Annotated in this window: 54 protein-coding genes, 1 tRNA gene, 1 other RNA gene and 1 pseudogene (1 of these 57 cut by a window edge); 37 read left to right on the forward strand and 20 right to left on the reverse strand. The window is 35.8% G+C overall.

All coding sequences use genetic code 11. The features are described from left to right. Positions 1 to 66: 66 nt before the first annotated feature. The 22 genes from COB47_RS12270 to COB47_RS02335 all read left to right on the forward strand — a co-directional run bounded on the left by COB47_RS12270 (position 67) and on the right by COB47_RS02335 (position 21,817). Entirely contained in the window at positions 67 to 231 is a 165-nt protein-coding gene (locus COB47_RS12270; protein WP_013289786.1) for a hypothetical protein, read from the forward strand. Between the two features lie 101 nt (positions 232 to 332). Beyond that, positions 333 to 1,910 carry a citramalate synthase gene (cimA, locus tag COB47_RS02245; protein ID WP_013289787.1) on the forward strand — a complete coding sequence of 526 codons (1,578 nt, stop codon included), beginning with the start codon at positions 333 to 335 and terminating at the stop codon, positions 1,908 to 1,910. 315 nt (positions 1,911 to 2,225) lie between these two features. After that, positions 2,226 to 2,399: a DUF362 domain-containing protein gene (locus tag COB47_RS02250; protein WP_013289788.1), complete on the forward strand. Its 174-nt coding sequence runs from the start codon at positions 2,226 to 2,228 to the stop codon at positions 2,397 to 2,399. Positions 2,400 to 2,511: 112 nt separating this feature from the next. Next, positions 2,512 to 3,069, forward strand: coding sequence for a FumA C-terminus/TtdB family hydratase beta subunit (locus COB47_RS02255; protein ID WP_013289789.1), 558 nt, complete (start codon positions 2,512 to 2,514; stop codon positions 3,067 to 3,069). Then, the gene (locus COB47_RS02260; protein ID WP_013289790.1) at positions 3,050 to 4,423 is read left to right on the forward strand and encodes an aminotransferase class I/II-fold pyridoxal phosphate-dependent enzyme; all 1,374 of its coding nucleotides are present in this window, start codon (positions 3,050 to 3,052) and stop codon (positions 4,421 to 4,423) included. Before COB47_RS02255 ends, COB47_RS02260 begins: the two co-directional genes overlap by 20 nt. After that, a complete protein-coding gene (gene tmk / locus COB47_RS02265) occupies positions 4,410 to 5,042 on the forward strand; it encodes a dTMP kinase (RefSeq protein ID WP_013289791.1) in 633 nt (210 codons plus the stop codon). Before COB47_RS02260 ends, tmk begins: the two co-directional genes overlap by 14 nt. Positions 5,043 to 5,099: 57 nt before the next feature. Further along, positions 5,100 to 5,429, forward strand: coding sequence for a cyclic-di-AMP receptor (locus COB47_RS02270; protein ID WP_013289792.1), 330 nt, complete (start codon positions 5,100 to 5,102; stop codon positions 5,427 to 5,429). Between the two features lie 26 nt (positions 5,430 to 5,455). Continuing rightward, entirely contained in the window at positions 5,456 to 5,902 is a 447-nt protein-coding gene (locus COB47_RS02275) for a YaaR family protein (protein ID WP_013289793.1), read from the forward strand. Positions 5,903 to 5,928: 26 nt separating this feature from the next. Then, positions 5,929 to 6,891 (forward strand): DNA polymerase III subunit, encoded by a 963-nt coding sequence (locus COB47_RS02280; RefSeq protein WP_013289794.1) that lies wholly within the window; start codon positions 5,929 to 5,931, stop codon positions 6,889 to 6,891. 7 nt (positions 6,892 to 6,898) lie between these two features. Continuing rightward, positions 6,899 to 7,786 (forward strand): PSP1 domain-containing protein, encoded by an 888-nt coding sequence (locus COB47_RS02285; RefSeq protein WP_013289795.1) that lies wholly within the window; start codon positions 6,899 to 6,901, stop codon positions 7,784 to 7,786. 112 nt (positions 7,787 to 7,898) lie between these two features. Beyond that, positions 7,899 to 9,137 carry a DNA recombination protein RmuC gene (locus tag COB47_RS02290; protein ID WP_013289796.1) on the forward strand — a complete coding sequence of 413 codons (1,239 nt, stop codon included), beginning with the start codon at positions 7,899 to 7,901 and terminating at the stop codon, positions 9,135 to 9,137. Continuing rightward, positions 9,115 to 9,279: a hypothetical protein gene (locus COB47_RS12195; protein ID WP_154646008.1), complete on the forward strand. Its 165-nt coding sequence runs from the start codon at positions 9,115 to 9,117 to the stop codon at positions 9,277 to 9,279. The genes COB47_RS02290 and COB47_RS12195 overlap by 23 nt, the downstream gene beginning before the upstream one ends. A gap of 35 nt (positions 9,280 to 9,314) precedes the next feature. Next, positions 9,315 to 10,712, forward strand: a complete 1,398-nt coding sequence (locus COB47_RS02295) for a beta/alpha barrel domain-containing protein (RefSeq protein ID WP_013289797.1) — start codon at positions 9,315 to 9,317, stop codon at positions 10,710 to 10,712. 353 nt (positions 10,713 to 11,065) lie between these two features. After that, positions 11,066 to 12,997 (forward strand): aconitate hydratase, encoded by a 1,932-nt coding sequence (locus tag COB47_RS02300; RefSeq protein ID WP_013289798.1) that lies wholly within the window; start codon positions 11,066 to 11,068, stop codon positions 12,995 to 12,997. A gap of 71 nt (positions 12,998 to 13,068) precedes the next feature. After that, positions 13,069 to 14,076 (forward strand): isocitrate/isopropylmalate dehydrogenase family protein, encoded by a 1,008-nt coding sequence (locus COB47_RS02305; protein WP_013289799.1) that lies wholly within the window; start codon positions 13,069 to 13,071, stop codon positions 14,074 to 14,076. A 28-nt stretch (positions 14,077 to 14,104) separates the two neighbouring features. Next, complete coding sequence (locus COB47_RS02310; protein WP_013289800.1) at positions 14,105 to 14,803, forward strand: GntR family transcriptional regulator; 699 nt, start codon at positions 14,105 to 14,107, stop codon at positions 14,801 to 14,803. A gap of 96 nt (positions 14,804 to 14,899) precedes the next feature. Beyond that, entirely contained in the window at positions 14,900 to 17,125 is a 2,226-nt protein-coding gene (locus COB47_RS02315; RefSeq protein WP_013289801.1) for a Mur ligase, read from the forward strand. 77 nt (positions 17,126 to 17,202) lie between these two features. Then, the gene (locus COB47_RS02320; RefSeq protein WP_013289802.1) at positions 17,203 to 17,490 is read left to right on the forward strand and encodes a hypothetical protein; all 288 of its coding nucleotides are present in this window, start codon (positions 17,203 to 17,205) and stop codon (positions 17,488 to 17,490) included. A gap of 47 nt (positions 17,491 to 17,537) precedes the next feature. Beyond that, an RNA gene (ffs, locus tag COB47_RS11910) (signal recognition particle sRNA large type) lies at positions 17,538 to 17,808 on the forward strand. Positions 17,809 to 17,944: 136 nt separating this feature from the next. Next, on the forward strand, positions 17,945 to 18,352 hold the full coding sequence (locus tag COB47_RS02325; RefSeq protein WP_013289803.1) for a hypothetical protein: 408 nt from the start codon (positions 17,945 to 17,947) through the stop codon (positions 18,350 to 18,352). A gap of 140 nt (positions 18,353 to 18,492) precedes the next feature. After that, positions 18,493 to 20,169 (forward strand): GGDEF domain-containing protein, encoded by a 1,677-nt coding sequence (locus tag COB47_RS02330; protein ID WP_013289804.1) that lies wholly within the window; start codon positions 18,493 to 18,495, stop codon positions 20,167 to 20,169. Beyond that, positions 20,153 to 21,817, forward strand: a complete 1,665-nt coding sequence (locus tag COB47_RS02335) for a nucleoside kinase (protein ID WP_013289805.1) — start codon at positions 20,153 to 20,155, stop codon at positions 21,815 to 21,817. The genes COB47_RS02330 and COB47_RS02335 overlap by 17 nt, the downstream gene beginning before the upstream one ends. A gap of 48 nt (positions 21,818 to 21,865) precedes the next feature. On the opposite strand, the gene COB47_RS02340 is transcribed toward COB47_RS02335, so the two are convergent. Beyond that, positions 21,866 to 22,753: a hypothetical protein gene (locus COB47_RS02340; protein ID WP_013289806.1), complete on the reverse strand. Its 888-nt coding sequence runs from the start codon at positions 22,751 to 22,753 to the stop codon at positions 21,866 to 21,868. 192 nt (positions 22,754 to 22,945) lie between these two features. Between COB47_RS02340 and COB47_RS02345 the strand changes: the two genes are divergently transcribed. After that, positions 22,946 to 24,640 (forward strand): FAD-dependent oxidoreductase, encoded by a 1,695-nt coding sequence (locus COB47_RS02345; RefSeq protein WP_013289807.1) that lies wholly within the window; start codon positions 22,946 to 22,948, stop codon positions 24,638 to 24,640. Here the strand turns inward: COB47_RS02345 and COB47_RS02350 are convergent. Then, complete coding sequence (locus COB47_RS02350) at positions 24,608 to 25,213, reverse strand: DedA family protein (protein ID WP_013289808.1); 606 nt, start codon at positions 25,211 to 25,213, stop codon at positions 24,608 to 24,610. The two genes, COB47_RS02345 and COB47_RS02350, sit on opposite strands and share 33 nt — an antisense overlap. Before the next feature lie 359 nt (positions 25,214 to 25,572). On the opposite strand from COB47_RS02350, the gene COB47_RS02355 reads away from it, so the two are divergent. The 4 genes from COB47_RS02355 to COB47_RS02370 all read left to right on the forward strand — a co-directional run bounded on the left by COB47_RS02355 (position 25,573) and on the right by COB47_RS02370 (position 28,897). Further along, positions 25,573 to 26,601: a G5 domain-containing protein gene (locus COB47_RS02355; RefSeq protein ID WP_013289809.1), complete on the forward strand. Its 1,029-nt coding sequence runs from the start codon at positions 25,573 to 25,575 to the stop codon at positions 26,599 to 26,601. Positions 26,602 to 26,808: 207 nt separating this feature from the next. Continuing rightward, positions 26,809 to 27,702, forward strand: a complete 894-nt coding sequence (locus COB47_RS02360) for a glycoside hydrolase family 130 protein (protein WP_013289810.1) — start codon at positions 26,809 to 26,811, stop codon at positions 27,700 to 27,702. Positions 27,703 to 27,777: 75 nt separating this feature from the next. Further along, a complete protein-coding gene (locus COB47_RS02365; protein ID WP_013289811.1) occupies positions 27,778 to 28,755 on the forward strand; it encodes a zinc-dependent alcohol dehydrogenase family protein in 978 nt (325 codons plus the stop codon). Positions 28,756 to 28,805: 50 nt separating this feature from the next. After that, a tRNA-Ser gene (locus COB47_RS02370) sits at positions 28,806 to 28,897 on the forward strand. Positions 28,898 to 28,960: 63 nt separating this feature from the next. Here the strand turns inward: COB47_RS02370 and COB47_RS02375 are convergent. Then, complete coding sequence (locus COB47_RS02375) at positions 28,961 to 29,833, reverse strand: sensor histidine kinase (protein ID WP_013289812.1); 873 nt, start codon at positions 29,831 to 29,833, stop codon at positions 28,961 to 28,963. 599 nt (positions 29,834 to 30,432) lie between these two features. Here COB47_RS02375 and COB47_RS02385 point away from each other — a divergent pair. The 4 genes from COB47_RS02385 to COB47_RS02400 are packed head-to-tail and all read left to right on the forward strand — an operon-like array spanning position 30,433 to position 34,385. Further along, the gene (locus tag COB47_RS02385; RefSeq protein ID WP_013289814.1) at positions 30,433 to 31,329 is read left to right on the forward strand and encodes a DUF2156 domain-containing protein; all 897 of its coding nucleotides are present in this window, start codon (positions 30,433 to 30,435) and stop codon (positions 31,327 to 31,329) included. Between the two features lie 56 nt (positions 31,330 to 31,385). Continuing rightward, positions 31,386 to 32,387: a phosphotransferase gene (locus tag COB47_RS02390; RefSeq protein WP_013289815.1), complete on the forward strand. Its 1,002-nt coding sequence runs from the start codon at positions 31,386 to 31,388 to the stop codon at positions 32,385 to 32,387. Next, positions 32,378 to 33,346 carry a protein kinase family protein gene (locus tag COB47_RS02395; RefSeq protein WP_013289816.1) on the forward strand — a complete coding sequence of 323 codons (969 nt, stop codon included), beginning with the start codon at positions 32,378 to 32,380 and terminating at the stop codon, positions 33,344 to 33,346. The genes COB47_RS02390 and COB47_RS02395 overlap by 10 nt, the downstream gene beginning before the upstream one ends. 46 nt (positions 33,347 to 33,392) lie before the next feature. Further along, entirely contained in the window at positions 33,393 to 34,385 is a 993-nt protein-coding gene (locus COB47_RS02400) for a CotS family spore coat protein (RefSeq protein WP_013289817.1), read from the forward strand. 67 nt (positions 34,386 to 34,452) lie between these two features. On the opposite strand, the gene COB47_RS02405 is transcribed toward COB47_RS02400, so the two are convergent. The 3 genes and pseudogenes from COB47_RS02405 to COB47_RS02415 all read right to left on the reverse strand — a co-directional run bounded on the left by COB47_RS02405 (position 34,453) and on the right by COB47_RS02415 (position 36,832). Next, entirely contained in the window at positions 34,453 to 35,241 is a 789-nt protein-coding gene (locus tag COB47_RS02405) for a type III pantothenate kinase (protein ID WP_013289818.1), read from the reverse strand. A 22-nt stretch (positions 35,242 to 35,263) separates the two neighbouring features. After that, positions 35,264 to 35,583: pseudogene (locus COB47_RS02410) on the reverse strand (heavy metal-binding domain-containing protein). Positions 35,584 to 35,596: 13 nt separating this feature from the next. Continuing rightward, entirely contained in the window at positions 35,597 to 36,832 is a 1,236-nt protein-coding gene (locus tag COB47_RS02415) for an LL-diaminopimelate aminotransferase (RefSeq protein ID WP_013289819.1), read from the reverse strand. 328 nt (positions 36,833 to 37,160) lie between these two features. Between COB47_RS02415 and COB47_RS02420 the strand changes: the two genes are divergently transcribed. Both COB47_RS02420 and COB47_RS02425 read left to right on the forward strand, forming a co-directional pair. Continuing rightward, a complete protein-coding gene (locus tag COB47_RS02420; RefSeq protein WP_013289820.1) occupies positions 37,161 to 37,835 on the forward strand; it encodes a 4Fe-4S binding protein in 675 nt (224 codons plus the stop codon). 218 nt (positions 37,836 to 38,053) lie between these two features. Further along, positions 38,054 to 40,141 carry a ribonucleoside triphosphate reductase gene (locus COB47_RS02425; protein WP_013289821.1) on the forward strand — a complete coding sequence of 696 codons (2,088 nt, stop codon included), beginning with the start codon at positions 38,054 to 38,056 and terminating at the stop codon, positions 40,139 to 40,141. Positions 40,142 to 40,202: 61 nt separating this feature from the next. Here the strand turns inward: COB47_RS02425 and COB47_RS02430 are convergent, their stop codons facing one another. The 4 genes from COB47_RS02430 to COB47_RS02445 all read right to left on the reverse strand — a co-directional run bounded on the left by COB47_RS02430 (position 40,203) and on the right by COB47_RS02445 (position 41,901). Continuing rightward, positions 40,203 to 40,607: a hypothetical protein gene (locus tag COB47_RS02430; RefSeq protein ID WP_013289822.1), complete on the reverse strand. Its 405-nt coding sequence runs from the start codon at positions 40,605 to 40,607 to the stop codon at positions 40,203 to 40,205. Beyond that, positions 40,585 to 40,941, reverse strand: a complete 357-nt coding sequence (locus tag COB47_RS02435) for a hypothetical protein (protein ID WP_237698982.1) — start codon at positions 40,939 to 40,941, stop codon at positions 40,585 to 40,587. The genes COB47_RS02430 and COB47_RS02435 overlap by 23 nt, the downstream gene beginning before the upstream one ends. Before the next feature lie 168 nt (positions 40,942 to 41,109). Beyond that, positions 41,110 to 41,631 carry a hypothetical protein gene (locus COB47_RS02440; protein ID WP_013289824.1) on the reverse strand — a complete coding sequence of 174 codons (522 nt, stop codon included), beginning with the start codon at positions 41,629 to 41,631 and terminating at the stop codon, positions 41,110 to 41,112. Between the two features lie 15 nt (positions 41,632 to 41,646). Further along, entirely contained in the window at positions 41,647 to 41,901 is a 255-nt protein-coding gene (locus COB47_RS02445; RefSeq protein WP_013289825.1) for a DUF4176 domain-containing protein, read from the reverse strand. Positions 41,902 to 42,107: 206 nt separating this feature from the next. On the opposite strand from COB47_RS02445, the gene COB47_RS02450 reads away from it, so the two are divergent. Then, entirely contained in the window at positions 42,108 to 43,058 is a 951-nt protein-coding gene (locus COB47_RS02450) for an ROK family protein (RefSeq protein WP_013289826.1), read from the forward strand. A 39-nt stretch (positions 43,059 to 43,097) separates the two neighbouring features. Continuing rightward, a complete protein-coding gene (locus COB47_RS02455; RefSeq protein ID WP_013289827.1) occupies positions 43,098 to 43,742 on the forward strand; it encodes an SGNH/GDSL hydrolase family protein in 645 nt (214 codons plus the stop codon). A gap of 69 nt (positions 43,743 to 43,811) precedes the next feature. Here the strand turns inward: COB47_RS02455 and COB47_RS02460 are convergent, their stop codons facing one another. The 5 genes from COB47_RS02460 to glgB are packed head-to-tail and all read right to left on the reverse strand — an operon-like array spanning position 43,812 to position 52,040. Next, complete coding sequence (locus tag COB47_RS02460) at positions 43,812 to 46,274, reverse strand: glycogen/starch/alpha-glucan phosphorylase (protein ID WP_013289828.1); 2,463 nt, start codon at positions 46,272 to 46,274, stop codon at positions 43,812 to 43,814. A gap of 26 nt (positions 46,275 to 46,300) precedes the next feature. Beyond that, entirely contained in the window at positions 46,301 to 47,737 is a 1,437-nt protein-coding gene (gene glgA, locus COB47_RS02465) for a glycogen synthase GlgA (protein WP_013289829.1), read from the reverse strand. Then, positions 47,734 to 48,876 carry a glucose-1-phosphate adenylyltransferase subunit GlgD gene (glgD, locus tag COB47_RS02470; RefSeq protein WP_013289830.1) on the reverse strand — a complete coding sequence of 381 codons (1,143 nt, stop codon included), beginning with the start codon at positions 48,874 to 48,876 and terminating at the stop codon, positions 47,734 to 47,736. The genes glgA and glgD overlap by 4 nt, the downstream gene beginning before the upstream one ends. Before the next feature lie 19 nt (positions 48,877 to 48,895). Further along, positions 48,896 to 50,074, reverse strand: a complete 1,179-nt coding sequence (locus tag COB47_RS02475) for a glucose-1-phosphate adenylyltransferase (RefSeq protein WP_013289831.1) — start codon at positions 50,072 to 50,074, stop codon at positions 48,896 to 48,898. 13 nt (positions 50,075 to 50,087) lie between these two features. Then, complete coding sequence (gene glgB, locus COB47_RS02480; RefSeq protein WP_013289832.1) at positions 50,088 to 52,040, reverse strand: 1,4-alpha-glucan branching protein GlgB; 1,953 nt, start codon at positions 52,038 to 52,040, stop codon at positions 50,088 to 50,090. Between the two features lie 308 nt (positions 52,041 to 52,348). Here glgB and radC point away from each other — a divergent pair, with 308 nt between their 5' ends. Beyond that, entirely contained in the window at positions 52,349 to 53,041 is a 693-nt protein-coding gene (radC, locus tag COB47_RS02485) for a RadC family protein (protein WP_013289833.1), read from the forward strand. Between the two features lie 62 nt (positions 53,042 to 53,103). On the opposite strand, the gene COB47_RS02490 is transcribed toward radC, so the two are convergent. Next, positions 53,104 to 54,192 (reverse strand): LysM peptidoglycan-binding domain-containing protein, encoded by a 1,089-nt coding sequence (locus COB47_RS02490; protein WP_013289834.1) that lies wholly within the window; start codon positions 54,190 to 54,192, stop codon positions 53,104 to 53,106. Between the two features lie 175 nt (positions 54,193 to 54,367). On the opposite strand from COB47_RS02490, the gene COB47_RS02495 reads away from it, so the two are divergent. Further along, on the forward strand, positions 54,368 to 55,312 hold the full coding sequence (locus COB47_RS02495; protein ID WP_013289416.1) for an ISNCY family transposase: 945 nt from the start codon (positions 54,368 to 54,370) through the stop codon (positions 55,310 to 55,312). Positions 55,313 to 55,331: 19 nt separating this feature from the next. Here COB47_RS02495 and COB47_RS02500 read toward each other — a convergent pair whose 3' ends face one another. The 4 genes from COB47_RS02500 to COB47_RS02515 form a co-directional block, all read right to left on the reverse strand. Next, positions 55,332 to 55,754 carry a stalk domain-containing protein gene (locus COB47_RS02500; RefSeq protein WP_013289835.1) on the reverse strand — a complete coding sequence of 141 codons (423 nt, stop codon included), beginning with the start codon at positions 55,752 to 55,754 and terminating at the stop codon, positions 55,332 to 55,334. 105 nt (positions 55,755 to 55,859) lie between these two features. Then, the gene (gene ribH / locus COB47_RS02505) at positions 55,860 to 56,327 is read right to left on the reverse strand and encodes a 6,7-dimethyl-8-ribityllumazine synthase (protein WP_013289836.1); all 468 of its coding nucleotides are present in this window, start codon (positions 56,325 to 56,327) and stop codon (positions 55,860 to 55,862) included. Next, a complete protein-coding gene (ribB, locus tag COB47_RS02510; RefSeq protein WP_013289837.1) occupies positions 56,314 to 57,522 on the reverse strand; it encodes a 3,4-dihydroxy-2-butanone-4-phosphate synthase in 1,209 nt (402 codons plus the stop codon). The genes ribH and ribB overlap by 14 nt, the downstream gene beginning before the upstream one ends. Before the next feature lie 5 nt (positions 57,523 to 57,527). Beyond that, a protein-coding gene (locus tag COB47_RS02515) for a riboflavin synthase (protein WP_013289838.1) crosses the window boundary here: on the reverse strand, positions 57,528 to 57,671 show its end. 435 nt of this gene lie beyond the right edge of the window; the window shows 144 of its 579 coding nt (coding positions 436–579); its start codon lies beyond the right edge, outside the window; the stop codon is at positions 57,528 to 57,530.

Here is a 57,671-nt window from a genome sequence, read left to right on the forward strand (position 1 = left end):
CAATTTTACAAATTGGGTTTAAAATAATTAGCAAATAAAATTTTAAGGGTCAAAGGGGTGCAAAAAATGATAATACGAATATGCGGCGCAATCACAATAATTGGCATTATTTCGATAATTAGAAAGAGAATAATTAGATTGATTTATAAAATTTCATATGCCGCATTGCACCCATTTTGGCCTGTGTATGATCAAAGAGGTTTTTTGAAAAGACCCTTAGGGCATGGTTGAATTGATAAAGAGTTTTGTTTCGAATGAGTTTTGAGTTTTAAAGCCCAGCCTAAAAAATCACAGGCTGGGCTTTTTTGATATCAAAAAGGAGGGAAAACAAAGTGGAAGATAATAAGACAATCATCATCTATGATTCGACTTTAAGAGATGGAGCTCAGGCAGGTGGAATTTCATATACTCTGGAAGATAAACTCAAAATTGTAGAAAGACTTGACAAGTTTGGTGTGAAATTTATTGAGGCAGGCAATCCGGGTTCTAACATCAAAGACCAGGAGTTTTTTGCAAGGGTAAAACAAATGAAGCTTAAAAATGCAAAGCTCATCGCCTTTGGTTCAACAAGGCGAGTGGGCATTGACGTGAAAGATGACCCAAACATTCAATCATTAATTGCAGCTGATACTGAAGCTGTTGCGATTTTTGGAAAGTCATGGGATTTTCATGTAATAGAAGTGCTAAGAACAACAGAAGATGAGAATCTTCAAATGATTTATGATACAATAAAATATTTAAAGTCCTTGGGCAAATACGTTGTATTTGATGCTGAACACTTTTTTGATGGTTATAAGAATAACAAAAAGTATGCATTGGAAACTTTAAAAGTTGCAAAAGAAGCCGGGGCAGATTCTTTAGACCTTTGTGATACAAACGGTGGTACTTTCCCAATGGATATTTATAACATCACTAAGGAAGTTGTTGAGATGTTTCCTGGGACATTGATTGGAATTCACTGTCACAACGATACTGGTATGGCTGTTGCAAACTCAATCATGGCAGTTTTGGCAGGTGCTCGCCAAGTACAAGGGACTATAAATGGATATGGCGAAAGATGTGGTAATGCAGATCTTATCACACTAATTCCTAATCTTCAGTTAAAACTTGGGTTTAAATGTATCCCTGATGAGAATATAAAACACCTTACATCTCTTTCAAGGTATGTTGCAGAGATTGCCAACATGATTCCAAACGAAAGAGCACCATATGTTGGAGCGTATGCATTTACTCACAAGGCCGGAATGCACATTGATGCTGTCAAGAAAAATCCAGCTTCGTTTGAGCATATCAATCCTGAAGTTGTTGGAAATACAAGAAGGATAGTGTTGTCTGAGGTTGCAGGAAGAGCTACAATTCTTGACAAGATTCGAGAGATTGACCCGACAGTTACAAAAGACTCACCTGTTACAAAAGAGATTATTGATGAGCTAAAGCGTTTAGAAAATGAAGGGTACCAGTTTGAGTCAGCAGAAGCCTCATTTGAGATGCTAATTAGGAAAAAGCTTGGGCTTTATGAGCCATTTTTTACTCTCAAAGAGTTTAAGGTTTTAATTAACGAGCCGGCGGTGGAGTACAGTTCATCTGCAATTGTCAAAATTGCAGTAGATGGTGTTACAGCAATCACTGCTGCAGAAGGTGATGGTCCTGTTCATGCCTTAGATAGTGCTTTGAGAAAGGCTTTGGAAAAATTCTACCCAGAGCTCAAAGAGGTTCATCTTGTTGACTATAAAGTGCGAGTACTGAATGCAGAGACTGCAACTGCTGCAAAAGTAAGAGTTCTGATTGAGTCAACAGACGGAAAAGACACATGGTCAACTGTAGGTGTTTCAACCGACATTGTAAATGCAAGCTGGATTGCGCTTGTGGATTCACTGGAGTACAAGCTTTGCAAGGAAAAAGTTAAGTAAAATTAAATTTTTTTAGAAATTATGGGCAAGACAAATCAAAACCATATATTGTAAGAAGGGGGGTTATCTAATTATCTTTTTAACAGCCCCCTTCTTAATTTGAAAACTTATACGGTCTTATGAACATCTGGGTCCAGTGCAAAACTCCCTTGTTGTTTTTGGCAACCCAAACACCACTTTCAGTAAAAGAGGAGTTTTAGGATATTTGCTCTGTGATTTCTTTAAAAACCTAATTAAAAATCTATTTTAAAAACCTCAAAATCGTGGTATTATTATAAAAGTAAATCTAATTTCAAAAAGGGAGGCAAAGATAAAATGGCATATTACATCACAGATGATTGTATTTCATGCGGCGCATGTGAGAGTGAATGCCCTGTTCAGTGCATATCCCCTGGCGATGGGAAGTATGTCATCAACGAAGAACAATGCATCTCATGCGGTGCATGCGCAAATGTATGTCCAGTTGATGCTCCAAAGCCAAGAGATTAGTTTTTAAATACTCATGACCGGGTATAAAATCAAGTGCCCGGTCTTTAAATTGTAAATTGAAATAAGATTTAAAGATAATTATGCGTATACGAAAGGAAGGGCGAAAAAGAAATTGAACAGGATTTTTGTTCCGCTTCAAAGTCCTGAAGAGATAAAAAGTCTAAGATGTGGTCAAGAAATTTTGGTGAGCGGTAAACTTTTTGTTGCAAGGGACGCCGCTCACAAAAGGCTTTTTGAAATGATTCAAAAAGGAAGTAAAATCCCAATAGATTTTAAAAACGGTGCGATATATTACATGGGTCCCTGTCCTGAAAAGCCAGGTGAAGTAATAGGACCATGTGGCCCCACAACAGCAGGCAGGATGGATGTATTTACTCCCATGATGCTTGAGCTTGGGATAAAGGTTTTGATTGGTAAGGGAAAAAGAAATGAGGCTGTAAAAGAGGCAATTAAAAAACACGGTAGCATTTATCTTGCCACATTTGGTGGTGCTGCAGTTTTGATTCAAAGCTGTGTCAAATCTCAAAGAATAGTTATGTTTGAAGACCTTGGTGCAGAGGCAATTCGTGAGATTGAAGTGGAAAATTTACCCTGCATTGTTGCAATAGATAGTCAAGGGGAAGATATATATGAAGTTGGACCAAGAGAGTATGCGCAAGATTTTAGATAATCTTAAGATTTTCAGTGCTCTTAAGAGTTACAATTTTTTGCGTCTTCACATGCCAGGTCACAAAGGTAAAGAAGAGATTTTCCCAGATGCAATTAAAAATATATTTCCCAGCTTTGATGTCACAGAAACCTTCTGTACAGACAACTTATTGGACCCAAAAGGTTATATAAAGGAATTTTTAGATGGGATAAACGAGTTTTTTGGATCAAATTATAGTTTTTTGTCTCTTCAGGGTTCAACACACCTTCTGCAAGCCTCAATTGCTGCATTTTCAAATCCGTATGACGGTATACTTATAAATAGAGATGCTCACAAAAGCATATATAATATTGCAAAGATTTTAAAACTTGACATAGAATATATATATCCACAGTACGATGATTCTTTAGGAATATTTACATATATCGACGAAAAACACTTTGAAAGTGTCCTTCAAACTTCAAAATCTCAAATTGTTGTAATAACCTCACCATCATATTATAGCATTGAGCAGAATGTACAAGCGCTCTCAGATATAGCAAAGAAATATCAAAAAAAGCTCATAGTTGACCAAGCTCACGGCGGTTATTACAAATTTGCAGGGAAAAAAACAGCACTGGATTTGGGGGCTGACATATGCATTTTGAGTCTTCACAAAACATTGCCATGTCCAAACCAGTCTGCACTGCTTTTGTCTAATTTATCAAATAACGATAATAAAAAACTTTCTGCTTATTTAGGTTATCTTCATACAACAAGTCCGTCGTATGTGCTGCTTGCTTGGAGTGAGTATGGCATAGAGTTTTCAAAAATGTTTGGCAGACAGCTTTTTAAAGAGCTTGAAGGAAAACTTGAAAAGCTGTGCAAGCCAGTCTTGGAGTATACAAACTATGTCTACAGAGATGTAGATGTTTTAAAACTTCTTTTGAACTTTGGCAAAGCGGGGAAAAATCAAAGTTTTGTAAAAAATCTTTTGGAGAGGTATTCTATTGTTCCAGAGCTTTTTGACCAAAATAGGATTCTATTTTATTTTTCTCTGGTGGATGCTCTTTTTAATTTTGAAATCTTGGAAAGCTTTTTTTATGATATAATAAAAGAAAAAGGAAAAAGAGAACTTGAGAAAAAGTTTTTATCACCGCCGAGACCGAAAAAGGTTTTAAAAATATACCAAGTTGACAACGCGAAAAAAAGAAGGGTAAAAATTTATGAGGCAGAGGGGTTTGTATGTGCACAGGCAATTATTCCTTACCCGCCGGGGTTTCCGGTTGTTGTTGAGGGTGAAGTCATAGATAAGGATACCATAGAATATTTACAGGAGCTTTTTGGCAAGGAATTTATCAAAGAAAATGAGGTTGATGTGATTGAGGAAGGGTAAACTCATAGTATTTGAAGGTAACGACGGTTCTGGAAAAACTACGCAGCTTTTCAAAGTTGAAAAATATCTCAAAGATAAAGGATACAAGGTTCTCACAACCAGAGAACCAGGTGGGACAGAAGTAGGATACAGAATCAGAAAGCTTCTTTTAGACCCTCAATATAAGATGGATGGACTTACTGAAGCTCTGCTTTTAGCTGCAGACAGAAACGAACATGTGAAAAATGTACTCATTCCCGCACTGGATGAAGGGTACATTGTGCTTTGCGACAGATACATCCTAAGCAGTATAGTTTACCAGGGCATTGTAAGAGGAGTTGGTGTTGAAAACATTTTGAGATTAAATTCTATCTTTGAAGATAAAATAAAACCTGACCTTTACATTGTTCTTACATTGGAGCCTGAAATAGCTATTCAAAGGATTCAAATGGCAGGCAAAAACAACAGGCTTGACTTAGAAGATTTGGAGTTTCACAGGCGTGTGTACAGCGGTTTTAAAGAGGTATCAAAATGGTTTGAAAGATGTGTGAACATTGAGGCGCAAGGGTCAGAAAAAGAGGTTTTTGAAAAGGTGTGTCGTGAGATAGAAGGGCTATTTGAAAGCAAAGAGAAGTGGTAGAATATAGAGAAATGCTAAGTCGGCATAGCTTTTCAAAGAGAGGAGAGAAGAGGAAAGATGAAGCTTATTGTAGCAGTTGTGCAAAATGAAGACATTAGTAGGCTCTTGGACGCTCTTCAAAAAGAAGGTATAATGGCAACAAAGCTTTCAACGTCGGGTGGATTTTTGCGCTCTGGCAATACCACTTTGCTCATAGGCATTGATGATGACAGAGTTGCTGAGGTGATTGACATTATATCTCAAAAGTGCAAGACACGCAAACAAATTGTTTCATCGCCTGTGCCAAACAATCCGTCAGCAGGTGTATACCTGCCATATCCTGTTGAAATAACAATTGGTGGTGCTACAATATTTGTCCTCAATGTCGAGAGGTTTGAGAAGGTTTAAAAAAATTTAAGAAGTGGGAAAGTAAAATGAGAGTAGAAGATGTTAGAAGAAATAATATAAATAATGTAACATTTTTTCAAGACCAGCGAAGGGTTGAAAGACCAAAAGACTCTTTTTCAAGCTATGTAAAGCAGCTTGAGAAAGATGAAATTATAAACAGAATAAAGGAACTTATAAGCAAAATAGACTCTCTTGGTAAAAGCCTTGCTGAACGATTAGACCTTTCAACCCTCAAAGAATATAAAAAAGCTATAAAAGAGCTTTTAGGATATACAGTGTATTCTTCACATGAATATTTTAATGAAAGCCTTTTTGGCAGAAAAGGCAGGCACAAGGTATTTGGTATTGTAAAAAAGATTGATGAAAAGATGGACATGTTAACCCAGGAGATTTTAAAAAAAGAAGCAGACAATCTCAAGGTTTTATCTTATGTAGGTGAGATAAAAGGCCTGCTTGTTGACCTGTTTATTTAGAAATTTGCACAGGGGAAGAGTTGAACATGAATTTAGATACTTTTATAGGTCAAAAGGGAATTGTTGCTACTCTCAAAAAAGCACTTGTTCAACCTTTTCATGCATATATTTTTGAAGGTGAAAAAGGACTTGGTAAAAAACTTTTGGCAATGACCTTTTCAAAGCAAATTCTGTGTGAAAAAAAGCTTGCGTGTGGTGTTTGCAAAAGTTGCAGGCTCTTTGACGCACTCACACATCCGGATTTTAAAATAATAAAAAGAGAGGAAGATAAAAAAGAAATATCTGTTGATGCTATTAGAGAGATTATAAAAGATATTTCACGAGGACCTATTTTTGCAAGTAAAAAGATATACTTAATACAAGAGGCTGAGGAGATGTCAACAAGTGCTCAAAATGCACTTTTAAAGACCTTAGAAGAGCCCCCGGAGTATGCTCTTTTTATTCTCACATGCAACAATTTAGAAAGGCTTTTGCCGACAGTGATTTCAAGGTCTTTAGTGCTTTCGTTCAAAAGGTACAGCGCCAGCGAAATCTCTGAGATTTTAAAAAATTATGAGCTTGAACCCAAAGACTATGTTTTAAAACTTTGCAGAGGGAATCCTAAAATTGCTCTTGATTTTTATGATAAAGAGGTTCAAAATAAAAGAGACTATATTTTTGATAAACTTCTTTCGTACGACGGGGCAAGTTTTAGTTTGATAAAAGAATTTGAAAGTGATTTTGAAAAATTTAAAGACGACTTTGCATTTTTATTTGAAACGGTAATATACTTTCTAAGAGATGCGCTTATGTTCAAAAGAACAAACCTTGTTGAGCTTATTACAAACACAGATAAGTTAGCAAAGATAGTTGAGTTTGCAAACAAGCATACAATCTATCATATATACAGGCTACTGCAGGATTTCATGATGTTGGAAAAGTACCCGGATGCAAATGTAATTTCAGACAATGTGCTTGACATGATTTTTTTAAAACTATCAGGGGGCTAAAAGAAAGATGGCAGAAGTTGTTGGGGTTAGATTCAAAAAAGCTGGAAAGATATACTGGTTTGACCCGAATAACATAGATTTGAAAGCTGGGGATGACGTCATTGTTGAGACAGTCCGCGGGATCGAGATGGGAAAAGTTATGATAGAAAAAAGAGAGGTGCCGGACGAAGAGATAGTCCAGCCTCTCAAAAAGGTTGTAAGAAAGGCAACAGAAGAAGATTACAAAAAAGCTCAAGAGAACATGGAAAAGGCAGCTAAAGCACTTGAGATTTGCAAGGAAAAAGTACAAAAGCATGGGCTTCCTATGAAGCTTTTGCATGCCGAGTACACATTTGACAACAACAAGCTTCTTTTCTATTTCACAGCAGAAGGAAGGGTTGATTTCAGAGAACTTGTAAAAGACCTTGCAGCAGTTTTCAGAACAAGGATTGAGCTAAGACAAATAGGTGTCAGAGACGACACAAAATTTCGTGGTGGTTTGGGTCCGTGTGGACGTGAGGTTTGTTGTTCTGTTCATCTTTGTGAATTTGTGCCAATCTCAATAAAGATGGCAAAACAGCAGGGGCTTGTTTTAAACCCTGCAAAGATATCCGGCCTTTGTGGAAGGCTCATGTGCTGTTTGACATACGAGCAGAAATTCTATGAAGAGGCAATGTTAAAGCTTCCAGGGATAGGTGCGATTGTAAAAACAGCCGATGGTATAGGTGAAGTTGTTGAGGTGAATGTCTTAAAAGAAAAGATAAAGGTCAGATTTGAAGATGAGATGCAAAATGTAGAGTTAAAAGAATACTCTGTTGGTGAGTTTGAGATACTAAAAGACACCAAAAAGATTCAACAGCCGGTTGTTGCACTTGATGACGACGAGCTAAAAGAGCTTCTTGATTTAGAAGAATAAAAATGAATTTGAAGTTTAAAGAGGCAAAAAGGGCTGCTAAAAAAGTTTTACTTGAAAAGCAGCCCGTTTTTTAAATTTTAAGATTCTTTTTCTTGTACAGAGGTGATAAAGATTGGAAGTAGTTTTGCTAATTGTTATTATCGTTCTTGTCATATCAAACTTGTTACTGCTCATAAGACTTAAAAATAATATGAGTTCTTCCTTGGATACTCAAAATAAACTTTTGGAGATTGAAAAGGAACTTGGACAAATTCAAAATTCCATATCACAACAATTTTCTCAGAATAAAAATGAAACGCAAAGTATGATAAGCTCATTTGGCAGCATTTTGATGACAAGATTTTCAGACATATCCAACCAGATAATAAATTTTACATCATCAAATCAGGAGAGGCTTGACAGTATCCGAAAAGAGATAGATAACAAGCTTGAGAAAATACGAGAGACTGTTGACAGCCAGCTACAAAGTACATTAGAAACAAAACTTTCACAGTCTTTCAAACTTGTGTCAGAGCGGCTTGAGCTTGTTCACAGAGGACTTGGTGAGATGCAAGCCCTGGCTGGAAGTGTGGGAGATCTTAAAAAGATTTTGAGCAATGTAAAGGTTAGAGGCACGCTTGGGGAGATTCAGCTTGGCAATATCATAGACCAGATTTTGGATTCTTCACAGTACGAAAGAAATGTCAGGATAAAACCGCACACTCAAGAGCAAGTTGAGTTTGCTATAAAAATTCCTTCTAAAAATTCAAAAGATAATGAATTTATATACCTTCCAATAGACTCTAAATTCCCCATAGAAGGTTATCAGCGACTTATTGAGGCGCAGGAGAAAGCGGAGGCAGAAGAAGTTGCAAGATTTTCAAAGGAGCTTGAAAATAGTATAAGGCAAAATGCAAAGACTATAAAGGAAAAGTACATAGACCCGCCAAAAACAACAGATTTTGCTATCATGTTTTTGCCCTCTGAAGGACTTTATGCAGAGGTGCTGAAGATACCCGGGCTGTTTGAGTCTGTGCAAAGGGAATACAAGGTGATCATTGCGGGACCCACAACAGTTGTTGCAATGCTCAACACCATTTCGCTTGGATTTAAAACCTTTGCCATTGAAAAGCGAACAAGCGAGGTTTGGGAGCTTTTGTCTGCGGTCAAGACTGAGTTTTCGAGGTTTGCTGAGATTCTTGAAAAGGTTAAAAAGAAACTTTCTGAGGCACAGGATACAATTGACACTGCAACAAGAAAGACAAGAACCATAGAAAGAAAGCTCAAAAGTGTCGAGGTCCTCTCTTCAGAAAAAGACCCTGAAAAGATTCTTTATGATGAGGAAGCTATTGAAGAAGGTTCAGGAAAATAGTCTCATTTATGAAGATTTTAAATTACCATCTTGCAAAAATCCGCTCAATATCTTAAAATATACTCTTGCGCAAAAGAACAATTTGCAATGTCCTATTGTCAAAAATGCAAAAGTAGAATATAATATATCTCATAACACTTGATTGTATACATATATACAATGTGGAGGGAAGCTTAAGTGGCAAGAGTAGAATTTAATCCCAAGACAAACCTGATTGAGCAGGCAGCGTATAAATATACACTCCAGGATGTTCCAGAGCCTAACCTCTATAGAGAGATTTTCCCGTACACAGAGATACCCAAGATAGCATTCAACCACAGGCATGTCCCTATGTTTGTGCCTGATGAGATATGGATAACAGATACAACATTCAGAGATGGTCAGCAAGCAAGGTCTCCTTATACAGTTGAACAGATTGTAAGGCTTTTTGATTATCTCCACGAACTTGACAACAATTCTGGCGTGATCCGTCAGACAGAGTTTTTCTTATATTCCAAAAAAGATAGAGAAGCTGTTATTAAATGCATGGAAAGAGGTTATAAGTATCCAGAGGTTACCTCATGGATAAGAGCAAGAAAAGAGGATTTTCAACTTGTGAAAGAGATGGGCATCAAAGAGACAGGAATTTTGGTATCATGCTCCGACTATCATATATTCAAAAAGCTCAACATGACAAGAAAACAGGCAATGGAAATGTATCTTTCTATTGTTGAAGCCGCACTTGAACATGGAATTATTCCGCGCTGCCATTTTGAGGACATCACAAGAGCAGACTTTTACGGCTTTGTTGTTCCGTTTGCAAATGAACTTATGAAACTTGCGCGCCAGGCAAATATGCCTGTAAAGATTAGAGCATGCGATACCCTCGGGCTTGGTGTGTCTTACCCGGGAGTTGCTCTGCCAAGAAGTGTTCAGGGAATAATTTATGGGCTAAGGCATTATGCAGAGGTGCCGTCTGAGTGGCTTGAGTGGCACGGTCACAACGATTTTTACAAGGCTGTTGTTAACTCTGGTACTGCATGGCTTTACGGTGCATCTGCAGTCAACTGTTCGCTTCTGGGTATTGGTGAGAGGACGGGCAATACCCCATTAGAGGCTATGGTAATTGAATATGCCCAGCTTAGAGGTACAACAAAGAATATGAGGCTTGAGGTAATCACTGAGATTGCAGATTACTTTGAAAAAGAGCTTGACTATGAGATTCCACCAAGAACTCCGTTTGTGGGAAGGGCATTTAATGCAACAAGAGCAGGAATTCATGCTGACGGTATTTTGAAGGATGAGGAGATCTACAACATCTTTGATACAAAGAAGATTTTAAACCGTCCAATTGTCATTGCAGTTGATGCACACTCTGGGCTTGCAGGTATCGCTGCATGGATTAACACATATTTCAGGCTTGAAGGTGACAAGAAGATTGACAAGCGTGACCCAAGAGTTGCTAAAATAAAAGAGTGGGTTGACAAGGAGTACGAAAATGGAAGAACAACTGTTATTGGCGACGATGAGCTTGAGATGGTTGTTCGAGAAGTCATGCCAGAGCTTTTCAAGATGCATGAAAGTAGGGTAAAATAGCTTTTACTTAGGTATTTAAAAAAAGATTGCTGTTTTTTTAGATTGCTCTTGCTGAATTAAAAATCTTTCTATTTCGGCTACTTTTTAAACGAGTATCTACTTTTTCACCTTGAACTAGCAGCTTATTCAATTAGCAAAAAATAATAGTGAAAAATCAACTTCTATTTCAATAAGCTCAACTTGTTTAAATTATCTTATTTATTAACGGCAAAATTCAGGCTGCCCCTTTCTGGCATAAAGTCAGGAAGGGGTTTTTAAATTCACGCTCTTGTATACAGGTATACTTTAATGCTATAATATAAAAGGTATTTTTAACAATCACAATCAAAGTTTTTGGGAGGTTTAAAAGCAAAATGGGTTTGACAGTTGCGCAAAAGATTATAAAGCAGCACTTAGTTAAAGGTGAAATGATACCAGGAAAAGAGATTGCTATCAGAATTGATCAGACACTTACTCAAGATTCAACAGGTACAATGGCATATCTTCAGTTTGAAGCAATGGGTATTGACAGAGTAAAGACTAAAAGGTCTGTTGCATACATTGACCATAACACTCTTCAAACAGGTCCAGAGAATGCAGATGATCATCTATACATACAGACTGTTGCCAAAAAACATGGAATATATTTTTCCAAACCCGGCAATGGAATTTGCCACCAGGTTCACCTTGAGAGATTTGCAGTGCCTGGTCAGACACTTTTGGGCTCAGACAGCCACACACCAACAGCTGGTGGGATAGGCATGCTTGCAATTGGTGCAGGTGGTTTGGATGTTGCAGTTGCAATGGGTGGTGGTGAATATTACTTAATTATGCCAAAGATTGTAAAAGTAAACCTCAAAGGTAAACTTCAGTCTTGGGTTTCTGCAAAGGATATTATTTTGGAGCTTTTGAGAAGGCTCACAGTCAAGGGTGGCGTTGGCAAGATTTTTGAGTACACAGGTGAGGGCGTGAAGACTTTATCTATTCCAGAAAGAGCCACAATTACAAATATGGGTGCAGAACTTGGTGCAACAACTTCTATATTCCCATCAGATGAAGTGACATACGAATTTTTGAAGGCGCAGGGAAGAGAGGCTGACTTTGTTGAGATTTTACCAGACCCCGATGCCCAGTATGATGAGGAGATTGAGATAGATTTATCAAGCCTGGTGCCGCTTGCAGCGTGCCCGCACAGCCCTGACAATGTTGTGCCTGTGAGCGAGCTAAAAGGTATAAAGGTTGACCAGGTTGCAATTGGAAGCTGTACAAATTCATCTTACAAGGACCTTATGAAGGTCGCAAAAATTTTAGAAGGTAAAACCATTGCAGAGCATGTATCGCTTGTCATATCTCCAGGTTCAAAACAGGTTCTGAACATGCTTGCTCAAAACGGTGCGCTATCATCACTTGTTGCAGCTGGTGCAAGGATTTTAGAGTGTGCTTGTGGTCCTTGTATAGGAATGGGTCAAGCACCAAGAACAAATGGTATTTCGCTCAGAACATTTAACAGAAACTTTGAAGGCAGGAGCGGTACACCTTCTGCCAAAGTGTATCTTGTCTCACCTGAGACTGCAGCAGCATCAGCAATCACAGGGTATATCACAGACCCAAGGATTCTTGGTGATGAGCCGCAGGTTGAGATGCCAAAGAGCTTTTTAATAAATGACAATTTAATAGTGCCGCCTGCTGAAAATCCCGACGAGGTTGAGGTTATAAGAGGACCGAATATAAAACAATTCCCGCAAGGAAAGCCTTTGCCGGAGGTTGTTGTGGGGAAAGTGCTAATAAAACTAGGAGATAATATTACAACAGACCATATTATGCCATCTAATGCAAAGCTCTTGCCATACAGGTCAAACATCCCGTATTTGTCTGACTATTGCTTGACACCATGTGACCCTGATTTTCCTAAAAAGGCACGTGAGAACGGTGGTGGCTTTATTGTGGGTGGAGTCAACTATGGTCAGGGTTCATCTCGCGAGCATGCAGCACTTGTGCCGCTTTATTTGGGTATAAAAGGGGTTTTGGCGAAGAGCTTTGCACGAATTCACATGGCAAATTTAATTAACAACGGAATCATTCCAATGGTGTTTGAAAATCCGAGCGATTATGATACAATTGAAGAGATGGATGAGCTCAAGATTGAAAATGCAAGAGAGCAGATAGAAAAAAGTGATGTTTTAATAATTGAAAATGTCACAAAAGGATTGAAATACAAAATGATTTTAAACCTGACAGACAGACAGCGTCAGATGATTTTGCATGGCGGGCTTTTGAACCTTACAAAAGCTATGGGTATGAAATAAATAATTAAAGAGGGGAGTGCATCCCCTCTTTATTGAGGCTATCACAAATCTTGATGTGAGGAGGACAAAGAATGGCATACAGAATTACACTTATTCCTGGCGATGGTATTGGACCAGAGGTCACAGAGGCAGCAAGAAGAGTCTTGGATGCATCAGGTGTAAAAATAGAATGGGAAATTGTAGAAGCTGGCGAAAAGGTTATGGGGCAGTATGGGACGCCACTTCCTGACTATGTTTTAGAAAGTGTCAAGAGAAATAAAGTTGCACTCAAAGGTCCGATTACAACACCGGTCGGGACAGGGTTTAGAAGTGTGAATGTTGCGCTCAGACAGGCTCTTAACCTCTATGCTAATGTAAGACCTGTCAAGTCTTACGAAGGTGTTCCTGCAAGATACACAAATGTGGATTTGATAATTGTTCGAGAAAACACAGAAGACCTTTATGCAGGGATTGAATACATGGCTGGAGATGATGCAGCAGTTGGTGTTAAAATAATAACAAGAAAAGCAAGCGAGAGGATTGTCAGGTATGCATTTGAGCTTGCAAGAAGAGAGAAGAGAAGAAAGGTTACGGCTGTTCACAAGGCAAACATCCAAAAGCTTACAGATGGACTATTTTTAGAATGTGCAAGAAAGGTCGCGCAAGATTATCCAGATATAGAGTTTGAAGATATGATTGTTGATGCAATGAGCATGAAACTTGTCCAAAGCCCAGAAAATTACGATGTTTTGGTTATGCCAAACATGTACGGGGATATTCTGTCTGACTTGGCAGCAGGACTTGTGGGAGGACTTGGTATTGCGCCAGGTGCTAACATTGGCGAAGATGGAGCAGTATTTGAGCCAATCCACGGTTCTGCTCCAAAAAGAGCAGGTCAGAACTTAGCAAATCCAACAGCTACAATACTTTCTGGTGTCATGATGCTGAGGTACTTGGGTGAGCTTGAGGCAGCTGACAGAGTTGAAAAGGCGGTGGCTAAGGTTATAAAAGAAGGCAAAGAGGTTACATACGACCTTGGAGGTTCAACAGGTACAAAAGAGTTTGCAGATGCGGTTATACGTGAAATGGAAAAAATATAAACTTGGTTAATATTGAAGGTGATTTTCGATGGTGTATAATAATTACTCTGATGATAAAGATACAAGATATTCTCCTTTGTATGAGAAGATTTTTGAAGTGATAAAAGAAAAGATTTTGATGGGAATTTTAAAGCCGGGAGACCCTCTTGTTGAGGTAAAGCTTGCTGAAGAGCTAGGTGTTTCCCGAACACCAATAAGAGAGGCATTGCGCCAGCTTGAACTCGAAGGGCTTGTATATTCTATTCCTCACAAAGGTGCGTTTGTAGCAGGTGTTACTGCTCAGGACATAGAGGATATATACACAATAAGAATGCTTTTAGATGGGCTTGCAGCGCGCTGGGCTGCCCAGAAGATTACAAAAGATGAAGAAGATGAACTTACTGAAATTATAACTCTTATGGAGTTGTATACAAAGAAAAAAGATATTCCAAAAGTGATGAAAACTGATTCGCAGTTTCACCAGCTTATTTACAAAGCATCGAAGAGCAAACCACTTGAACATGTTTTGTCAACCTTCCACAGCTATATAATCAGAGCAAGGGCAACCTCTTTTGAGACACCTGGTAGGCTTGAGGAGGCTATGGAAGAACACAAGCTCATATTTGAAGCAATAGTCAGCAGAGACCCAGATAAGGCAGAAGAGTACATGAAACTTCATGTCAAAAATGCAGCAAAAAATTTAATTGAGCAAAAGAAAATAGAAGAGAGGACAACGGCAGGGAAATAGAATTTTCCCTGCTTATTTTTTTGCAGGTATTAGTCTTTTTTGAAGGGGGAAGAATACAAAATAAAATTATAAAATAAGGAGAGAAATTTTCTTGGGATGAAAATTGAAAATATCAAAGTTTATAATAACAGAAATATCTATTCAGACAAAAAGGTAGCTGTATTAAAGGTAAAAGGAAAACCTGAAGAAGCAAGCAGCTTTGCCAAGCTTTGCATTCATATTCAAAATCTTATAGGATATAACTTGGTTGAATACTGGGAATGCTTTAGTGTTGAAGATTATATTGATGTTTTGATTGAACATGATAATCCAATTATTGTGTACAAGGTTATTGAATTTGCGTTAGAATGTATGGGAAAAGGCTTTATACCTGAAGATTTTCCTGATAAGATTTCAAAGTTAAAGAAACTCACAATTGAAACAGAGCTTTCGCCAAATACAAGACTTTTGAAAAATGCTTGCATGAAAAGAGGTATAAGGTTTACAAGAATTGGATATACAGATACGTTCATTCTGGGTGAGGGAAAATATGCAAAGCTCTTTGCAGGTCTTATAAGTGAACAAGACTTTAGTGTAGTAAGTATATCAAATGACAGAGAGATGGAACGTGAATTTTTAAAATTAAACTTTTTTCCTGTTGCACCGTTTGAAGTGATCTTTACTTCAGACCAGCTAATGGAAAGTATAAAAAAGCTGGGATTCCCAATTTCGATAAAAGGTTGCAAAAAAGACTCTCCAAACATAGGGAATATTAGGACAAATCAACAAGCGTTAGAAGCATTTAATATGGTCAAAAATGTTGAAAATAGAGTAATTGTCGAGAGATATGTGCCAGGCAACAGTTATAAGATTCTGGTTGTGAATGGGAAAGTTGTGGCAGCTATTGAGAGAACCTCTCCATACATTATAGGCGATGGAAAAAGAAGAATTTTAGAACTTTTAGATCAAGGTGAGAAAAACAATAAATATATTCAAAAGAATATTTTAAAACAGGGATTTACTTTGGATGATATTTTACCAAAAGGAATGAGGGTATTTTTGAAGGAGCCAACAAGTTTTAAAACAGGTTGTATAACTACAGACGTTACAGAAAAGGTAGCATATGAAAATCAACAACTTTTTGTTAAGATTGCAGAAAAACTTGGATATGTAACAACTGTCTTAGACTTTGTTACAGAAGATATTTCGCTTCCATATACTATTATAGGTGGTTATGTTGTTGATATTGAGACAAACTGTGATCTTCGAATATTTTCACAGACATGTAACAACGATGTATTCAATACTATACTGGATGTGTATTTTGAAAAGATTCCAAATCCATCTGTGCCGATAATTGCTGTGTCAGGGACATATGGAAAAAGCACAATTTTGCAAATAATGAGGTACATTTTTCAAAGATGCGGATTGGAAGCGTCTATCGATAGCGAAATGGAGAATTTCTATCTGAGAAGTTTTGGAGATTTGTCGGACATAAAGCTGGTTGAATTCAATCCTGAAAAAGGTATTGAGGAGATAGAAATAGAACCTGAGGCAGGTATTATTACCAATACATTTTCTCAAAATCAGATAGAAAAAAACCTTTTGTTTACCAGAAGCATTAAGGAAAATGGATATCTAATTTTAAATGTCAACGATGCTTATAAATACCTGTACAGTGCAAAAGCTAAATGCAGAATTGTATTTACTTCGACTTCAAGTCATCATCCAGATTTAAAAGCGCATATGGAAATGAAAAAACCTTGTGTGTACCTTGAAAATGATATAATAAAAATATTTGACGGAAAAGAACTCTTTTCTTTTTGCAATATTAAAGAAATCCCTTATTCATACGATGGTAAGCTTATATTTGCAGTTGATAATATTCTTCAGACAGTTGCAGCACTGTATTTTTACGGGGTAGACAGTGAGATCATATATAAGTTTTTGATCGAATACAAGAACGACTCACATCAAAATCCTGGAAAGTTCAATATATTTGATATAAATGGTGTAAAAGTGATTATTGACAGCCTTCGAAAGAAAGAACATGTAAAAATGCTTACATTAAGTCTTAGCTCCATAGGTATCAGGAATCTTTATTTTGTGTGCGAACAGAGACAAAAACAAATTTTGGATTTTGTTGAAGATAAGAGTAGAATTATATCCAAGCAGATAGAAAAGTTTTCAGATGTGGTTGAAATGGTCTCTGATGCCATAAGAAAGGCAAACAAGGGTGATGGAGTGTTTATTGTCCTGCCAGAACCTTTAAATAGAGATGTTACGTTTGAGATAAGAGAGGGACTGGCAAAAAGGAAAAAGAATTTTGTGAACAATGCTTGAAAAACTCAATAAAGTTTAGTATCATATCGACTATAGGAAGTTTTAAAAATTTATGGTGATTAGGAGTTGATTTTGCTATGAGCCTACCACAGGTGTTTAGATATAGAGGAAGAGAAGTATACAAAATTAGAAATAACCTTATCCACTATGGAAATCCAGACGACAAATTTGTTGCTGTGTTTGTGGTGCTGGGCACTGAAGAGTATAAGGGTTATAAGATATCCTCACCTATTTCAGTTGAACTTCAGATAAACAATCCAAAGCTCACTGTCAGAGAAAGAGTTGTGAAAAAAGCCGAGGCAGACAACCTTTACAAGGCACTTGAACTTGCTCATGTATGGCTTGTTCAGGCAAACGGCAAGTAAATTTTGGCAGTTGATTTTAAAAAGTTTTGAGAGTATAATAAAATTGGCTGTGCTATGATGGGGAGGTAGCGGTGCCCTGTAACCCGCAATCCGCTATAGCGGGGTCGAATAGCCAGACTGAGGTATAACCCTTTTGGCATTGAGGGCAGGCCGGGGTGAGGATGGTTGTGTCCTGCGCAACGCGAGGGCTGTGAACCCCGCCAGGTCCGGAAGGAAGCAACGGTAAGCAGTTTTTCGCGTGTGCCGCAGGGGTGCATGACAGGAGCCTGTCAGGTCTGCTATTTCACCAGGAGGGTTATATCGAAGCTGGTCGCACAGCCATTTTATTTTTTATCTTTCTTCAGCTTCCAGGAATAAAAATCTAAAAGTAAATAATTTTATTGACAGGTACTTGGATTTAGAATATAATATAAAAAAGTATAACATAGGTTTACAAAGGGAGGATAAGATACAAATGATAGTTCTTGAAGGACATGAACTTGTGACCTCCCGTGCTCTGACAGTTCTAAAACCCTATGTAGGCGAAGCTCATCTTATTTCTAGTATTCTTGTTCTTGCACACCTTCTTGAACTTGAGAAGTTTTCTTTTTTTGGAAGTGAAAAGTCTTACCAGCGACTCAAAAAACTTCTTTTTCCAAACGTTTGCGTTGAGTTCTGGCAGGAATCTCTTGAAGTTGTGTTTATCGATATTACTGCTATAAAAAAGTACTTTGTAGATTTAGGACATTTAAAAGGTTGGATTGAAGCTTTGCATGCAAACAAAAAAATATTGCTATATGAACTTTTCGTGGAAGGAAGTTTACTCTTTGACCTGAGCAACTTTATCTTAATTGCTGATGAGTTGTTCATGGTAGAAGGATAGAGAATTGTTCGAAAAATCAAGGGAGATTTTCAAAAGTCTCCCTTTTAAATTTTCTTTGAAGTACGATATAATAAAAACAATCTTTTTTTCAGGAATATATTATTAATAAGGAGAAAAACACAGAAGGAGTTCAGAAGACTGTGAATGTTGAATTAGAGTTTTGTTTGTACAAGCTTTTTGAAATAATAGGTGTTATTGCAGTAAGCGGAATATATATATTATCAGTCTTTCTGGGTAATGAATTGAAAAATGCTTTAATTTACAACTTTAGCAAAATATTTTTATCTCTTGTTGTTTTTAAATTCTTATATGTACTAAATTTAGAAAAAGAAGTTGTAAGTAAAAGTGAAGGTGTTCAGGTGGTTGTATTCTTGAATTTACTTTCAAAGTTTCTTATAATATATGCACTTATATTTTCAGTTTTATGCAGGGAAAGGTTAAAAGAATTTTTATCTAAGGCATCAATATGGATAAACATAACTTTGATAATTGTAGTTTTTTTAATATCCGAAAAGATAAAAAATGCAAAAATTAATATTTTATTACAATCTACTTTATCTACAACAAAACTATACTTTATTAGCGAATTACTGATAGTTTTTGGTATTTTGTTTCTAATATACTTAAGCTTCTATAACTCTTACTTCAAACAAAATAATAGCTTTAAAGTTTTTGTATTGGCTTTTGCAGTTGGTGAGTTAATTTTGTCTCTTTTTAAGAGAAAAGGTATTCTTTTTACAGAAGCAGTTCAAAATGGAGCTATGCTTTATCTCTTTGTGGCAATATTTCTTGCTATAGCAAAACAGAGAGTAAAATTTTTGCACAGTTTAGCAAAATTTAGTACTGAGGTATTAAAAGAAAAGCTTGATTTGCAAAAAAGTTTTGAACTTCTTGTAGATTTTATTTATGAAGCTTATTCAAAGGTATTTCCAAGAATATGTTTTTATTACATCATAGAAGATGGGAATTATAAACTTATTGTATTCAAGAGTGAAGAGGTGAGTGATAAATTTGAAGATTCTTCTGCAGAAGTAAAAGTTGTAAGTAAACTTTTAGAAGAGGAGAATATTAGTACATTTGACATAAAAGATTTTGAAAACTTTTTTGAATGCAAGGCTTTAAAAAATAGGGTATTCAATAGTTTCCAAACAGTGGTATATGTTCCTGTTCACAGATACAACAGGCTTGTGGGTTTTCTTATTTGTTATTCGAAGATTAAAAACTTTAACATAACTGATGAACTCCAGGATGGTTTTACAATCTTTATGAATTTTTCTCAAGCTCTTCTTTCTCAAATTGAAAGGATTGAGAAGATAAAGAATTTATCAACAGAGGATGAACTTACAGGTCTTTATAACAGGAGATACTTTATGAAGGAATTGATTTTGGAGTCAATAGCTGCAGATAGATATAAAAATAAGTTTTGTGTAGCTTTTTTTGATATGGATAATCTGAAACTTTTAAACGATGTTTATGGACACGGTGTGGGAGATAAAGCTATAAAAATAATTGCCAGGATTATACGGGACAATATACGGAAAACAGATATTGCGGCAAGACTTGGGGGAGATGAATTCGCGGTTATATTCAAAAATTGTAGTAAAGATGCTATAGAGGATAGAATTAAAAATATAAAGCAATTAATTGAAAAAGAGTCAGAGCTACAGCTTCCGAAAAAGATAAGAGTGAGCTGTGGAATTGCTGTGTATCCAGACGATACAACCAGTCTTGATGAGCTTATTAAGATTGCTGATATGAGAATGTATGAAGAAAAATTAAAAAACAAAGGGGGCGATTTTGATGCAGAAAGGCAGTAGCACTGTTAGGGTATTTTTTGAGGATGTAAATATATGTGAAGATGTGGAGGTAGGAACTAATCTTTTGAGCTTTGTTCCAAGATTTGAGAGTTATTTTAAATCTCCTATAGTTGCTGCAAAGGTTGACAATGAGATAAAAGAGTTAAAATATGTAATTTCAAGGGATTGCAGAGTGAAATTTATTGACATGACGCAAGAAGATGGTATGAGGATTTACAGAAGAAGTCTCATTTTTGTTTTGATTGTTGCAACAAGAATGCTTTTTAAAGAAGCTGTAAATGTGCAACATTCTCTTTCAAAGGGACTTTACTGTGAGGTAGAAAACAGAAAACTAAGCAGCCAAGATATAGAACTTATAAAACAGAAGATGAAATGGATAATAGAGCAGGATTTTCAATTCAAAAGAGAAAAGGTTTCAAAAGAGGATGCAGTTAAACTTTTTGAAGAGAAAGGGTTTTATGATAAAGCAAGAACAATAAAGTTTTCGGAAAATGAATATGTATACATTTATTACTGTGGAGATTATGTTGATTACTTTTATGGACATTTAGTCCCTTCCACAGGGTATCTTAAAATTTTTGACCTGATTCAATACCACGACGGGATGGTACTTATGTACCCCGACAAATCAGACCCATTTAAACTTCAAGAGTTTGTGGAGAACAAGAAACTGTTTGCGGTCTACCATGAGTACAAAAACTGGGGCAGGATACTGGGTGTCAGTAGCATTGGTGAGCTCAATGAGGTGATAGCAAGCGGAAAGATAAGAGAATTTATAAGAGTTTCTGAAGCATTGCATGAAAAAAAGATAGCATATATAGCAGACCAGATTTCTCAAAATCCACTGATAAAAGTTGTTTTGATATCAGGACCTTCATCATCCGGAAAAACTACTTTTGCCCAGAGACTTTCTATCCAGCTTAAAGTAAATGGAAAAAATCCTGTCTATATAGGGCTTGATGATTATTTCTTTGAAGATAAAGTTCCGCTTGACGAAAATGGCAAGCCTGACTATGAATCGATTGAAGCTATTGATGTTGAGCTTTTCAATGGACAATTGAAAGACTTGATAGAGGGTAAGGAGGTTGTGCTGCCACGGTTTAATTTCATAGAGAGAAAGAGAACGTTTGAAAGACGTGTCAGGCTTGAAAAGAATGACATAATAATAATTGAAGGGATACATGGGTTAAATAACAGGCTTACTCCAATGATACCTGACGAAAACAAGTTTAAAATATATGTGAGTGCTTTGACACACCTGAACCTTGACAAGCACAACAGAATTCAAACTACAGATTACAGGATTTTAAGACGAATTGTAAGAGATGCCAGGACAAGAGGTGCATCTGCTAAAAGGACAATTTCCATGTGGCCGTCTGTCAGAAATGGTGAGGAGAAAAATATTTTTCCCTACCAGGAAATGGCGGATGCTATGTTTAATTCAGCACTAATTTATGAGCTTGCGGTTTTGAAAAAATATGCTGTTCCCTTACTTAAAACAATTACAAGAGAAGATGAGGAATATAGTGAAGCGCAGAGGCTTTTGCATTTTCTGAGCTTTATCCTCACAATTGAGGACGAAAGAGAAATTCCACCACAATCTATCATAAGAGAGTTCATAGGAGGGTCTTGTTTTTATGACTTTTAAAAAAGAAAAGGGGCTTTTGGGATATATTCCCTCAAGCCCCTTATGTTTTTAAAATGTCACATTTGTTGAAGAGTTGTTTGTGTTCTGGTTTGTTCCCTGATTTGGCCAAAATCCTCTCATTTTTATACTAAATCCGCGCCTCATGGTACCGTCCATTCCTGCTGCACCTTTGAATTTTCTACCAAATCCTCGTGGAGCAAATCCCTTTGAAAGGTCCCAGTTTGAAATTTTTGTCTTGATAGCTTCTTTCATTTTGTCTGCCTGGTCTTTTGTTATTTTACCTTCATTAAGAAGCTTGTCAATCTTTGTTATTTGCATTGAGATTAATTTGTTTTTAAAGTCTGATTCAGAGATATTCTTGGATTTGATTAGGTCTGCAATGGTCTTTCCATTTTTCAGCTCGTTAAAAAGACTATCCTTTGTCATGCCGAGGATTGTAGCAATGTCACTGAACATATCGAGGTTATAAATGTCTTTTGAAAATGCTTTGATTTTAAAGCCAAAGAAAGGAAGCTTTCCGTCCCAGCTGTCTATCTTCTGTTTTAAACTTTGCTTTAGCTGTGCTGCTTTGTCGCTCGTTATTTTGTTGTTTTTAACAGCTTCATCAATCTTTGCATAAAGGCTTTCTAAAAGCTTTGATTTAAACTGGTCAAGTGTCAGGCCTTTGTCCTTTAAGATGTCTGAGAAAGCCTTTCCGCTCTGAATCTGTTTTTGAATATCCTCTTTTTTCATGCCAAGGATGCTTTCAATTGTGCCAGCGATGTCAAGGTTTATACCTGCTGCACCTTTTTCAAATTTTCCGAAACAGAGCTTTGTGAGATTGCCCTTGAAAGCTACCGGAAGGCTTGCCTTTGAAGAACCTGCAAATGCAAGGCTTACACTTAAAATCAGAATTACAATAAGTCCTATACCAATTATTGTCTTTATCCTTTTCACTTAAAAATCACCTCTTTTCATTTTGAATTTTTCTTTCAATTATATTATCCCACATAAAATTGGGTTTTGTGTTTCGCAATTGTAAAAATATTTTTAAGGAAAATTTTTACACAGAGATGTGTTTTTAAATGAATAGCAAAAGGGTATATTAGAATCGAAAAAAATTTTAAATAGGATGGTGAAATATAGAAGATGAAGTATATAGTGATTGGTGCTGTTGCAGGTGGGATGACAGCTGCAATGAAAATAAGACGAAATGATGACAAAGCTGAAATTATTGTATATGACAAAGACACTGACATATCATATTCTGGTTGTTCTCTTACGTACTATATTTCAGGTGTGATAGATAACAGGAAAAACATTGTTCCAAGAGATAGCCAATATTTTAAAAAGTTTAATGTTGATGTAAAAACAGCTCATGAGGTTTTAAAAGTTGACACGCAAAATAAGAAGGTGATTGTCAAGGATTTAACTACTGGTAATACCTTTGAAGATGGTTTCGACAAGTTAATTATTGCAACAGGAGCACATCCTGTAGTGCCTAAAATTGATGGCATAGAGCTTGAGGGCATATTTGTCCTTCGAAATGTCAAGGATGCAGATAGAATAAAAGAGTTTATAAACACTTATTTTCCCAAGAAAGCCTTGATAGTTGGTGGTGGGTACATTGGACTTGAAATGGCAGAAGCTTTGAAGGTTTTGGGGATAGATGTTGTTATCATAGAAAAACAAGAAAATATCCTTCCAAACTTGGATAGTGACATGGCAAGGCTTGTTGAGAACTATCTTAAAGAGAAAGGAATTACAGTGAAAACCAGCACATCTGTGTTGAAGTTTGAAGGTGATAAGAGAGTAACAACGGCTATTTTGAGTGATGGTTCAAGATTGAATGTAGACTTTGTGTTAATTGCTGTTGGGGTAAGACCTTCTACCCAGTTTTTAGAAGGAAGTGGCATACAGCTTTTACCAAATGGAGCTATTAAGGTTGATGAGTATATGAGAACTAATATTGAAGGAATCTTTGCAGCAGGTGACTGTGCTTCTGTGTATTTTAAGCTAAATGGTAAAACTATGTATATGCCACTTGGTTCAACTGCAAACAAGATGGGAAGAATAGCTGGTGAAAATGCAACAGGTGGTAGCATGAAGTTCAGTGGCATTTTGGCAACATCAATTTTCAAAGTTTTTGACCTTACAGTTGCACAAACAGGTTACACAGAAAAGATGGCACAGCAGGATGGGATTGAATATGAAGTTGGGCACGTTACAAAACCGCATATAACAACAGCATATCCTGGAGCTGAGAAAATGACTATAAAAGCAATTGCAGAACTCAGTTCACGAAAAATTATAGGTGCTCAAATTATTGGCACAAAAGGAGTTGACAAAAGAATAGACATTTTGGCAACAGCTATCTTTGCAGGGCTTACAACAGACCATCTTTTCCAGCTTGATTTGGCTTATGCACCGCCATTTTCGTCTGCAAAAGACCCTGTTCACTATGTTGGCATGGTTATGTCAAACTTTCTTGACAAGAGAAAATTTAATTGTACGCAGGAAAAGCTTTTGGAAAAGATGCAAAAAGGAGAAGATTTTGTTGTTCTGGATGTTCGAACACCTGATCAGTATAAAATCAAGCATATAAAGGGTGCTGTAAATATTCCTCTTGAGATGCTGCAAGAAAAAATGAATCTGCTTCCAAAAGACAAGCAGATAATTGTATACTGCAACAGTGGGGTAAGTTCAAATATTGCCCAAAATATCCTTCAGCAGAATGGGTTTAGAAAGGTTTATAACCTTTCAGGCGGTATTTTGAACGTGACTTTAGAGCAGCTGCTTGAAAGAAATACCTCAGACTCTTCTCCTTCTTCTCCAGACCTTTAAAAATATTATCCATGCTATTATCACAATGCAAACCAGCACCAAAATGGCAAGCCAAAAAAGGAATATATCTTTTTTGTAAAGGAATTTAAAGAAGTTAAATCCGTACCAGTAAAAGTACACATAGAATGTTGCCCAGATGGTATTTCCAATAAAAGAAGAAATGATATATTCATAGAAATTCATTTTACTAATTCCTGCCAAGAAAATAACGGGGGTGCGTGGAACTCCTATTATTCTTGCTATTGGTACAGCAAATATTCCATACTTTACAAAAAAGTTATTGACGCTCTCAAGCGTCTCTTTTTTTATTCTCAAAAGCCTTTCAAAAAGGCTGATTATTTTCTTTCTGCCACTTCTGAGAAGAAGGTTCACAGCAACATTTCCACAAAGATTTCCTAATGCTATTACCATTATCAATGTAAAAAGAGTGAATTTGCGTGAGTTTAAAAGTGCTACTGCGCCAAGGTAAGCAATCTGTGTTGGGAAAGGAATCCCAAGCCCTTCTATTGCCAATATCAAAAATATTCCCCAAAGTCCAAAATTGTCAATCATGTATTTCAAAAATTCAATCATATTTCTATCATCTCTTAAAACAAGTTTTTACACTATCTATTTTACTCTTTTTTTCATAGAATAAACAGAAAGATAAACTTTGGATTTGCTAATATGACTTTTCAAAATTTTGTTAAATATAAAAAAGAGCATTCAAACCAATGAAATACTCTTAAGGCACAGAATGGCATAAAAATTAGTTTAAAGTTGATAAAATTTTTGTATAGAGTATGGACAAAAGGTATAAAATTCATATATGAAAGGTATTGCAAGTCAAGAAAATTTCTTGACTTTTAAGGTTATTTGACAAAAAATTTTTTTTAAATTAAAATAACAAAGAAGTTTTTTAGAAAACAAATCCATTTTGTAGGAGGTTGATTATGAATAAACTGAGGTGCCTTGTGGCAAGGCCAAGGGATATGAAGAAGCTTATCCTGGCTTTTGTCATTGTATTTGTTTTGTCAGTCCTGCTTGGCGCCATGACTGCACAGGCACTTGTGAAAGAGGTTAGCATAACAATTGACGGCAAGACGTTTTATTATAAAACAATTAAGTCCACAGTAAGAGAGGTCTTAGAAGAAAATCAAATTTACTTGACAAAAGATGACTATATCTCGCCTTCTTTGGACTCAAAAATAAATGAGAATACCCAGATAATAATAAAGAGAGCTTTTGAAGTGAAAATACTTGTTGGCGACGAGGAAAAGGTTGTGTATATTCCAAGCGGTACTGTTGAGGATGCAATAAAAAAAGCAGGAGTGGTCCTTGGGAAGTTAGATAAAGTAAATCTTCCTCTTTCTCAGCTTCTTGATAGGCCTACTGTCATTAAAATTACTAAGGTAACAGAGAAGGTGGTCGTGGAAAAACAAAAGATACCTTTCAGTACAGTTACAAAGACGAACTACAATATGGACTACGGAAAGCAAAAGGTTGTCCAGCAAGGGCAGGATGGTATCAAAGAAAGAAGATATAAGCTCATATTGGAAGATGGCAACGAGGTTGAGAGGAAATTGCTTGGTGAAAAAATTGTCAAGCCACCGAAGCCAAAAATTGTTGAAGTTGGAACAATAAGATGGTTCAAGACATCAAGAGGAGAAGTGGTCAGATACAGAAAGGTTTATACAATGATAGCAACTGCATATTCTTTAACCCCAAGTGATACAGGCAAAAGTCCATCTCACCCTGACTATGGCAGAACTGCAACAGGTCACAGAGTTCGGCGCGGTGTTGTTGCGGTTGACCCGCGGGTGATTCCGCTTGGGACAAGGCTTTATGTGGAAGGGTATGGTTTTGCAACAGCACTTGACACAGGTTCTGCTATCAAGGGAAACAGAATAGATGTGTTTGTTGAAAAGGATGCGTATAAATTTGGTGTGCGGCGTGTAAAAGTTTATGTGCTTGCAAATTAAAAAATTGGAAAAAGAAAACGAGGCCTCCTTCACAAAAAGGAGGCTCTTTTGTTGTAAAAATACAACATATCATTTTCGAAAATTTTAAGAAAAGAATTGCAGGTTATTTTTTCAATTGAAATTTTCAAAAGTTAAATTAAAATTATGTTTTGAAGTTTCAAAAGAGAATCATTATAGTGAAAAACAAAGGGGGCGCAAGATACTTTTATGTTTAAACTTCAAAGAGTGACAGACAAACCAGTTTTGAAGCCAAAGCAGGAAAATGAATGGGAAAGAGCAGCAGTTTTCAATGCTGCAGCTATATTTCACAGAGGACTTTTTCATTTGATTTACAGGGCGACAAACATTCCACCACATAAGGACTATGGTGATTACGTTTCTACAATAGGATATGCTGTGTCAACAGATGGTATTAACTTTTACAGACTTGACAAGCCTGTGATGGTTGCAGAAAACGAACAGGAAAGAAGAGGAATTGAAGACCCGCGCATAGTTGAGATTGATGGGACGTTTTACATGACATACACAGGTTTTGGTGGCAGGTATGAAGGCGATTTTAGAATTATGCTTGCAAAGTCAAAGAACCTCATAAAATGGGAGAGAATAGGTATTGCACTTGATGAGCCAAACAAAGATGCAGCACTTTTCCCAGAGAAGATAAATGGTAGGTATGTCATGTTTCACAGAAGATATCCCAATATGTGGCTTGCATTTTCTGATGACATGATAAACTGGACAGACCATGTTGAAATAATGACTGTAAGAGAAAATTCATGGGAGAGCAGTCGTATAGGTATTGCAGGACCACCAATAAAGGTCAAGTTTGGCTGGCTTGTGATATACCACGCAGCAGACCATAAGAATGTGTACAGGCTTGGAGCAGTACTTTTGGACGCAAAAGACCCAACAAAGATTTTGTCACGCTTTTCGGAACCAATTTTGGAACCCGAGCTTTCATGGGAAGTGGATGGTTACATACCCAATGTTGTTTTCAGCTGTGGTCATGCAGAGGTTGGCGATGAGGTCTGGGTATATTATGGAGGTGCTGATACTGTAATTGGTGTTGCAAAATTTAATAAAGAGAAGATAAAATTTGATTGAAGTGATTTTCAAGTAAGTAGTAAACTTTATATATAGAAAATCAAAAACTTTATCAAAGAGGGTTTAAAAAAGACAATGAAAGCAGCCATATTTTATGGTAAGAGAAGCTTAAAAGTAGAAGATGTTAGCTTGCCCACAATAAAAGAGGGAGAGATATTAGTCAAGGTTGAGGCATGTGGCATTTGCGGTACAGATGTGCATATATTCAATGGCGAAGAAGGGTCTGCAAAAGTCACACCGCCGATAATATTGGGACACGAATTTTGTGGCACTGTTGTTGAGACAAAATCTAAGCTTTTCAATGTAGGAGACAAGGTGAGCATTGACCCTAACATCTATTGTGGAGTGTGCAAGTTTTGTAGAAGTGGAAGGCCTCAGCTTTGCGAAAACTTAACAGCGCTTGGTGTGAACATAAACGGTGGGTTTGCCCAGTATGCCGCTGTGCCAGAAAAACAGGCGATAAGATTTGAGAACATAGATTTTGCTGAGGCAGCACTGGCAGAGCCTCTGGCTTGCTGTCTTCATGGTCTTGATAGAATAAAGATTTTTCCCACCGATAAGGTTTTGATAATAGGCTTTGGTCCGATTGGTCTTATAATGCTTGAGCTTGTAAAAATGTATGGGGTTGACAATATCTTTGGCTATGAAGTAGATGATTTTAGAAAAAATGTTGCTAAAAATTATGGAGTTAAAGATATTGTTGATGAAGATTGTAAAGAAGGAAGCTTTGATGTGGTAATAGAGTGTGCAGGGACAAAAGAAAGCATCGAAATGGCATTTGAAAAGATAGGGAAAGGTGGCAGAGTTTTGGTGTTTTCTGTACCGTCACCGCTTGTTGCTACTGAAATTTGTCCGTTTGAGATGTTCAGAAAAGAAGCACAAATTTTTTGGTCGTTTGTAAATCCGTTTACTCAAAAACTTGCAATTGAACTTTTGCAACAAGGAAAGATAAACTTAAAACATGTTGTCACACACAAAATTTCACTTGCTCAGTTGCCAGAGGCACTTTCAAAAAAGTTTGAGAATCAACTAAAAGTGATTGTCCAACCTTGACAAGCGCAAAAGGTTTGGGTATAATAATTAATGTGCCATTTAAAGGGTGCGGAGAAGTACTCAAGTGGTGAAGAGGCGCCCCTGCTAAGGGCGTAGGTCGGGTAAAACCGGCGCGAGGGTTCGAGTCCCTCCTTCTCCGCCAGGAAATGAAAGATAAATTAGTTGAAATAAAAATATAACCTCTTCAAGTGAAAAGCTGAAGAGGTTATATTTTTTTTGGCAGGATTACTCTAAAGGTTGTATATCCTTCTTCCATTTTGTCAAGAGCTCTGTATTCCGAAAAAACATCAATTTTACCTTTATATTTCTCTACTGTTGATTTTACAATGAAAAGACCCAGACCGCTTGAATTTTTTGTGGAGTATCCGAGTTCAAATATTTTATCCTTTTTACATTTGTCTATATATGACCCCGAATTTGTTACCGTGATTTCAATTTGATTACCTTCATCTTCTATATTAAGTCCGACATATTTTGAAAATGAAGATTTGGCGTAGTAAAGTGCATTATCAATTAAGTTTCCGCAGATGTTTATAAGATCCATAGAATCAAACTTGAGGTTGCTAAAATCTATACTGTAATGGAATTCAAAATTTATATCGTACTTCTCAGCCAAAGCACTTTTTGCAAATATTAAAGCAGAAAGTTCTGCACACCCAAGCCCGTAAAATTTTGATGTATTTTTGAGGTTTTCGCTGATTTGCTCAATATAACGTACAGCGTCGTTGTATTTTTCAACACAAATAAGTCCCCATATAATTTGAAGGTGGTTGTTAAACTCATGTCTCTGGGCTCTTAAGATGTTTATAAAATTGTCCAATGATTTTATATTGTCTTTATAAACTTGCGTTGTCTTTAGTATACTTAGTGCTGAAAAAAGGTTTTTGACAGTATATAAGTTTAAGATTGCAAGCAGAGTAAAAGAATATATAACAAGCGTCCTTTGCCACTGAGGTATCTTTTGATGTTTTATGAATTCTGTGTTTATAAAGTATATCGAATAGATGAGCAAAAACATAATAAGGGCAAGCAAAAAGAGCATTGATATCAAAAGCTTTATATGGTCATTTTTCTTCATAGTTGACCTCATTCCCTTTTTCAGATTGTGTAGGCAGTATTTTGCAAATTTCAAATACTAAGTAATTTTTGCTTTTTATCACTGTAAGTAAGATACTCATGATGGTTATTTCAATTACAAGCGTGGTTACATCACATACAAATACAGAGGGTGTGAAAGAAAGATTGCTTATGAGCGTGCTTATAATTGAATAACCCCCGAACTTCAAAGTGAGACACAAGGATTGCGAAATAAGTCCTAAAATGATACCATATAAGGGTAGAAGCTTTAGGTACATGATATATAAAAGTATCAAGCACAGTGTCATAAGCAAAAGTCCCAGCATAAGATTGATATGGTTGTTAAAGACAATGGTATCCCAGAAAGCCTGGATAAAACTTACTACAAGAATTTTTTTGGTGCTATAACATATACCAAACAAACTCAGAATTAAACTTACCAGAAAAAATACCTTAAGGAAGTATAAGGAATATAGCACAGCGTATGTAACCATCCTAACCATCCTTTATTATTCAAAATTACGAAGGTACTCTATATGATATTATATATTTTATTTGTGCTTTATTCAAAACTTTTGTATCGATATGGGGGTAGAAGGAATGAAATTTTTCAAAATAGATATTTCAAACAAGCATATATTTGACGAATACTTTGCCATTTTTGAGCCTGAGATTGCTGACCTGACATTTACAAACCTTTTTATTTGGGATCCCTTTTATGATATTCATTTTACCGAAGAAGATGGATTCTTGCTCATCATGGCAAAGCCGTACAACCAGCCACCTTTTTTACATGGACCTGTTGGAATAGATTTAAACAAACTTCCTATTGTTATTGAAAAAGCCAGAAAATATTTTGAATCTGAGGGATATAGTTTCATTATAAAAAGAGCCTCTAAAAAGACAGTAGATATGCTTTCTGAGTGTGGATTGAAGTTTGAAAGTATTTTTGAAAGAGACATTTCTGACTATGTTTACAGGGTTGAAGATTTGGTTCAGCTAAAGGGAAAAAAATATCATCCCAAAAAAAATCATATTAACAAGTTTTTAAGACTCTATTCAGACAGATATGAGTGGAAAAAAATAGATGAGGAAATTGTAAAGCTTTGCTGGGACTTTGAATGTGAATGGTACGAAAAGAGAAATGGGAAGGAGGATATAGGACTTACATTTGAGAAAATGGCTATAGAAAGGGCGATAAAAAATTTTGATAAACTTTCTTATGAAGGTATGGTAATTTTTATTGATGGCAGAATAAAAGCCTTCACATTTGGGGAGCCTTTAAATAAAAATACAGTGGTCATACATATAGAAAAAGCAGACCCGGATATTGAAGGACTTTATGCTTTTGTTAACCAAAAATTTTTAGCAGAGTTCTGGCAGGATTTTGAATTCGTCAACCGTGAAGAAGATTTGGGGAAGGAGGGGATAAGAAAGGCAAAGATGTCTTACCATCCGTTCAAATTTGCAGAAAAGTTTACCATTCTTTTTGATTAACACTCAATACAGGTTTACCATATAATGAAATTGAGCTTTAAAAAAAATAGATTTTCATGAGGACACTTGAACTGAAATTAGTTGAAGATAATTATTCTATAAGGATAGAAAGAATAAAACAGATAAAATCCAATGCCTATTTTATAAAGACAAAGGATGACAAAGAATATTTTTTGAAGGTCAGTAGAGTTGACAAAGAGCATGTTGATTTTATTCTCAAGATTTTTTCACATCTGAAAAATACAAGTTTCAAAAGCCACCTGATTGATTTCCAAAAGACCGTTGATGGTGGCTTTTATTTTTTAGATGGGCCCAAAAGGGTTTATCTTCTATGTAAGTGGATAGATGGCAGGAGTGCAGATTTTAGAAATGTTTTTGACTTAAAAGTGGCAGTTTCAGTCTTGCATCACCTTCATAAAGCTTCACTTTCTTTTGCTGAAAAAATGGAAGACAGTTCTTATCCATCTTATCAGGAAGTATTTCGGAGAAAGTATTCACAAGTTATACAGATGAAGAATATTATACATCAAAAAGATAATCTTGGCTATTTTGATGAAATGTTCTTGAAGGTTCTAAGCAGATTTGAAGGCAGGTTTGTGGAAAGCATATATATGATGAAAAAGGTAGAAGAGCACTTCAAAAAAGAAAATCAAAGAGTATTAATTCATCATGACCCTGCTCATCACAATTTTATATTTTCTGAGACAGGGGTGTATCTCATAGATTTCGATTATGCGATGGTAGACTATGACGTGCATGAGTTTGTGAACCTTGGCGTGAGAGTGTTGAAAACAAATGATTGGGACATCAATGTATTTCGGATTTATTTAAAATGTCTGGATGATAAAAATATTATAAAGAAATTCTGGTTGCAGACATTTTGGATTTTGATGTATTTCCCCCAGGAGATTTGGCAGGTAGGACTTCAGTACTATTTCGAAAAACAGCCGTGGACAGAAGAGTACTTTCTCAAAAGACTAAAAGGAGCAGAAAGAATACAAGTAGGGAAGGAGATGATTATAAAGAAGATTGCAGGAGGGATTTTTAAATGGCATTGAAGAATATAATTAAGCTTCACTATGGCTTTGACATAAAAACTCTCAAACAGAGCAAAGATGGGCTGTTGGTCAAGACCATCAGGTCAGAATACCTTTTGAAAAAGACCAAAATGTCGCCAGCAGAAATTGTCTTTATATTTCACTGTCATCAGCATTTGAAAGACAACAAATTTGTTAATTTTGAGAAGATTGTTCCCACAAAAGATGGTTGTCCTTACCTGATATTTAACAGAAACACATATGTGCTCATAGAACATTTTAAGAAAGAGCCTGTCGAATTTTCTGAAAAGCAACTGGCAAATTTAGTAGAGTTTATAAATGCTTTTCATTCAGCATCTATCAACTTAAAATCGGCTGTAGGTGCACGATACAAGGTTCAATATGGAAAAGATAGGATTGCTGCACGAAATATGTATTCGATGTTTACCAAGCTAAAAGAAAATCCTCAGCTAATAAAGAATGAAAGGCTTAGGAATATTATTTTAAGCACAATTGACACAAACATTGAATATGTAAAAAAAGCATTAGAAATTTTAGAAGATGACAGATATCTTGAGGTGATATCGCGCAGCATGCAGGAAAATAGGTTCATACATGGCAAACTTGGTATTTACAACATCCACAAATGTTACGATAAATTAAGACTTGCCAATATGTTTGATTTAGAACTAAATGTCCGTGAAAAGGACATAGCCACGTTTGTGAAAAGCCTGCTCAAAATAGATAAAAATTTTGATTTTGAAGATTGCATAAGCAAATTTTATGTTACCTCATATGACAATTACAAAAAATGGTTAGTCTTAGCTATGATACTTCTGCCATATGAGTATTTTTCTCTTCTCAAAAAAATTATTAGGTTTAGAGATTTGGACTGGGCATCTGAAGGATTTGAAGAGAAAATTAAAAAGATATGTGAAAAAGACCAGTACAAGTACAAAATTTTAGCCTCCCTGCATTAAAAAAGGTGTTTGCTCATATAGTTTTTAATGGGAGGTGTTTTTTGTTATGATTGCTCTGAGAGAGGAGATAACTCAATTTTTTGATATAGAGGTTTTTTATTTTATGCCTATCCGTGACATTTTAGTTCTCTCCACCGACAGTGGTCTTAAATGTTTTAAAAGAGTAGACTATTCGGTGGAAACGCTTTTGTTTATTCACGGGGGCAAAGAACACCTTGTTTCAAGAGGGTTTATAGACATTGACAGGTTTAACTTGAGCAAAGAAGGTCTACCTTATGTAATGTTAAACGATGAGATTTATGTCCTCACAGACTGGATTGACGCAAGAGAATGTGAACTTGAAAATCCAATAGAACTAAAAGCTGCGACAGAAAAACTTGCTATGATGCACGAAGCATCAATAGGTTATACAAATGTCCCTGAGGGTGCAAGGGTTAGAGATGATTTGGGAAAGCTTCTGACTAAGTTTGAAAAGCGCTGCAACGAATTTTTGCGCATGAGAAAGATGGCAGATAGAAAAAGAAGTATGTTTGATTATGAATATCTTTTTACATACTCATATTATTTTGACCTTGCAAAGGAAGCACTTGAAAAACTTAAAAATTCAAATTATTTAATACTTTGTGATGAGGCAAGAGAAAAAAGAGGTTTTATTCACCGAGACTACTCTTACCACAATATTCTCTACACTCACGATGGTGATGTATATATTATAGACTTTGATTATCTTACCTATGACCTTCGAATAGTTGACCTCACAAGCTTTATGCAAAAGGTATTAAAAAGGATTCACTGGGATATAAAAACAGGTGAGAGCATCTTGAACTGGTACTCAAATGTATCGCCACTGAGCAAAGACGAGCTTGAACTTGTCTATATAATCCTGCTTTTTCCCTACAGATATTGGAAAACATGCAACAGGTATTATAATGGTAAAAAGAGCTGGTCTGAGAAAGCATTTACAAACAAGCTTCATGAAGTTATTGCAGAAAAAGAATTTCACTATGATTTTGTCAGGTGGCTTGAAAAACAGATATAAAAAGAAGGGGCAACAAAACCTGCTGTTTTTTTGAGGTTTTATTGCCCCATGTTTATTTTAGCATTTTTTAAACTGACATCTGTTTATTTTTATAGTATATTATCCTGAGTCCTTCTAATGTCAGAGTAGGATTTACAATCTGAATTGTCTTTGACTCCTCAGCAATAAGCCTTGCAAGACCACCTGTTGCAATGACCTTTGCGTTTGCTTCATCCATCTCTTCTTTTATCCTGTTTACCATGTAATCCACAAGACCAACATAACCATAGAGGATACCAGACTGCATGGCATGTACAGTGTTTTTGCCAATTACGCTTGGTGGCTTTTGAAGTTCTATTCTGTGAAGTCTACTTGCATGAGAAAAAAGAGCCTCTGCAGAAATTTTAATACCGGGAGCAATCGCACCACCCAAATATTCTGATTTTCTTGAGAGTGCACAGAAGGTTGTTGCTGTTCCAAAATCAATTATTACTGCAGGACCTCCATAAAGTTCATTTGCTGCAACAGCGTTGACAATTCTGTCTGAGCCAACCTCTTTCGGGTTTTCAGTTTTTATATTAAGGCCTGTTTTAATGCCGGGACCTACCACCATAGGGTTTGTGCCAAAATACTTTTGTATTGCTCTTTCAAACGAATACATAATTGGTGGTACAACAGAAGAAATAATAACATCCATTATTTCAGCAGGATTTATACCATTGTAAAAGAGCATTTGTGTCATAAGTATTCCAAACTCATCTGCAGCTTTCTCTTTGTCTGTTTTCATCCTGTAACTTGCTATCAAATCTTTTCCTTTATAAACACCAAACACAATATTGGTATTGCCAATGTCAACAACTAAAAGTTTGTCTTTCATTTTCTCTCACCTATTAAAGAGTTTATTCCACAACAACTGCAGTTCCTGTAACTGAAACCATCAACATACTTCCATTGGCGCCCAAAACTTCATAGTCTATATCAATTCCAACAACTGCATTTGCACCAATTAAAGCTGCTCTGTTTTGAAGTTCTTGCAAAGCTTCTTCTCTTGCCCTTATAAGTTCATTTTCGTATGTTCCAGACCTTCCGCCAAATATGTCTGTGATTGATGCAAAAAAATCTTTTACCAGATTAACACCAACAATTACTTCACTGCTCACAATTCCTTTGTATTCCACAATTTTTTGCCCTCAATAGAGGGAGTTGTTGTAACAATCATCAAAAAAAACCTCCTAAAATTCAAATTCCACATCAGAAAGTCTTTTCTTGAGCTCTTCCATAACTCTTATTTCGTCCTCAGGTGTCTTTGCTTCAAATGTAACAGAAAATCTTACAAAATGTCCTGCGTCATCCCATGGAACTGTTGAGATGCACTTTTCTGTGATTAAGTATTCTGAAAACTCTTCAGCTGTCTCAAACCTTCGGCCATTCTTAATTCCCTTTGGAATCTCAACATACAAATAGAAAGACCCCTTTGGCTTTTGAGCGTCAAAGCCAAGCTCTCTTAATGTTTTCACAAGAAGGTCATGACGGCGTGAATATTTTTCATTGATTTTCTCAGTGATCTCAGGATGCTCCAGTGCATAAATTCCTGCTTTTTGTATAGCCTTGAACTGACCAGAATCGTTGTTGTCTTTGACAGCTGCAAAGGCCTTTACAACAAGCTCATTTCCTGCAACAAATGCAAGTCGCCAGCCGGTCATATTGTACGCTTTAGATAAAGAATGAATCTCAACACCAACTTCTTTTGCCCCTTCAACCGACAAGAAGGATAGTGGCTTGTAACCGTCAAACACCAAAGCTGCATATGCTGCATCGTGCACAACTATGATATTATTTTCGCTTGCGAATTTTACCACCTCTTCAAAAAACTCTTTTGTTGCAACAGCACCGCATGGATTATTAGGATAGTTCAAATACATAAGTTTTGCCCTTTTTCTTATGTCGGCCGGGATTGACGACAAATCTGGTAAAAAATTGTTTTCTTTCAAAAGCGGGACGTTGTACACCTCACCACCAAGCCATTTTGTGATTGTTCCCAAAACAGGATAACCTGGCACAGTCATTATTGTTACATCACCAGGGTTTATAAATGCATAGGGCAAAAGTGCTAATGCTGACTTTGAACCAATTGCATGGTTTACTTCAGTATCCGGGTTAATTCCCTTGACACCGTAAACTCTTTCTAAATACTTTGCGGCTGCTACCTTAAATTCATAAATTCCATTGTCAGCATATCCTCTGTTTTCATCTTTTCCTGCTTCATAGGCAAGTGTTCCAATTATACCCATGTCAGCTTTTTCATCAGGTTCACCGACACCCATATCAATGAGTTCCATGTCAGGGTGAAGCTCTTTTGCTTTTGCCTTTGCTCTTTTAATTTTTTCAAACTTGTAGAGTACTGTTTCTTTACCAAACTTGTTACCGCCAATTCTTTCTGCGAACATGTTTTGAATAAAACTTTCCACCAAAATCCCTCCTTCAAAATTTGGTATAGCATTGTTTTATGGTATTCTGATATTGTTATTATTCACAATTTTATTGCTGATCCAAATCGATAAGGTCAAAAATAGATTTAGTGATATTTTAACATAAAACATCAGATTTATGAAAGGGTAATTTAGTTTCGAAATTTACAGCAAAACTAAACTGATTGTGCAATTTAGAAAATTTATTTTTCACATTTATTAGCAAATTTCATAAAGGCTTTCTAATTGACATACAATACCTACCCATGGTATAAAGAATATCTGAATTCCACATGATACAAAAGAAAAAGGTAAGGGGGTATCTGACATGGAAGTTCTGGAAAGAAAAAATGAAAAAAGATTGAAGATGGACAAAAGTCACATTGCAAAGATATTTTTGACTTTTGTATTTTTTGGAGTTTTAATAGGCGGACTTTTTTATCCGAAAGTAGGTTTGTTTGCATTTGTGTGTATGATAGGTAGCGTTTTGCTAAGCTTGTATAAAGGAAGGTACTGGTGCTACAGGTTTTGTCCGAGAGGAGCGTTTTTAGATGAGTTTGTTGCAAAGGCAAGCTTCAATAAAAATATTCCTTCAGTTTTAAAATCAAAGGTTGCAAAAGCATTTATGCTTACATTTTTTGTTGTGATGATGAGTGCGAATGCTTTATTGAGTTGGGGAGATTTGGAGAGGTTCGGAAAAGGTGTTGTGATGCTTTTATGGGTTACAACTTTGATTGGAATAATTTTGGGAATTTTGTTTAGAGCAAGAACATGGTGTGTTTTATGTCCGATGGGGACAGTCAGCGGAGTTGTGGGCAAAAAAAGAGGGACGCTCAAGATAGATGCCCAAAAATGTGTCAGTTGCAAGCTTTGCAACAAAAATTGTCCGATGGAAGTAGAAGTTTGTTATTTCAAAGAAAATGGAAACATTGAAAGTGTAAACTGTATAAGATGCGAAAGCTGCGCAGTAATATGTCCTAAAAATGCAATTGAAATAGCTTGAGTAAAAGGCGGGCACCAATTTTTTAAAATATGCCTGCCTTTTGTGTTTTAAAAAATTTTTTGTTCCCCATTGATTTGGAAATGAGGTTGGAATATAATATATTGTGCTAGACGAAAAATAACGACACAATATATAGTGGTTATTGATTCATCAAAAGACTTTTGAGTTTTTAGAAACTTTTAAATTCTGAAAAAGCAATTGAAGGGAGAAAGATACCGATGATTACAAAGGTTATGAAAAGGGATGGGACAATAGTTGACTTTGACAGAAAGAAAATAGAAAATGCAATCTTTAAGGCTGCAAAGGCCGTTGGTGGTTCTGACTACTCAATTGCTGAAAAGCTCACAGACCAAGTTATTGAAATCTTAGAACAAAAATTCGGCTATTCAATTCCGCATGTAGAGGATATTCAGGATATAGTGGAAAAGGTTTTAATTGAAAACGGTCATGCAAAGACAGCAAAAGCTTACATTCTCTACAGAAAACAGCATCAGGATATGAGAGAGTTCAAAAATCTCTTTTTGGACATTGAAAACACAGTTGACCAGTACATCGGAAAGATGGACTGGAGAGTAAATGAAAACAGCAACATGAGCTATTCACTTCAGGGACTTAACAACCATATATCAACAGCAGTTATTTCAAAGTACTGGCTAAACAAGATATACCCAAAAGAGGTTGCAGAGGCGCATATAAACGGCGATTTTCATCTTCATGATTTAGGTGTGCTTGGAGTATACTGCTGTGGCTGGGATTTGAGAGACCTTCTTTTAAATGGTTTTACTGGAGTTGAAGGAAAGGTTGCATCAAAGCCGGCAAAACATTTTAGAAGTGCTCTTGGCCAGATTGTCAATTTCTTCTATACACTCCAAGGTGAGGCAGCAGGTGCACAGGCATTTTCAAACTTTGATACATACCTTGCACCTTTTATATACTACGACAAGCTCACATACTCTGATGTAAAACAGGCTCTGCAAGAGTTTGTGTTCAATACAAATGTGCCAACAAGGGTGGGGTTTCAGAGTCCGTTTACGAATATAACCTTGGACTTGGTACCTCCTTCCACCTTGAAAGATGAGCCTGTTATCATTGGCGGCAAAATAATGGACAGAACCTACAAAGAGTTTCAGCGCGAGATGGATATGTTCAACATGGCATTTGCTGAGGTCATGATGGAAGGGGACGCAAAGGGAAGAATATTCTCATTCCCAATACCCACATACAACATCACAAAGGACTTCGACTGGAACAGCCCGGTTGTAAACAAGATAATGGAGATGACAGCAAAGTATGGTCTCCCTTACTTCAGCAACTTTGTAAATTCGGATATGAAACCCGAAGATGCCAGAAGTATGTGTTGTAGGTTAAGATTGGATAATCGCGAGCTCAGAAAACGTGGCGGTGGGCTTTTTGGTGCAAATCCGCTGACGGGTTCAATTGGTGTTGTTACAATTAACCTGCCAAGAATAGGGTACCTGTCAAAGTCCGAAGATGAATATTTTGAAAGATTAGCAAGGCTCATGGACATTGCAAAGACAAGCCTTGAGATAAAAAGAGAGGTATTAGAAGATCTTACCAAAAAAGGACTTTATCCGTATTCAAGATTTTACCTGCGCGACATCTATGCACGCTATGGTGAGTATTGGAAGAATCACTTCAATACAATTGGAATTGTTGGAATGCACGAAAGCCTGTTGAATTTCATGGGCGTTGGTATTGATACAAAAGAGGGAAGAGAGTTTGCTATAAAAGTGCTTGACTTTATGAGAGAAAGAATAAGAAAGTACCAAGAAGAAACAGGTATTCTTTACAATCTTGAGGCAACACCTGCAGAAGGAACATCATACAGGCTTGCAAGAAAAGATAAGCAAATGTTCCCGGACATAATTACATCAGGCAAGGACGAGCCATTTTACACAAACTCAACCCAGCTCCCTGTTGATTATACAGATGATATATTTACAGCTTTGGACCATCAAGAAGAGCTTCAGATTCGCTACACAGGCGGAACTGTTTTGCACGGCTTTGTTGGTGAGAAGATTGATGATATTGAGGTTTGCAAAGAGATAGTCAAAAAGATTGCGTACAATTATAGAATCCCATACTACACAATAACACCGACTTTCTCTGTATGCCCAGACCACGGATATGTTGCAGGTGAACACTTTAGCTGTCCAACATGTGGCAAGGAATGTGAGGTTTACTCAAGAGTTGTTGGATACTACAGACCTGTCCAGTGCTGGAACAAAGGCAAGCAGGAAGAGTTTAAGTTTAGGAAAGAGTATAAGATTGCTGTGAGAAGGTAAAGATGAGAACTTTACTTTAAAAACAAAGAGAGCTAATCAGATGTGTTTTTTCACACACTGATTAGCTCTTTTTCATATTTCGACTTTTTATTTTTATATCAATTATGAGGACTGCTGCTATTGATAAAATTATTATGGTTATTGCTAACAGAATATAAGCCAACAAGATTTTGGGTTTATAGTTTACTAATACCACTGCTATGATAGCGCAGGCTATAAACCATGATATTTTGGACATATTCCACATTTTAAGTTTAACAGGGATATTTGTAGTAAAATTTTTGACAATGGATTCAAAAAATAAAATACCGCTTATACTAACAATTAAAAATATTTCAATAAATAACATATTCTTCGATGTTATTGAAAAATATATTCCAAAGATTAATAATAGAATTTGTGTTGTCCATACAAATATTCTCAACAGTTTTACTATAGAACTTTTAGAAAGCTTTTGGTTTCTCAAATTTCTCAGTCCCCTCGAGATTTTTATTTTGCAGGTTTTTAGATATTAATTTGTGGATTAATTTATCTGCTATCAACACCAGATAAAACAACAAACCACTAATTGGGATACCAAAAAGGTAGAAGAAGTTTTTAGTTTCGATTGTTTTCAGGATGAAAATTAATGCTGCTGTACAAGAAGAAATTAATAACGCTATTCTAGTTAGTCTCCAAGATCTTAAAAAGTCAGGTTTTGCTTGAATACCAAATTGTTTCCATACTTCCTCAAATCCCTGTCTTCCAATAAGCAATGCTAATTCGGGTAAAAACAAATAGATAACTAAAACGCTTAACATTAATAGTAGACCACCAATTGATTTATTAATAATGGAAAGAATAGTACCCCCGATAAAACCAATAAAAGCTGGAACTAAAGCAAAATATTTAAAAAAAGACTCGAATATCTTGCTAATTAATTTCATAGTATCTCTTCCTTTATAAAGTGATTTTACAAATTATTTAAATTACCATCTAATATCTATTATTGCGGCACCACCTATCCCAAGAGTTCCACCTAATTTAAACTTAATTCCATTTTTACCAGCCTCGACTTTAAACTCTCCACCTCTACCAGCATTTAAAGAACCGCCTACTTCTACAGAAACTCCGCCAATTTTGACTCCAATGGTGTTTTTCCAATCAATTAAATATGCTCCGACTTTTCCATTAAAACCAAAATTAGCATCTTTAAAATTTATTTCTGCTTTTCCACCAATTTCAGCTTTGCCCTGAGCAAGTGCAGTGTTCCAAGAAACAGGTCCAACTCCTACTGAAGCCTTTGCTTCAACTAATGTGGCTCCTGCTTTTGCTTCTACACCAATTTTTTGGGTATTTGCTTGAGCAGATAATTTTGTTTCAGTTTTAAGTACACTTCCAGATGCATTGTAATTTATCGCACCAGATTTTCCACCACCACTTACACTTAATGGAAAAGTGATAGTTTGATTATTTTTAGAGGAACCTGCATAAGCATAAACTGCATGCATATTAACCATCCTCCCTTATTTTAACATTTTTCTAAATTCAATTTCAACTTCATTTTCAAAACCTCTAAATAAAATTTTTTCAATATCTTCATTATTAAAAAAGAAATTAAAGTCGGATGCTATATTACCTTCAGGCCATAGGCATCCTACATAATCAAATTCCTTTTGGGTTTTTACATTAATTTGTTTTCTACCAAAAATCATTAAAGGTTTACTACCATTTTTAAGAATAACAACGCTTCCTAATGGTAGCCACTTTTCTATTTTCATTCACCCCACTTTTATGTAATAAATTTCTTTGTTTTCATAATATCAAAAAAAAAAAACAATTCATGTAACTAACAAAAATATTTAATTTTTATGCAAACTTATTATGCAAAATATATAAAAATTGAAACTAAAAAGTCTATTTTACTTAATCCCTTTTTGTTGATATAATAAAATCAAAATCTTAGGGATTGGAAAGGAGAGAGAAGGTGTATTACATAGGAATTGACCTTGGAGGAACAAACATTGCAGCAGGAATTGTTGATGAGGAAGGAAAAATCATAAAAAAGGGATCTGTTCCAACAGGGGCACATAGGCACTACACAGAGATTATGAAAGACATGGCAGAGCTAAGTTTAAATCTTGTAAAAGAGTGTGGGCTTTCTCTGGATGACATTCACTCGGTTGGTATTGGAAGCCCGGGTGCACCTGACAATGAAAAGGGAATGATTCTTTACAGCAACAACATTGCTTTTTTAAATGTTCCAATGAGAGATGAGATACAAAAATACATTCCAAAGCCTGTAAACATAGAAAATGATGCAAACTGTGCTGCTTATGGAGAATATGTTGCAGGCGGTGCAAAAGGAGCAAGGATTTCTGTAACAATTACACTTGGAACAGGAATTGGCGGTGGAATTATAATTGATGGCAGAATTTACACAGGTTCGCACCATGCAGGTGCTGAGCTTGGACACATGGTAATTTGTGTTGATGGCGAGCAATGCACATGTGGAAGAAAAGGCTGCTGGGAAGCGTATGCATCTGCAACAGCTCTTATTCGCATGACAAGAGAGGCTGCAGCAAGGAATATAAATGGTACTATTATGAAACTTGTAAATGGGGATATTTCTAAAATTGATGCAAAAACAGCTTTTGATGCAAAGCGGATGGGAGACAGCATTGGTGCAGAAATTGTTGATAAATATGTAAAATACCTTGCTGAAGGTCTTGCAAACATCTGCAATATATTTGAACCAGAGGTTATATGTATAGGCGGTGGAGTTAGCAAAGAAGGTGAGTATCTTTTAGAACCTGTGAGAAAGCTTGTGTATGAAAAATTCTACTGCAAACAGGTTCCAATGCCCAAAATTATTCCTGCCGTTTTGGGAAATGATGCAGGTATAATTGGGGCAGCTCTTTTAGCAAAGCAGCTGTAGAACATAAAGATTATAGTTTAATAGTTGGGGGAGTTAAAAATGAAGATTGAAAATGGGAGCAAACTTCTTTTCATAGGTGATTCAATTACAGACTGTGGCAGAGCAAGACCTGTTGGAGAAGGTCTTCACTGGAATAACCTTGGCAACGGATATGTTTCTATTGTACAAGCACAGATTCTTACAAAGTACCCAGAAAGCAGAATAAGAGTTATCAATATGGGTGTTGGAGGAGATACAGTAAGGCATCTCAAAGCGCGTTGGCAGACAGATGTTTTAGATTTAAAACCTGACTGGCTTTCTATCATGATAGGTATAAATGATGTTTGGAGACAGTTTGACAATCCACTTATTCCAGAGTGCCATGTGTATTTAGATGAGTACAAATCTACCTTGGATGAGCTTATAAATCTTACAAAGCCAAACTTAAAAGGACTTGTTTTGATGTCACCATTTATTATAGAGGACAACAAAGAGGATGCAATGAGGAAAAAGATTGATGAGTACAGGTTTGCAATGAAAGAAATAGCTCAAAAACACGGTGCTATATTCGTAGATGTTCAGGAAGAGTTTGATAATTTCTTAAAACATTATCATTCATATGCACTTGCGCTTGACAGAATCCATCCAAATCTCACAGGCCATATGATTATAGCCAATGCGTTTTTAAAAGCAATAGAGTTTTAAATAAACAAAAAAGGCAGGCTCACTAGAACTTTGAATCTTTGCCTGCCTTTTTAAGTTTTTTATGCAAGTTTAGTCTGGGATTTCAACCCTTTTTATATGCCAAATTTCATCAGCATACTTTTGAATGGTGTTGTCACTTGAAAAAATTCCAGATGCTCCTATGTTGATTATCATCATTTTTCGCCAGCGTTTTGTATCTCTATAAATCTTATCAATCTTCATTTGAGCCTCATGATAAGAGTCAAAATCTTTCAATACAAAATATTCATCATTGTATGTTATCAAGTGATTATAAATATCCATAAACTCACCAGGCGGCACATCAAAAAAGTTTCCAATCAGCTGGTCAATAATTTTTCGGATTCTCAAATCCTTTTGATAAAGCTGAGTTGCACTATACCCTCCATTTTTATAATAATCTAAAACCTCCTCAGCACGAAGACCAAATATTATAATGTTCTCATCACCAACAGCCTCTTTTATCTCCACATTTGCACCGTCCAATGTTCCAATGGTAATTGCACCGTTCATCATAAACTTCATGTTCCCTGTACCAGATGCTTCTTTTGAGGCGGTTGATATTTGTTCTGAGACATCAGCTGCAGGGATAATCTTTTCAGCTAAAGATACGCAATAGTTTTCAAGAAACACAACTTTGAGCTTGTCTTTTACATCTGGGTCTTTATTGACTTTGTCTGCGATTGAGTTAATGAGTTTTATAATTTTTTTTGCAAGTATATAACCTGGTGCTGCCTTTGCTGCAAAGATAAAGGTTCGCGGATAAATATCCAAGCCGGGATTTTCTTTTAGCATATTGTAAAGATGCAAAATATGAAGAGCGTTCAGAAGTTGGCGTTTGTAAGCATGAAGCCTTTTTGCCTGCACATCAAATATTGAGCGCGGGTCAACCACAATGTTGTATTTTTCTTTTATATACTTTGCAAGCTTCACTTTGTTGTTAAATTTAATGTTAGCAGCAAGTTCCTGTGTGAGCTTATCTTCTGCAAAATCTTTGAATCTGAGCATAAGCATTGGTTCTTTTATCCACCTGTCTGTCTGCAATGTTTCCGAGATAAGCCTTGCTAAGTCCGGGTTTGCTTCAACAAGCCATCTTCTGTGGGTAATACCATTTGTCTTGCTGTTAAACTTTTCGGGATAAAGTGTATAAAAACATTTTAGTACTTCATTCTTCAAAATCTCTGTGTGAAGCTTAGAAACCCCGTTTACAGAGCTACTACCAATAACAGCCAAGTGTGCCATGTTTATTTGACCGTCATGTATGATAGCAATATTACAGACATTTTGCCAATCACCGTTTGTTTTTTCAAGCATCTCGCCACAAAATCTTCTATTTATTTCTTCAATAATTGTATATATCCTTGGAAGAAGAGTTTTTACCATATCAATTGGCCACTTTTCAAGTGCTTCTACCATTATGGTATGATTAGTGTAAGCAACAGTTTTCGTTGTTATATCCCATGCATCTTCCCATGGAAGACCTTCTTCATCAATCAATATTCTCATAAGTTCTGGTATAACAAGTGCCGGGTGGGTGTCATTAATTTGAATCATTACATAATTTGGAAGTTCATAAATTGGCTTTCCACGTTTTTTGAATGTCCTTATTATACTCTGAACTCCTGCTGATACAAAAAAGTATTCCTGTTTGAGCCTCAAAATCCTGTTTTGCTCGTTTGTGTCGTCTGGATATAAAACCTGTGTAATTGACTGCACCATATACCTGTATTCCACCGCTTTGATATAGTCACCTCTTGAAAATGATGCAAAATCAAATACATTTTCAAACGGTTCTGCACTCCAGAGTCTTAAAGTATTGACTGTATTACAACCATATCCAATTATAGGGATATCATAAGGTATTGCCCAAACGGGTTCATAGTTTTCATGAAAAGCTTTTAGTTTGCCATCAACAATGTCAAAACGCACTGTTCCACCAAACTTTACAATACAGGCTCTATCACTTCTTTTTACTTCCCACACATATTCTTCTGCAAGCCAGTTATCGGGCACTTCTACTTGATACCCATTTTGAATCTTTTGTTCAAAAAGACCATATCGATACCTTATTCCGTTCCCATGACCGGGAAGACCCATTGATGCCATAGAGTCTAAAAAACATGCAGCAAGCCTTCCAAGCCCACCATTTCCAAGTCCTGGTTCCCTTTCTGCCTCTTCGATGTCTTCAAGAGTTATACCAAGTTCGTTTAAAGCTTCTTTGCATACATCACGGATTCCCAAGTTTATCAGGTTGTTGACAAGAAGTTTTCCAAGCAAAAACTCGATTGAAAAGTAATACACTTGTTTGACATCATTTTGCTTGTAGTACTTGTTTGTCTGAAGCCATCTCTCAAAAGAATATTCCTTTATAACCTCGCCAAGAGCAAGGTATTGCTGATAAGTTGTTGCTTCTTTCGGGTCAATTGCAAACATGGATATAATCTTTCGCTGAAAATCCTGTTTTATCTTTTCTTTAAGTTCCTGTTTCGAAAGTCCTTTAATTCCGCCTATCATAAATAATTTTCCTCCTGAGTTTGGATTTATGAGTTTAAAAGGTTTTCATAAACCTTTTGATATTCGCAGGCAGAAGCATTCCAAGAATTGTCTCTTGTCATTGCCTGATGAACGATAGACCTCCACTGAGCTTTGTCGGGATATATGGAAAGTGCATATTTTATGATAGCAAAAAGTTCTGAAGGATCATAGTTTGCAAAAGAGAATCCCCAGCCCTCACCTGTAAACTGATTATAAGGTTTTACTGTATCTTTGAGTCCACCTGTCTCTCTGACAATGGGCACACTTCCATACCTCATAGCAATCAGCTGTGATATTCCACATGGCTCTGTCAAAGATGGCATAAGGTACATATCAGAGCCGGCATAAATTTTTCGTGCAAGTTCTTCGCTGTAACATATATTTGCTGAAACCTTCGAAGGAAATGCAAGAGCATAATGTCTGAACATTTGTTCATAGTGATAATCACCAGCACCTAAAATTACTAACTGTATAGGGAGTGTTAAAATTTTACTTAAAATTCTTTCAATTAAATCAATGCCTTTTTCTTTAATAAGACGAGAGACCATACCAATTACCACTATTTCATCAGAAACTGGAAGGTTCAGCATTTGCTGAAGTTTAAACTTGTTTTCCTTTTTACGGTTTTCAAATGTATTTGAATCATAATTTACAAAGATAAATTTGTCGGTTGCAGGATTGTAAACATCATAGTCAATTCCGTTAACAATGCCTATTAATTTTTCTCCAATCCCAGACAAAAGTCCATGTAGTCCTTCACCGTAAGAAAGTGTTCTAATTTCGTTTGCATATGTTTTGCTCACAGTAACTACCTTATCAGAATAAATTATACCCCCTTTCAAAAATGAAATTGCATCATAGTACTTGAGTTTGTTTTCATCAAAGTATTCATCAGTAAGGGAAAGAAGATCATACATAACTTCTTTTGGAAAGATACCCTGATATTTTAAATTGTGTATAGTGAGAACTGTTTTTATTTTCTGATGTTTTTCTGAGTGCATATAATGAGCTTTAAGTAAAACTGGGATTATACTTGTGTGCCAGTCATTAACATGAATGATGTCAACATCAAAGTCAAGATGATATACAGCTTCACATACAGCCCTTGAAAAGAAAGAAAATCTTTCTCCGTCATCGAAGTAGCCATAATATCCCGGTCTTTTGAAATAATATTCGTTGTCTATAAAATAAAATGGTATGCCGTCCAGGTTCAAGTACTCAATACCACAGTACTGATTTCGCCAGCCAACAGGGACGGTAAAATGACAGAGATGTTTCATCTTTGTTGAAAAGTCAGGGCTAATATCAGCATACTTTGGCATAATAACTCTGACATCAATCCCAAGTTTTCTCAATGCTTTTGGCAGAGAATATGCTACATCTGCAAGACCTCCACTTTTAGCAAAAGGAAAGGCTTCTGCTGCTGCAAACAGAACTTTCATATTCTTTTCACCTCTTTTAACTGGCTTAAATTTATAAAACTTTGCTTTTCCATAACAAGAGGGTTTTTGTTATGTCCAATCAAGGTAGCATTTTCATCTATCACAACATTCTTGTCTAAAATTACATTTTTCAAAATAGCCCCGTTTTTAATAATACATTTTGAAAATATTATGCTATTTTCAACAATTGTATCTTTTTCTATAATAACGCCTCTTGAGATTATGCTATTTTTCACCTTACCAGCAATAAGACATCCGTTTGATATAAATGAATTTTCAACTTCACATGTGGAAAAATACCTTGTTGGTGGCGAGTCATTGGACTTTGTATAAATGGGTCTTTGCTTTGAAAAAAGTTCACGCTGGATATCAACATTTAACATGTCCATTGATACTTTAAAGTAGGAGGAGATAGAATTTATACATCCTACATATCCTTTGAACTCATAAGCTTTTAAGTTAATATTCTGGACATTTTTGTAGATAAAGTCTCTAAATGTTGTGCAGTTGCCATTTTCAAGACATGTCAAAATACAATCAATTAAAAATTCTTTGCTGAGTACAAACATATCCAAAGATATATTAACAGTTGTGCGTCTTCCTATGTTTTTCCCAACTCCCATTACATTTGAATTCTGGTCAATTATCAAAGTAGGAAGCTCAAGAAAAAATTCATCTTCATTTGCTATTTTTTTATATACAACTGTTACCTCGGCACCACTTTCTTCATGGAATTTTGCTACGTCTTCAAAATCTATATTGCAAATCATATAAGATGAAGCAAAAATTACCATTTCTTTTTTACTGCGAAGTAAAAATTCCATATTACTTTTCAAAAGTTTTATGTCACTTGTGGAAGGTGGTTCATAGGAATAGTTGAAGATGTAAAGACCATCTACCTTGCGATTCAAATCCCAGGGTTTTCCTGTTCCAACATGGTCTATCAACGACCTTGATTTAGTTGGCACAAGAATTCCTACATTTGTAACACCTGCATTGACAAGATTTGAAAGCACAAAATCGATAACTCTATATCTGCCAAATATAGGAATCGAAGCTAAAGGTCTTGTTGCTGTAAGACTTTTAAGTCTGTTTTCATTTTCTGTAAGGCTCACAATACCTAAGTAGTTTGTAAGCATTTTAATCTCCTCCACTCGATTATTCTGAAATTATGATGTCAGAGGTTACCTTTTTGTTTTCAGGGACAACTGCAATTTTACCCGGTTTTCCAATAACTTTGCAGCCTTTTGTAACTCTTGCCCCTGAACACACAATTGCATTTTCAACGATAGCACCATCTTCGATTGAGGCGCTGCTAAGTAAAACAGAGCTTATAACTTTGGCATTTTGGCCTACGTACACGTTGTATGACAAAACTGAATTATAAACCTCACCCCAGATACTGCAACCTTCTACTACCATCGACTTTTTGACCTTTGCACAAGGGGCTATGTACTGTGGTGGATATGCAATTGATGAGGTATAAACTTTTGTTTCTTCATTATAAAGGTCTAAGGTGCAACTTGGTATATCCAAAAGACACTCTTCATTCAAAAGGTCCATGTTTGCCTCCCAGTAAGACTCAACCGTTCCCACGTCCTTCCAGTAACCTTTGAACCTGTATGCAAATAATTTTTCACCTCCTTTTAACATCTTGGGAATTATATTTTTTCCAAAATCATGTGCAGATTCTTCGTCTTTTGCATCTTCTTTCAGATACTTCTTTAGCTTTTCCCAATTGAAAATATATATTCCCATAGAAGCAAGATTATTTTTAGGATGTTTTGGTTTTTCTTCAAACTCATATATTCTTCCATCTTCTTTTGTATTCATGATGCCAAATCTTGAAGCCTCTTGGATAGGGACTTCAATGCATGCAATTGTCACATCAGCCTTTTTTTCCTTGTGGAATTTGAACATCTCTTGATAGTCCATGATATAGATGTGGTCGCCAGAAAGTACTAAAAGATACTCAGGTGAGAACAACTCCACAAAGTTCATATTTTGGTAGATAGCATCTGCAGTGCCTTTGTACCAATTTCCACCACTGTCATTTGTATGAGGTGGAAGAATATAAACTCCACCTTTTGTACGGTCTAAATCCCATGCAGTTCCAATTCCAATATGGGTGTGCAGTGTAAAAGGCTGGTATTGAGTCAAAACTCCAACAACATCAATAGATGAGTTTGTACAGTTGCTTAGAGTAAAATCAATTATTCGATATTTTCCGCCAAACTCCACAGCAGGCTTTGCATTTGTTTTGGTAAGCTCTTTAAGCCTACTTCCTTGCCCACCGGCTAAAATCATTGCTATAATCTCACGCTTGGGACCGTTCATTTTAATCACCACCCTATGTCTGAATATTGTTGTCATTTTTATTCTTTTCTTCTTGAGTATTGAAAAATTCAACTGGTTTGAAAATCAAACACGAAAGCGCAGGAAGCCTGAATTCTATGCACTGGTTATATCCATGCCATACTTCATCAATTGTTTTAAGTTTTTCTGTGTTTACTATATTATTACCACCAAATTCAGCTTTATCACTGTTAAATACTTCCAAATACATACCCTTTCTTGGCACACCTATTTTGTAATTTTCATATGAAGCAAGACCAAAGTTGCAAATGACAACAAGGAAATCATCAGGGTCTTTTGAAAATCTCAGGTATGAGATAATGCTCTGTTGCCAGTTGTGAACATCTATCCATCTAAAACCATCCATTTTGTGATCAAGCTCCCAAAGAGCTTTGTTTTCTAAGTAGAATCTGTTTAAGGTTTTGACATAGTGCTGAAGCGTTCTGTGCATAGGATAGTCCAAAAGCAGCCAGTCAAGTGATGCATAAAATCTCCATTCAATAAACTGACCAAACTCACCACCCATGAAAAGGAGCTTTTTGCCCGGATGTGTGTACATATAGCCATAAAGAAGTCTTAAGTTTGCAAATTTCTGGTTGTAATCGCCCGGCATCTTGTCAAGCAAAGATTTTTTTCCATGGACAACCTCATCGTGTGAAAACGGCAGAATAAAGTTTTCAGAAAATGCATACATTATAGAAAATGTCAAAAGATTGTGATGATGTTTTCTCTCATCTGGATGTTTTTGCATATACTTTAATGTGTCATTCATCCATCCCATGTTCCACTTGTAGTTAAAGCCAAGCCCTCCGTCGTATGTTGGATATGTGACCAGAGGGAATGCAGTTGACTCTTCGGCAATCATAAGGACATTTGGATGTTTTGAAAATATTGCACAATTTAGCTTTTTTATAAATTCGATTCCTTCTATATTTTCATGCCCGCCATATCTGTTTTTCTGGTTGTTGTTCATGTAAATGATGTGAGAAACAGCGTCTACTCTTATTCCGTCAATATGATATACATCAAACCAAAACATTGCACTTGAGATTAGAAAGCTATGCACTTGTGGTTTTGAAAAATCAAATGTGGCAGTTCCCCATGTGTAGTTTTCTCTCAAAAGTTCATTTTCATATTCGTATAGAAATGTTCCATCAAATCTGTAAAGTCCATGCTCATCTTTGCAAAAATGAGCTGGTACCCAATCAACAATTACTCCAATTCCATTTTGGTGCATAAAATCAATAAAATACATAAAATCTTCAATGTTGCCATAACGTGATGTGAGCGAAAAATATCCTGTTGGCTGATAACCCCATGACATATCAAGAGGGTGTTCCAAAACAGGCAAAAGTTCTATGTAGTTGTAATTCATTTCTTTTAAATAATCTACAAGCATATGAGCAAGCTCACGGTAATTATAAAATTCACCAGCTTTTTCTATACTTCCATCTTTTTTCATTTTCCAAGAGGCAAGATGCACCTCATAGATATTGATGGGTTTGTCATATGGTGGAGTTGTTTTTCTTTTTTCCATCCATTCCTGGTCATGCCACTCATAGTCTGGGATGTTTTTGACAATTGATGCTGTGTTGGGACGAAGCTCAGAGTAAATTGCATACGGGTCAGCTTTTAAAACCCTTTTACCATCAGCGCCAATAATCTCATATTTGTAAAGCTCTCCTTCACCAATACCTTCTACAAACAGCCACCAAAAGCCACTCCCATAAACTCTGATCATTTTGTGTTTTTCGCCACACCAATTATTAAAATTTCCAACAACAGACACGCTTTTAGCATTTGGTGCCCACACACAGAAAACTGTTCCAACCTTGCCTCTATAGTTTACAACTTTGCTTCCTAAAAATTTGTAACTTTCAAAATGCTCACCTGATTCAAATTTTTTTATGTCAGATAGATAAATGGTAGACTTAACTTTTTTTATCATTATGAATAATCACCTCCGAAAAATAATTAGGTACTTGAGATTCAAAGATTGAAGGTACATAGAGAAATAACAGGTTTAAACAAAATGTAATAAGCAATATGATTAAAAATTTTTAACTGGATTATATAAAACAGACAAAAACCAATTTTAATTATAACATTATTGTAAAATTGAAGCAATCAAAAAATTTTTTCATATAAATTTTTTACCCAAAAACAAAGTTTTTGATTATTTTTTCTTCAAATTTGAGATGATATAATAAGATTAAAATTTCAAAAAAGGCTTAATTTTATGGAGAGTGTATAAAAATGGCTAACAATCTACATGAAGGGCACAGAGAAAGACTAAAAAGAAGATTTATTGAACAGGGACTTGATGGGTTTGAAGATCACCAAGTGTTAGAATTACTTTTATTTTTCAGTATTCCAAGAAAAGATACAAATGATATTGCTCACAGGTTAATTTCAACTTTTGGAAGTATATCAAACGTGTTTGAAGCTCATCCAAAAGATCTCCAAAAAGTTAATGGTGTTGGCGAAAATTCTGCCATTTTGATATCTCTTATTTCTCAAATATCAAGGAGGTATCTTGCTGATAAAAATAGAAAAACATTTCAACTTAGGAATGTGGAAGTAGCATCAGAGTACATAAAGAGCTTGTTTGTTGGTAGAAAAAATGAGGTGTTTTATGTTATTTGCCTTGATACGCAGCTGAATGTGATATATTCTGCACCGCTTTTTGAAGGTACAGTTAAAGAAGCAGTAGTATATCCACGAAAAGTTGTTGAGTGTGTTATTCGCTACAACGCAAGCAGTGTAATTTTGGCTCACAATCATCCGGGAGGGTCGGTAAGACCTTCAATGGATGATATCAATACAACTCAAAAAATTGTCAATGCTTTATCGACAATAGGTGTTACTGTCAATGATCATTTTATAGTAGCAGGGGATAAATACTATAGCTTTGCTCAAAATGGGATATTGCCACAACCGCAAATATAAAAATATAATTTGAGGGGCTGCTATGTTGATTTTTTGAACAGCCCCCTGCATAAAATTTCACTTTATCTCAATCCTGCAGCGATTGAAACTGTTAGCTGATGCTGAGGGTCAATTTGATTGTCTTTGTGACGAAGGCCATTTAACGTATACACATCAAAATGTCCATCCATTCCATTTACAATTGTATCAAGGTTTGGACCATAACCATATCCACCGCTTCTGTTTGCAACATTTTGGTTGTAAGGCACACCATCAACTCCTGCATGTGGCATGCCAGAAACTGACACAGCTATTCTTCTTCCTTTTACTTCAAGTATGAACGGACGTCTTTCCCATGTCCAGCTTCCTCCGAATATCTCTTTCATAATTTGAGTATCTTTATAACTCAAAGTTTCTACGTCTGCATGACTTGCACCCATTGTCCTTTTTGCAAAAAAGTATTTTCCCGTTTGAATATCGATAAACTTGCCAACACTGCCGATAGGGAATACATAATTACCCTGCGAAAACCAGTCGAGCATTTCAACTCCATTTTCGTTTGAATGCACAGCAATTGTATGAACAGGCACTTTTAAGGTTTGTCCTACATAGATGTATGAGTTTTCATTCAAATTATTTACCGACATAAGTTCATAGTCTGGTATTCCAAATTTTACCGCAATCGACCATATTGTATCTCCACTTTGCACTTTGTAGTATGAATATGTTACATAATCACCTGATGTATCAACGGGTATAAAAGAGTAAAAGAAGTTGCTTGGTTTTGAATTATCTGTAATATCTTGTTTTATATCTACTGCCCATATTGAAACATAACCGGTTCCTTTCGATGTTAAGATTTTATAAAAATCTAATTGTTTTCCAATAACATTTACAGTTTGCCCTTGAGTAAGATAAAATAGGTTCTGCGAAGATGAAGATGGTGCAGATTTTACATATGTCCACCACTTTATTGTCCCATTAATTTGGACAGGGTTGAGGCTTACTTTTTTTACAATTAACTTTTGTCCCACATAGAGTGTATCGTTTGTAAGATTATTAAAGCTCTTTAATGTTTCAATAGATGTACCGAAGGTTTGAGATAGTATCCAGAGTGAATCACCGCTTTGAACACTGTAGACTATGTAGTTTCCATTTGGCTTGAATATCATTCGTTTTCCAGAGATATAATGTCGAAATTCAAATAAATTTAAATAAGTTTTTAATAGGTTGTTGAATAAAAGAGATAACCATATTAGACAGATACAGTAATGGGTAAAAAAATCCCCCTTGTGATATAATTTTAATTTGTAAAGACCAAACCAACACACAAGGGGGAATAAAGAAATGTCTAAAATTATTAAAGCACAAAATGAAAAATTTTTAAAGCTCCTTTGCATAATAAAAAAGATTGCAGAAACTACAGTCCAAAGAAGGAAAAACAGTAAAAGAGGCAGACCAAGGAAATTTAGTTTGTTTCAAATAATAGCTTGTTTAGTTTACAAGGTCAAAAGAGGAATAGCAAGTTTTAGGGAATTAGAATACAGAATAAATCAAGATACAGAGTTCAAAAAGAGCATAGGATTAGAAAAAAGTCCAGATTATTCATACATAGCAAAATTAGCAGCAAAAATAGAAGAGGATTTATTGCAAGCTATCCGAGACGTGTTAATAGCAGAAATTAATCCAGATGTATCCATAACAATAGTAGATTCAACACCTTTGAGAAGTTCAAAGCAAGACAAAGAAGCAAAGATAGGAATACATGTTACTATAGGTTTTTACAAAGGATATAAATTACATCTTTTGTGTACAGGGAAAGAAGAAGTGATTCCACTTTTCTGGATTTTAACTACAGCAAACAAACATGACTCTACTCAAGAAGAACTTTTGTACAGGGCATGGAATTACAATTCGAAGATATTATTAGCGGATGCAGGATATGACTGTAACAGATGGTTTGATATTGCAAATAGACTTGAAATAAAATTTGTAGCAGGGGTAAATAGAAGGAATATGAGAAATGAGGAAAACGTAAAAAATAGATTTAGGGCAGAGAATATAAAATTTTTAGGTACAGAAGAAGGTAAGAAGTTATATAAACTCAGGATGAAAATAGAAAAACTTTTTAGCAAGTTGAAAGGTGAGTATAACCTTGAGAATATTAGGTTAAGAGGATTTAAAAGTTACAAAAGGCATACCGATTGGATACTAATTACTTTTTTGTTTGAACAGTTTCTCAGAAAATTAGAAGGCAAAAAATTTTCTTTTGCTTATGAATGGAATCAATAATTATTATCTTTTTATTACTCTATTGGCAATAATTTTTATTCAACAAGCTATAAGTTTTTAAAGTAGAATAGGGCACACAAATTCTATTTTGTATTATTTGCATTGGTCCATCCATATAAAAGTTTTTACCATTGAATATGACTACATTGCTGTCGAGCTTAAATATAAATTCATTTTGGTCAATTAAAAACTTTGACTGAAGAAAGTTATAGTCTTTTGAGTCAAATGTAAAACTTCCACCCATTAATCTTGAAATTTCATAAAGATAAATATACTCTACTGAACTTTTATTAATAATAGTGATGTAAGATGGGTTGCCATTTGCATCAAAAAATAGAGCTTCTTCTTTTTGCATATCAGAGGCAAATGAAGGAGAAACTATGACTAAAGATAAAATTATAATAATAACAACAAATAGCCAGAATCTTAATAAACTTTTCATAAAAGCCCCGCCTCTTTCATTTAAAGTTTTAATATATTTTCATTATAAAGGCAGGTTTTTACTCAGCTCAAATGAAATACTTTCCAAAATGACTAAACCTCATTTTTATAAAGAGATATTTTTCATCAAATTTGCCATCTCCAAGGCAGAAAGGGCTGCGTCAAACCCTTTGTTTCCTGCTTTTGTCCCCGCTCTTTCGATTGCCTGGTCAACTGTGTCGCATGTCAGAACACCAAATATAACTGGAACTTCTTGTTCCAAGGAGACATTAGCAATCCCTTTTGAGACTTCTGCGCTTACATACTCAAAGTGTGGTGTGCTGCCACGAATCACTGCACCAAGTGCAATTATTGCATTGTATTTTTTTGACTTTGCAAGTTTTTTGCACACAAGAGGTATTTCAAAAGCACCTGGTACATAATATATATCGATATTTTCACTGTCCACATCATGCCGTTTAAGACCATCCAAACAACCTTTTAGAAGCTCATCTGTAATGAATGAATTAAATCTTGAAATGACAATTGCAAATTTTAAATCTTTTCCACAAAAGCTTCCTTCAAAAGTTCTCAAAGCTATCCTCTCCTTTTATTAAGATTTCATGCTTTTTCTTTAATATTTTCGAATGTATATATTTCCTGTTATACGGATTTACCACAATTGGAGTAGGTATTCTCTTTAAAATCTCAATTCCACAATCTTGCAAAAAAGAAATCTTTTCAGGATTGGATGTTGCAAGATTAATTTTACTTATACCAAAGAACCTTAAAATATGCAATGCATCGAAATAATCTCTTAAATCATCGTCAAAGCCCAGAATATTGTTTGCCTCATAGGTATCAAAACCTTGCTCTTGATATGCATATGCTTTTATCTTGTTTGCAAATCCAATTCCTCTTCCTTCCTGGTCAAGGTAAATGAGCATACAGTTTTTGTTCTCTGACATAAACTGCAAGAAAAATTCAAGCTGTTGGTGACAATCACACCTCAAACTGTGAAAAATGTCTCCTGTCTTGCACGATGAGTGTATTCTTACATTTACCGTCTGGCTTGGGTTAAAAGTTTTATTTATCAGCACAGCATGTTCTTTTTGAGAAAAATAGTTTTTGAAAGCAAAAATCTTAAACTTTCCATACTGTGTGGGAAGTTCTGCCTCAGCTTCTTTTTGCACTGTGGGATGATTTAGTAGAATATATTTTTCAATCTCCTCAATTGTGGTAACAGGTATTGAAAATCTCTTTGCTAAGCTTTTTACATACTCTTTGTTGTGACTGTCTCCTTTCTCGTCTAAGATTTCAACCATGACTGCAGCCGGAAAAAGGCTTGATAGTCTGCAAAGGTCCACAGCTGCTTCTGTGTGACCTTTTCTTGCTAAAATACCTTTTTCATGAGCAACAACAGGACTCACATGCCCTGGTATTTTAAAATCAGAAGCTGCAGCATTTGGGTTTGCAAGTTCTTTGCAGGTAATGCTTCTTTCTTCAGCTGATATTCCTGTTTTTGTATTTTTGTGATCAACTGTAACTGTAAAAGTGCAGGTGTTTTGAGTATTATAAGGAACGTATAAATTCAAGCGCCTTTGAATTTCTTTGTCTATGGCAACGCAGAACATTCCCTTAGCGTGATTTAAAACAAAACTTATTTTATCAGCTGTTGAAAATTGAGCACCCAAGATTAAGTCTGCCTCATCTTCCCGGTTTTGGCTGTCAAATACTATTACAAACTCTCCATTTTTAAACTTCTGTATTACATCTTTCAAATCATACATGTCTATCACCTCAAATTTTCTTTCACAATCTTTGCAATGTAGTCAAATTCAATGTTTACATAATCACCAACCTTTTTGTACTTCAAGGTAGTATTCTCTAAGGTGTGTGGAATCAAAGAGATTGTAAAGTATGTGTCAAAGCTATCGAC

The organism is Caldicellulosiruptor obsidiansis OB47 (assembly GCF_000145215.1).
Classification (GTDB): domain Bacteria; phylum Bacillota; class Thermoanaerobacteria; order Caldicellulosiruptorales; family Caldicellulosiruptoraceae; genus Caldicellulosiruptor; species Caldicellulosiruptor obsidiansis.

What these genes read in the sequence shown, in the direction of transcription:
- COB47_RS12270 (WP_013289786.1), top strand. Translation starts at nt 67, where the DNA reads ATGATAATACGAATATGCGGCGCAATCACAATAATTGGCATTATTTCG.
- COB47_RS02250 (WP_013289788.1), top strand. Translation starts at nt 2,226, where the DNA reads ATGGCATATTACATCACAGATGATTGTATTTCATGCGGCGCATGTGAG.
- COB47_RS02260 (WP_013289790.1), top strand. Translation starts at nt 3,050, where the DNA reads ATGCGCAAGATTTTAGATAATCTTAAGATTTTCAGTGCTCTTAAGAGT.
- COB47_RS02270 (WP_013289792.1), top strand. Translation starts at nt 5,100, where the DNA reads ATGAAGCTTATTGTAGCAGTTGTGCAAAATGAAGACATTAGTAGGCTC.
- COB47_RS02275 (WP_013289793.1), top strand. Translation starts at nt 5,456, where the DNA reads ATGAGAGTAGAAGATGTTAGAAGAAATAATATAAATAATGTAACATTT.
- COB47_RS02280 (WP_013289794.1), top strand. Translation starts at nt 5,929, where the DNA reads ATGAATTTAGATACTTTTATAGGTCAAAAGGGAATTGTTGCTACTCTC.
- COB47_RS02285 (WP_013289795.1), top strand. Translation starts at nt 6,899, where the DNA reads ATGGCAGAAGTTGTTGGGGTTAGATTCAAAAAAGCTGGAAAGATATAC.
- COB47_RS02300 (WP_013289798.1), top strand. Translation starts at nt 11,066, where the DNA reads ATGGGTTTGACAGTTGCGCAAAAGATTATAAAGCAGCACTTAGTTAAA.
- COB47_RS02305 (WP_013289799.1), top strand. Translation starts at nt 13,069, where the DNA reads ATGGCATACAGAATTACACTTATTCCTGGCGATGGTATTGGACCAGAG.
- COB47_RS02310 (WP_013289800.1), top strand. Translation starts at nt 14,105, where the DNA reads ATGGTGTATAATAATTACTCTGATGATAAAGATACAAGATATTCTCCT.
- COB47_RS02315 (WP_013289801.1), top strand. Translation starts at nt 14,900, where the DNA reads ATGAAAATTGAAAATATCAAAGTTTATAATAACAGAAATATCTATTCA.
- COB47_RS02320 (WP_013289802.1), top strand. Translation starts at nt 17,203, where the DNA reads ATGAGCCTACCACAGGTGTTTAGATATAGAGGAAGAGAAGTATACAAA.
- COB47_RS02325 (WP_013289803.1), top strand. Translation starts at nt 17,945, where the DNA reads ATGATAGTTCTTGAAGGACATGAACTTGTGACCTCCCGTGCTCTGACA.
- COB47_RS02335 (WP_013289805.1), top strand. Translation starts at nt 20,153, where the DNA reads ATGCAGAAAGGCAGTAGCACTGTTAGGGTATTTTTTGAGGATGTAAAT.
- COB47_RS02345 (WP_013289807.1), top strand. Translation starts at nt 22,946, where the DNA reads ATGAAGTATATAGTGATTGGTGCTGTTGCAGGTGGGATGACAGCTGCA.
- COB47_RS02350 (WP_013289808.1), bottom strand. Translation starts at nt 25,213, where the DNA reads ATGATTGAATTTTTGAAATACATGATTGACAATTTTGGACTTTGGGGA.
- COB47_RS02355 (WP_013289809.1), top strand. Translation starts at nt 25,573, where the DNA reads ATGAATAAACTGAGGTGCCTTGTGGCAAGGCCAAGGGATATGAAGAAG.
- COB47_RS02360 (WP_013289810.1), top strand. Translation starts at nt 26,809, where the DNA reads ATGTTTAAACTTCAAAGAGTGACAGACAAACCAGTTTTGAAGCCAAAG.
- COB47_RS02365 (WP_013289811.1), top strand. Translation starts at nt 27,778, where the DNA reads ATGAAAGCAGCCATATTTTATGGTAAGAGAAGCTTAAAAGTAGAAGAT.
- COB47_RS02375 (WP_013289812.1), bottom strand. Translation starts at nt 29,833, where the DNA reads ATGAAGAAAAATGACCATATAAAGCTTTTGATATCAATGCTCTTTTTG.
- COB47_RS02385 (WP_013289814.1), top strand. Translation starts at nt 30,433, where the DNA reads ATGAAATTTTTCAAAATAGATATTTCAAACAAGCATATATTTGACGAA.
- COB47_RS02390 (WP_013289815.1), top strand. Translation starts at nt 31,386, where the DNA reads ATGAGGACACTTGAACTGAAATTAGTTGAAGATAATTATTCTATAAGG.
- COB47_RS02395 (WP_013289816.1), top strand. Translation starts at nt 32,378, where the DNA reads ATGGCATTGAAGAATATAATTAAGCTTCACTATGGCTTTGACATAAAA.
- COB47_RS02400 (WP_013289817.1), top strand. Translation starts at nt 33,393, where the DNA reads ATGATTGCTCTGAGAGAGGAGATAACTCAATTTTTTGATATAGAGGTT.
- COB47_RS02405 (WP_013289818.1), bottom strand. Translation starts at nt 35,241, where the DNA reads ATGAAAGACAAACTTTTAGTTGTTGACATTGGCAATACCAATATTGTG.
- COB47_RS02420 (WP_013289820.1), top strand. Translation starts at nt 37,161, where the DNA reads ATGGAAGTTCTGGAAAGAAAAAATGAAAAAAGATTGAAGATGGACAAA.
- COB47_RS02425 (WP_013289821.1), top strand. Translation starts at nt 38,054, where the DNA reads ATGATTACAAAGGTTATGAAAAGGGATGGGACAATAGTTGACTTTGAC.
- COB47_RS02435 (WP_237698982.1), bottom strand. Translation starts at nt 40,941, where the DNA reads ATGTTAAGCGTTTTAGTTATCTATTTGTTTTTACCCGAATTAGCATTG.
- COB47_RS02440 (WP_013289824.1), bottom strand. Translation starts at nt 41,631, where the DNA reads ATGCATGCAGTTTATGCTTATGCAGGTTCCTCTAAAAATAATCAAACT.
- COB47_RS02445 (WP_013289825.1), bottom strand. Translation starts at nt 41,901, where the DNA reads ATGAAAATAGAAAAGTGGCTACCATTAGGAAGCGTTGTTATTCTTAAA.
- COB47_RS02455 (WP_013289827.1), top strand. Translation starts at nt 43,098, where the DNA reads ATGAAGATTGAAAATGGGAGCAAACTTCTTTTCATAGGTGATTCAATT.
- COB47_RS02460 (WP_013289828.1), bottom strand. Translation starts at nt 46,274, where the DNA reads ATGATAGGCGGAATTAAAGGACTTTCGAAACAGGAACTTAAAGAAAAG.
- glgA (WP_013289829.1), bottom strand. Translation starts at nt 47,737, where the DNA reads ATGAAAGTTCTGTTTGCAGCAGCAGAAGCCTTTCCTTTTGCTAAAAGT.
- glgD (WP_013289830.1), bottom strand. Translation starts at nt 48,876, where the DNA reads ATGCTTACAAACTACTTAGGTATTGTGAGCCTTACAGAAAATGAAAAC.
- COB47_RS02475 (WP_013289831.1), bottom strand. Translation starts at nt 50,074, where the DNA reads ATGAACGGTCCCAAGCGTGAGATTATAGCAATGATTTTAGCCGGTGGG.
- glgB (WP_013289832.1), bottom strand. Translation starts at nt 52,040, where the DNA reads ATGATAAAAAAAGTTAAGTCTACCATTTATCTATCTGACATAAAAAAA.
- radC (WP_013289833.1), top strand. Translation starts at nt 52,349, where the DNA reads ATGGCTAACAATCTACATGAAGGGCACAGAGAAAGACTAAAAAGAAGA.
- COB47_RS02490 (WP_013289834.1), bottom strand. Translation starts at nt 54,192, where the DNA reads ATGATATTCAAGCCAAATGGAAACTACATAGTCTACAGTGTTCAAAGC.
- COB47_RS02495 (WP_013289416.1), top strand. Translation starts at nt 54,368, where the DNA reads ATGTCTAAAATTATTAAAGCACAAAATGAAAAATTTTTAAAGCTCCTT.
- COB47_RS02500 (WP_013289835.1), bottom strand. Translation starts at nt 55,754, where the DNA reads ATGAAAAGTTTATTAAGATTCTGGCTATTTGTTGTTATTATTATAATT.
- ribB (WP_013289837.1), bottom strand. Translation starts at nt 57,522, where the DNA reads ATGTATGATTTGAAAGATGTAATACAGAAGTTTAAAAATGGAGAGTTT.